This is a genomic window from Vicinamibacterales bacterium, assembly GCA_041659285.1.
In the GTDB taxonomy this organism is placed as follows: domain Bacteria; phylum Acidobacteriota; class Vicinamibacteria; order Vicinamibacterales; family UBA2999; genus 12-FULL-67-14b.
On sequence record JBAZYO010000016.1, the window covers coordinates 56,373 to 114,043 of the forward strand.

General features: G+C 68.0%; 54 protein-coding genes (2 of these 54 cut by a window edge). 39 read left to right on the forward strand and 15 right to left on the reverse strand.

Going from position 1 to position 57,671, the window contains the following annotated elements:
* Together WC815_20850 and WC815_20855 are read left to right on the forward strand one after the other, a co-directional pair.
* Positions 1-310, forward strand: partial view of a hypothetical protein gene (locus tag WC815_20850; protein MFA5911230.1) — the 3' portion only. Its footprint begins 299 nt before the window's first position; only the last 310 of its 609 coding nucleotides appear in the window; the start codon falls outside the window, past its left edge; its stop codon occupies positions 308-310.
* Positions 307-1,473, forward strand: coding sequence for a putative sulfate exporter family transporter (locus WC815_20855; protein MFA5911231.1), 1,167 nt, complete (start codon positions 307-309; stop codon positions 1,471-1,473). The genes WC815_20850 and WC815_20855 overlap by 4 nt, the downstream gene beginning before the upstream one ends.
* Positions 1,474-1,518: 45 nt before the next feature.
* Here WC815_20855 and dacB read toward each other — a convergent pair whose 3' ends face one another.
* From dacB to WC815_20880, 5 genes are read right to left on the reverse strand one after another with little or no spacing between them, the layout of a single operon-like run.
* Positions 1,519-3,072 (reverse strand): D-alanyl-D-alanine carboxypeptidase/D-alanyl-D-alanine-endopeptidase, encoded by a 1,554-nt coding sequence (dacB, locus tag WC815_20860; GenBank protein MFA5911232.1) that lies wholly within the window; start codon positions 3,070-3,072, stop codon positions 1,519-1,521.
* Positions 3,069-4,454 (reverse strand): DUF4340 domain-containing protein, encoded by a 1,386-nt coding sequence (locus WC815_20865; GenBank protein MFA5911233.1) that lies wholly within the window; start codon positions 4,452-4,454, stop codon positions 3,069-3,071. Before WC815_20865 ends, dacB begins: the two co-directional genes overlap by 4 nt.
* A gap of 6 nt (positions 4,455-4,460) precedes the next feature.
* On the reverse strand, positions 4,461-6,065 hold the full coding sequence (locus WC815_20870) for a Gldg family protein (protein ID MFA5911234.1): 1,605 nt from the start codon (positions 6,063-6,065) through the stop codon (positions 4,461-4,463).
* A gap of 2 nt (positions 6,066-6,067) precedes the next feature.
* Complete coding sequence (locus tag WC815_20875; GenBank protein ID MFA5911235.1) at positions 6,068-6,832, reverse strand: ABC transporter permease subunit; 765 nt, start codon at positions 6,830-6,832, stop codon at positions 6,068-6,070.
* Complete coding sequence (locus tag WC815_20880; GenBank protein ID MFA5911236.1) at positions 6,825-7,808, reverse strand: ABC transporter ATP-binding protein; 984 nt, start codon at positions 7,806-7,808, stop codon at positions 6,825-6,827. Before WC815_20880 ends, WC815_20875 begins: the two co-directional genes overlap by 8 nt.
* A gap of 134 nt (positions 7,809-7,942) precedes the next feature.
* Between WC815_20880 and WC815_20885 the strand changes: the two genes are divergently transcribed.
* The 3 genes from WC815_20885 (at position 7,943) to WC815_20895 (ending at position 12,996) form a co-directional block, all read left to right on the forward strand.
* Entirely contained in the window at positions 7,943-10,423 is a 2,481-nt protein-coding gene (locus WC815_20885) for a penicillin acylase family protein (protein ID MFA5911237.1), read from the forward strand.
* Positions 10,424-10,615: 192 nt separating this feature from the next.
* Complete coding sequence (locus WC815_20890) at positions 10,616-11,059, forward strand: metalloregulator ArsR/SmtB family transcription factor (GenBank protein MFA5911238.1); 444 nt, start codon at positions 10,616-10,618, stop codon at positions 11,057-11,059.
* Positions 11,056-12,996 (forward strand): cation-translocating P-type ATPase, encoded by a 1,941-nt coding sequence (locus WC815_20895; protein MFA5911239.1) that lies wholly within the window; start codon positions 11,056-11,058, stop codon positions 12,994-12,996. Before WC815_20890 ends, WC815_20895 begins: the two co-directional genes overlap by 4 nt.
* A gap of 61 nt (positions 12,997-13,057) precedes the next feature.
* On the opposite strand, the gene WC815_20900 is transcribed toward WC815_20895, so the two are convergent.
* Positions 13,058-13,780 (reverse strand): TIGR02266 family protein, encoded by a 723-nt coding sequence (locus WC815_20900; GenBank protein ID MFA5911240.1) that lies wholly within the window; start codon positions 13,778-13,780, stop codon positions 13,058-13,060.
* A 102-nt stretch (positions 13,781-13,882) separates the two neighbouring features.
* Between WC815_20900 and WC815_20905 the strand changes: the two genes are divergently transcribed.
* The 4 genes from WC815_20905 (at position 13,883) to pal (ending at position 17,916) form a co-directional block, all read left to right on the forward strand.
* Complete coding sequence (locus WC815_20905) at positions 13,883-14,128, forward strand: hypothetical protein (protein MFA5911241.1); 246 nt, start codon at positions 13,883-13,885, stop codon at positions 14,126-14,128.
* The gene (gene larE / locus WC815_20910; protein MFA5911242.1) at positions 14,082-14,948 is read left to right on the forward strand and encodes an ATP-dependent sacrificial sulfur transferase LarE; all 867 of its coding nucleotides are present in this window, start codon (positions 14,082-14,084) and stop codon (positions 14,946-14,948) included. Before WC815_20905 ends, larE begins: the two co-directional genes overlap by 47 nt.
* Positions 14,945-17,287 (forward strand): DUF2723 domain-containing protein, encoded by a 2,343-nt coding sequence (locus WC815_20915; GenBank protein ID MFA5911243.1) that lies wholly within the window; start codon positions 14,945-14,947, stop codon positions 17,285-17,287. Before larE ends, WC815_20915 begins: the two co-directional genes overlap by 4 nt.
* A gap of 95 nt (positions 17,288-17,382) precedes the next feature.
* Positions 17,383-17,916, forward strand: a complete 534-nt coding sequence (pal, locus tag WC815_20920; protein MFA5911244.1) for a peptidoglycan-associated lipoprotein Pal — start codon at positions 17,383-17,385, stop codon at positions 17,914-17,916.
* A 30-nt stretch (positions 17,917-17,946) separates the two neighbouring features.
* Here the strand turns inward: pal and pyrF are convergent, their stop codons facing one another.
* From pyrF to WC815_20935, 3 genes are read right to left on the reverse strand one after another with little or no spacing between them, the layout of a single operon-like run.
* Positions 17,947-18,672, reverse strand: coding sequence for an orotidine-5'-phosphate decarboxylase (pyrF, locus tag WC815_20925; GenBank protein ID MFA5911245.1), 726 nt, complete (start codon positions 18,670-18,672; stop codon positions 17,947-17,949).
* On the reverse strand, positions 18,669-19,607 hold the full coding sequence (locus WC815_20930; protein MFA5911246.1) for a dihydroorotate dehydrogenase: 939 nt from the start codon (positions 19,605-19,607) through the stop codon (positions 18,669-18,671). Before WC815_20930 ends, pyrF begins: the two co-directional genes overlap by 4 nt.
* Positions 19,608-19,612: 5 nt before the next feature.
* On the reverse strand, positions 19,613-20,428 hold the full coding sequence (locus WC815_20935) for a dihydroorotate dehydrogenase electron transfer subunit (GenBank protein MFA5911247.1): 816 nt from the start codon (positions 20,426-20,428) through the stop codon (positions 19,613-19,615).
* A 57-nt stretch (positions 20,429-20,485) separates the two neighbouring features.
* Between WC815_20935 and WC815_20940 the strand changes: the two genes are divergently transcribed.
* The 7 genes from WC815_20940 to WC815_20970 all read left to right on the forward strand — a co-directional run bounded on the left by WC815_20940 (position 20,486) and on the right by WC815_20970 (position 28,613).
* Positions 20,486-22,243, forward strand: a complete 1,758-nt coding sequence (locus WC815_20940) for an alkaline phosphatase family protein (protein ID MFA5911248.1) — start codon at positions 20,486-20,488, stop codon at positions 22,241-22,243.
* A gap of 94 nt (positions 22,244-22,337) precedes the next feature.
* Positions 22,338-23,303 carry a magnesium/cobalt transporter CorA gene (gene corA / locus WC815_20945; GenBank protein MFA5911249.1) on the forward strand — a complete coding sequence of 322 codons (966 nt, stop codon included), beginning with the start codon at positions 22,338-22,340 and terminating at the stop codon, positions 23,301-23,303.
* Positions 23,303-24,718, forward strand: a complete 1,416-nt coding sequence (locus tag WC815_20950; protein ID MFA5911250.1) for an amidase — start codon at positions 23,303-23,305, stop codon at positions 24,716-24,718. Before corA ends, WC815_20950 begins: the two co-directional genes overlap by 1 nt.
* A gap of 102 nt (positions 24,719-24,820) precedes the next feature.
* Entirely contained in the window at positions 24,821-25,357 is a 537-nt protein-coding gene (pyrR, locus tag WC815_20955) for a bifunctional pyr operon transcriptional regulator/uracil phosphoribosyltransferase PyrR (protein MFA5911251.1), read from the forward strand.
* Between the two features lie 3 nt (positions 25,358-25,360).
* The gene (locus WC815_20960; protein MFA5911252.1) at positions 25,361-26,332 is read left to right on the forward strand and encodes an aspartate carbamoyltransferase catalytic subunit; all 972 of its coding nucleotides are present in this window, start codon (positions 25,361-25,363) and stop codon (positions 26,330-26,332) included.
* Between the two features lie 61 nt (positions 26,333-26,393).
* Positions 26,394-27,044 carry a GTP cyclohydrolase II gene (ribA, locus tag WC815_20965; GenBank protein ID MFA5911253.1) on the forward strand — a complete coding sequence of 217 codons (651 nt, stop codon included), beginning with the start codon at positions 26,394-26,396 and terminating at the stop codon, positions 27,042-27,044.
* Positions 27,045-27,047: 3 nt separating this feature from the next.
* Positions 27,048-28,613, forward strand: coding sequence for a sulfatase-like hydrolase/transferase (locus tag WC815_20970; protein MFA5911254.1), 1,566 nt, complete (start codon positions 27,048-27,050; stop codon positions 28,611-28,613).
* 10 nt (positions 28,614-28,623) lie between these two features.
* Here the strand turns inward: WC815_20970 and rlmF are convergent, their stop codons facing one another.
* The gene (gene rlmF, locus WC815_20975) at positions 28,624-29,532 is read right to left on the reverse strand and encodes a 23S rRNA (adenine(1618)-N(6))-methyltransferase RlmF (protein ID MFA5911255.1); all 909 of its coding nucleotides are present in this window, start codon (positions 29,530-29,532) and stop codon (positions 28,624-28,626) included.
* Positions 29,533-29,566: 34 nt separating this feature from the next.
* On the opposite strand from rlmF, the gene WC815_20980 reads away from it, so the two are divergent.
* Complete coding sequence (locus WC815_20980; GenBank protein ID MFA5911256.1) at positions 29,567-30,298, forward strand: hypothetical protein; 732 nt, start codon at positions 29,567-29,569, stop codon at positions 30,296-30,298.
* Between the two features lie 100 nt (positions 30,299-30,398).
* Here the strand turns inward: WC815_20980 and WC815_20985 are convergent, their stop codons facing one another.
* Positions 30,399-31,106, reverse strand: coding sequence for a CDP-alcohol phosphatidyltransferase family protein (locus WC815_20985; GenBank protein ID MFA5911257.1), 708 nt, complete (start codon positions 31,104-31,106; stop codon positions 30,399-30,401).
* A gap of 134 nt (positions 31,107-31,240) precedes the next feature.
* Here WC815_20985 and WC815_20990 point away from each other — a divergent pair, with 134 nt between their 5' ends.
* Genes WC815_20990 through WC815_21010 form a run of 5 tightly spaced genes read left to right on the forward strand, consistent with a single transcriptional unit; the run spans position 31,241 to position 35,489 of the window.
* Positions 31,241-32,212 carry a zinc-binding alcohol dehydrogenase gene (locus WC815_20990; GenBank protein MFA5911258.1) on the forward strand — a complete coding sequence of 324 codons (972 nt, stop codon included), beginning with the start codon at positions 31,241-31,243 and terminating at the stop codon, positions 32,210-32,212.
* 28 nt (positions 32,213-32,240) lie between these two features.
* On the forward strand, positions 32,241-32,654 hold the full coding sequence (locus WC815_20995) for a 6-carboxytetrahydropterin synthase (protein MFA5911259.1): 414 nt from the start codon (positions 32,241-32,243) through the stop codon (positions 32,652-32,654).
* Positions 32,655-32,681: 27 nt separating this feature from the next.
* The gene (locus tag WC815_21000; GenBank protein MFA5911260.1) at positions 32,682-33,740 is read left to right on the forward strand and encodes a glycosyltransferase family 4 protein; all 1,059 of its coding nucleotides are present in this window, start codon (positions 32,682-32,684) and stop codon (positions 33,738-33,740) included.
* Positions 33,733-34,626 carry a class I SAM-dependent methyltransferase gene (locus WC815_21005; protein MFA5911261.1) on the forward strand — a complete coding sequence of 298 codons (894 nt, stop codon included), beginning with the start codon at positions 33,733-33,735 and terminating at the stop codon, positions 34,624-34,626. Before WC815_21000 ends, WC815_21005 begins: the two co-directional genes overlap by 8 nt.
* A complete protein-coding gene (locus WC815_21010) occupies positions 34,605-35,489 on the forward strand; it encodes a class I SAM-dependent methyltransferase (GenBank protein MFA5911262.1) in 885 nt (294 codons plus the stop codon). Before WC815_21005 ends, WC815_21010 begins: the two co-directional genes overlap by 22 nt.
* Positions 35,490-35,516: 27 nt before the next feature.
* Here the strand turns inward: WC815_21010 and WC815_21015 are convergent, their stop codons facing one another.
* The gene (locus tag WC815_21015; protein MFA5911263.1) at positions 35,517-36,485 is read right to left on the reverse strand and encodes a RibD family protein; all 969 of its coding nucleotides are present in this window, start codon (positions 36,483-36,485) and stop codon (positions 35,517-35,519) included.
* 125 nt (positions 36,486-36,610) lie between these two features.
* Between WC815_21015 and WC815_21020 the strand changes: the two genes are divergently transcribed.
* Positions 36,611-37,915: a dihydroorotase gene (locus tag WC815_21020; protein ID MFA5911264.1), complete on the forward strand. Its 1,305-nt coding sequence runs from the start codon at positions 36,611-36,613 to the stop codon at positions 37,913-37,915.
* Positions 37,916-38,539, forward strand: a complete 624-nt coding sequence (locus tag WC815_21025) for a phosphoribosyltransferase family protein (protein MFA5911265.1) — start codon at positions 37,916-37,918, stop codon at positions 38,537-38,539.
* Positions 38,540-38,581: 42 nt separating this feature from the next.
* On the opposite strand, the gene WC815_21030 is transcribed toward WC815_21025, so the two are convergent.
* Both WC815_21030 and WC815_21035 read right to left on the reverse strand, forming a co-directional pair.
* The gene (locus tag WC815_21030) at positions 38,582-38,851 is read right to left on the reverse strand and encodes a zf-HC2 domain-containing protein (protein ID MFA5911266.1); all 270 of its coding nucleotides are present in this window, start codon (positions 38,849-38,851) and stop codon (positions 38,582-38,584) included.
* Positions 38,848-39,519, reverse strand: coding sequence for an RNA polymerase sigma factor (locus WC815_21035; GenBank protein MFA5911267.1), 672 nt, complete (start codon positions 39,517-39,519; stop codon positions 38,848-38,850). Before WC815_21035 ends, WC815_21030 begins: the two co-directional genes overlap by 4 nt.
* Positions 39,520-39,535: 16 nt before the next feature.
* On the opposite strand from WC815_21035, the gene WC815_21040 reads away from it, so the two are divergent.
* The 15 genes from WC815_21040 (at position 39,536) to WC815_21110 (ending at position 56,754) form a co-directional block, all read left to right on the forward strand.
* Positions 39,536-40,864, forward strand: coding sequence for a TolC family protein (locus tag WC815_21040; GenBank protein ID MFA5911268.1), 1,329 nt, complete (start codon positions 39,536-39,538; stop codon positions 40,862-40,864).
* A gap of 29 nt (positions 40,865-40,893) precedes the next feature.
* On the forward strand, positions 40,894-42,033 hold the full coding sequence (locus tag WC815_21045; protein MFA5911269.1) for an efflux RND transporter periplasmic adaptor subunit: 1,140 nt from the start codon (positions 40,894-40,896) through the stop codon (positions 42,031-42,033).
* Positions 42,033-45,227 carry an efflux RND transporter permease subunit gene (locus WC815_21050; protein ID MFA5911270.1) on the forward strand — a complete coding sequence of 1,065 codons (3,195 nt, stop codon included), beginning with the start codon at positions 42,033-42,035 and terminating at the stop codon, positions 45,225-45,227. The genes WC815_21045 and WC815_21050 overlap by 1 nt, the downstream gene beginning before the upstream one ends.
* Positions 45,224-45,982 carry a universal stress protein gene (locus WC815_21055; GenBank protein ID MFA5911271.1) on the forward strand — a complete coding sequence of 253 codons (759 nt, stop codon included), beginning with the start codon at positions 45,224-45,226 and terminating at the stop codon, positions 45,980-45,982. Before WC815_21050 ends, WC815_21055 begins: the two co-directional genes overlap by 4 nt.
* A 17-nt stretch (positions 45,983-45,999) precedes the next feature.
* On the forward strand, positions 46,000-46,188 hold the full coding sequence (locus tag WC815_21060; GenBank protein MFA5911272.1) for a DUF2892 domain-containing protein: 189 nt from the start codon (positions 46,000-46,002) through the stop codon (positions 46,186-46,188).
* A 223-nt stretch (positions 46,189-46,411) separates the two neighbouring features.
* Complete coding sequence (locus tag WC815_21065) at positions 46,412-47,233, forward strand: TIGR02757 family protein (protein MFA5911273.1); 822 nt, start codon at positions 46,412-46,414, stop codon at positions 47,231-47,233.
* A 54-nt stretch (positions 47,234-47,287) separates the two neighbouring features.
* Positions 47,288-47,536: an antitoxin VapB family protein gene (locus tag WC815_21070; GenBank protein ID MFA5911274.1), complete on the forward strand. Its 249-nt coding sequence runs from the start codon at positions 47,288-47,290 to the stop codon at positions 47,534-47,536.
* The gene (locus tag WC815_21075) at positions 47,521-47,919 is read left to right on the forward strand and encodes a type II toxin-antitoxin system VapC family toxin (GenBank protein ID MFA5911275.1); all 399 of its coding nucleotides are present in this window, start codon (positions 47,521-47,523) and stop codon (positions 47,917-47,919) included. Before WC815_21070 ends, WC815_21075 begins: the two co-directional genes overlap by 16 nt.
* A 332-nt stretch (positions 47,920-48,251) precedes the next feature.
* Complete coding sequence (locus tag WC815_21080; protein ID MFA5911276.1) at positions 48,252-49,631, forward strand: FAD-dependent monooxygenase; 1,380 nt, start codon at positions 48,252-48,254, stop codon at positions 49,629-49,631.
* 100 nt (positions 49,632-49,731) lie between these two features.
* Positions 49,732-51,429, forward strand: coding sequence for a quinohemoprotein amine dehydrogenase subunit alpha (peaA, locus tag WC815_21085; protein ID MFA5911277.1), 1,698 nt, complete (start codon positions 49,732-49,734; stop codon positions 51,427-51,429).
* Positions 51,426-52,883, forward strand: coding sequence for a quinohemoprotein amine dehydrogenase maturation protein (peaB, locus tag WC815_21090; GenBank protein ID MFA5911278.1), 1,458 nt, complete (start codon positions 51,426-51,428; stop codon positions 52,881-52,883). The genes peaA and peaB overlap by 4 nt, the downstream gene beginning before the upstream one ends.
* Entirely contained in the window at positions 52,880-53,221 is a 342-nt protein-coding gene (gene qhpC / locus WC815_21095; protein MFA5911279.1) for a quinohemoprotein amine dehydrogenase subunit gamma, read from the forward strand. Before peaB ends, qhpC begins: the two co-directional genes overlap by 4 nt.
* A gap of 5 nt (positions 53,222-53,226) precedes the next feature.
* Entirely contained in the window at positions 53,227-54,333 is a 1,107-nt protein-coding gene (locus WC815_21100) for a hypothetical protein (protein ID MFA5911280.1), read from the forward strand.
* Between the two features lie 4 nt (positions 54,334-54,337).
* Positions 54,338-56,065, forward strand: a complete 1,728-nt coding sequence (locus tag WC815_21105; protein ID MFA5911281.1) for an ABC transporter ATP-binding protein — start codon at positions 54,338-54,340, stop codon at positions 56,063-56,065.
* Positions 56,062-56,754, forward strand: a complete 693-nt coding sequence (locus WC815_21110; GenBank protein ID MFA5911282.1) for a S8 family serine peptidase — start codon at positions 56,062-56,064, stop codon at positions 56,752-56,754. The genes WC815_21105 and WC815_21110 overlap by 4 nt, the downstream gene beginning before the upstream one ends.
* Here WC815_21110 and WC815_21115 read toward each other — a convergent pair.
* Positions 56,751-57,671, reverse strand: the 3' portion of a protein-coding gene (locus tag WC815_21115) for an ABC transporter permease (GenBank protein MFA5911283.1). The gene runs 1,539 nt beyond the window's last position; the window shows 921 of its 2,460 coding nt (coding positions 1,540-2,460); its start codon lies beyond the right edge, outside the window — the gene reads right to left on this strand; the stop codon is at positions 56,751-56,753. The two genes, WC815_21110 and WC815_21115, sit on opposite strands and share 4 nt — an antisense overlap.

Genomic DNA, 57,671 nt, shown 5'->3' on the forward strand with positions numbered 1-57,671 from the left:
CGCTGACGCGCACGCCCACTCACACAGCCATGCCGGGGCGTCGTTCACCATGGGCGCCATTCACGGGCTCGCCGGGAGCTCCCATTTGTTCGGCGTGTTGCCGGCGCTCGCGTTCCCGTCGCGTGCGGCGTCCGCGCTCTACCTCGCCGGCTTCGGCGTCGGCGCCATCGCCGGCATGACCGCGTTCTCCGCCGCGGTTGGCCTGCTGTCAACGCGCATGGGCCGGCGGCACCGCAGCTACGGCGGCCTGCTGTATGCGACGTCGGCGGCGGCCCTCGTGGTCGGCGGCGTCTGGCTGGTCGGGCATTGAAGCCCACCTTCGCCAAGGCTTCCACCTCCGCCAAGGCTACGGCGGACAAGACGGTGGGCAAGCAGCTGCCGGGCGTCCTGGCCGCGGTGGTCGTAATGCTCGCGGGTTTCTGGCTGGCGGATCAGATTGGCCACGCCATTCTCGCCGCGCAGGGCCTCACCGGCAGCAGCCCGGTGTCGGGCGTTCCCGTGGCCATCGTCCTGGGCCTGCTGCTGCGCAACACCTTGCCGCTGCCGGCCTCGCTCAACCCGGGCCTCAAGTTCGCGACCACCACCATCCTCCGCGCCGGCATCGTGCTCGTCGGCATCCGCTTGAGTTTCTTCGACGTGCTCAAGCTGGGCATCGCCGGCCTGCCGGTGGTGCTGGCGGCCATCGCCACGGGCTTGCTGTTTGTGACGTGGTTCAACAAGAAGCTGGGCCTGCCGCCCCGATTAGGCACGCTGATCGCCGCCGGCACGAGTATTTGCGGCGTGACCGCGATTGTGTCGGTGGCGCCGGCCATTGAAGCCGACGAACGCGAAGTCGCTTACGCCGTGGCGAACGTCGTGGCTTTCGGTCTGTTCGGGATGTTGTTCTATCCCTATCTGGCGCACTCGGTGCTCGGCTCGTCCGAGACCATCGGCTTGTTCCTCGGCACCGCCGTGCACGACACCTCGCAGGTGGTGGGCGCGGCCCTCACCTACAAGCAGGTCTACGGAGATGACGTGGTCTTGCGCGTCGCCACGGTCACCAAGCTGACGCGCAACATCTTCCTCGCGGTCGTGATTCCCGTGCTGACGTGGCTGCACCTCAAGTCGACGCAGTCCGCCACCGGCATCGTGAGGAAGATCTCTTGGAGGGCGCTGGTGCCCGGCTTCGTGATCGGGTTCCTGGCAATGGCGGTCGTGCGATCGATTGGTGATGCGACGCTGCGAGCCAGCGGCGCCGCGTTTGGAATCTGGGATGCCCTCATGTGGGCGTCGATCACGAAGCAACTGGGCGACTACTGGGCGTCGCAGATTCTCCTCGGCACGGCGATGGCCGCGGTCGGCCTCAACACGAGCTTCGCGGTGTTCAAGGGCGTGGGGCTGAAGCCGTTCGCGGTGGGCATGGCCGGCGCGCTCGCCGTCGGTTCCGTCGGCATGCTGATGGCCGTGATCTTTGGGCGATTCGTGCACCTGTAATTACATCTGGTCTCCTGAGCCAGGGCCAGCGGTTCGCGCCGCGCTTCACGGCAGCAGGCTGGGGTGCGTGAACTGCACGAGCCTGAGGACCGCCTTGTCCATGGCGGCGTCGATCTCCCGCGACGGCACGCGGAAGCCGCCGACGATGAACGAGAAGACAATCGGCTCGCCGTCCGCGGTGAGGAGGTACCCCGCCAGCGACCTTACCTGTGACATCGATCCCGTCTTCGCCCACACCCGGCCCTCGGCCGGCGTGCCTTTCAGGCGCCGCTCGAGGTTGCCGCTGACGCCGGCCACCGGCAGCGCGGAGCGGAAGTTCTCGGCCATTGCGGGATCAAGAAAGGTGTAGGTGAGAAGCCCGATCAGCGCGTCGGCCGTCAGGTAGTCGTAACGCGACAGTCCCGAGCCGTCACGGGCGATGTAGTAATCGGGAGAGATGCCCCACCGGCGGAGCGTCTCGTTGACGTTCGCGAGCCCGCCTTCCGAGGTCGCCGGCGCACCGGGCGGCGACATCGATCGCAGCAGGGTCTCGGCGTAGATGTTGCGGCTCCACTTGAGCGTGACGTCGACGATCTCCGCGAGTGGCGCGGAGCGATCCTCCAGCAGCAGCGTCGCCCTGGACAGGTCCGGCGCCACGCGCAGATCGTCGATGTCGATCGGATTGCCGCCCACGAAGATGTCGTGCCGCGCCAGCGCTTCGCGCATCGCGTTGAGGTACAGCAAGGTGGGATTGGGGACGGCGGCGTACTCGGTGATCGGCGGCGCGCCGAGGGCCACCTGGCCGCGCACCTTCAAGATCGGAGACCCGGGGACGCGTTCGAGCGAGACGCTGCTTTCGGCGCCGGCGGCGGCGGTGACCACGGCGTGATCGATGGTGAGCCCGCTTCCCGGTGGCGACACGGTGATGATCGCGCGACCGCCGACCTCGGTGGTCGGGCCAATCGATAACTCGACCTGGTTCTCGTTGTACTGCAGCGCGCTCACCGGCGCGCCATAGCCCTGGGCGAGGTCGTCCCATGCCCAGCCGAGTCCCCAGCCGGGTTCGGCAAACGCGTTGTCGTCGCCGATCAACTGGCCGCCGACGCGGCGGACGCCCTTGGCGGCGAGCTGCCTGGCCCAGTCGTCGAACGCCGACCAGCGCTGCGGGTGCCGCGGGTTGATTGTCGGGTCGCCGTTGGACACCACCACGAGGTCGCCGTCGAGCCCGCCGTCCGCCGAAATGGGGCCGGTGGCATATACGCGCGTGGTGTAGCGGTAATCCCAACCCAGGCGTTCGGCGGCGACCGCTGTGGTCAGCAGCTTCTGGTTGGAGGCGGGGACCTGGAGGCGGAAGGCGTTGTAGCTGTAGAGGGTTTCGCCGCGCTTCAACGAATGGACGGCGATCGACCAGATGCCGTGGTCCACCGTCTGCCCGGAGAAAATGTCACGGAGGTCTCGCCGGAGCAATTCATGATGGTCGGGGTTGGCGAGGGCATCCCCCAGCTTCGGCGTCGGCACTGGTGCCGGCCGCGGCTGGCGCGTGAGCGCGCACGCCGGCAGGAGCACGAGCGCAGCGATCGTCGCGGCGGCAACGAACCTGCGCTCGCCGCGCCGACTCACTTCTTCTCGCCCGCCTTGTCGGTGGCCGCCGGCGGCATCACGACCATGTCGAAGGCCAGCATGGCGGCCTCCATCGAGGCCTTGTCGATCTTCGCCACGCTCGCCTCATCGTCACGCTTGCCGAACGCGGCTTCGCCGACCTGGCCAAAGCGCACGCGCTCGAACTTGCCGTCGTCGAAGCTCGCGCTGATCACCAGGGCGGGTTTGTCGAGGCCGGTCTTGCCCTTGGCATCGACGAACGATTCCGCCTTGAGGGCCACCAGCTTGGCGAGCAGGTCGTCCATCGCCTGCGCGTTCGCGGTGTGCGAGGCGCCGCCCACGCGCGTGACCTTCCACGTGTCGGGGTCGCCCGCCTTCTCGCCCTTGACCTTTTCCAGTTCGTAGGTCTTCGGGCCGCCCGGCGCGTCGAGCCCGGCGCGGATCTTCGTCACGTAGAAGGAGCGCAGCTCGAACAGCTCCTTCTTCCGGTATTCGTCGAAGCTCTTCGTCAGGTCGCCCTGCAGCGTGGTGTCCACCGTGAACACCAGCGGCCGGGCGGCGTCACGGGCGTAGGTCTGGTCGTTCTCGGTCGTGCCGACCTCGAGCACCGTCTTGGCGCTGCCGGCGCCCACGGTGATGGTCATCACCGGCTGGTCGAGGCCGTACTTGGCAAGGTCCTTCGCGTCGGTTTCGAGGAGCTTCGACATGTTCGACGTCGACAGCCGCGTCAGCAGCCCCTCGATGGCACTGTAGTCGCTGCGCGACGGCACCGGCTTGACCACCTTCCAGTCGCTGCCCGTGCGGGCCAGTTCCATCGTGTGGTCGCCGCGCACCAGCGTGAGCGCGTCGGCCTTCTCACGGTCGAACTTCAGGATCTTCTTGTCGCGCAGGTCGAACGGCGTGCGGTTGAAGTTGGTCTCCTGGAACGACGACACCAGGAACACCTTCTTGTCGCCGCCCTTCAGCGCGTACATTTCGCCCTGGGTGGCGTTCTTGTCGCCGAGCATGAGCGAACCGGTGACACCGCCCGCCTTGAACTCCACGGCGATGGGCGGCTTGGCCAGCCCGAACTGCGCCAGGTCGGTCGGGTTCTCGTCGACGACGCGCACCAATTCGAGGTTGGCGAGCGCCTGCGCCAGGCTCACCGCCTCGGCCGGGTCGGCCTCGGTTTCGGCCGGCTGGATCATCTTCCAGCCGCCCTCGGACTTGCGCAGCAGGCTGGTCTCGCCGTTGTAAGTGAGCTTCACTTCGTCAACTGCGTCAACGGCGAGCGAGTAGACCTTTTCCTTCGCCGGCCCACCGTCAATGCCGGGCTCGGGCCGCTTCGAATCGACGAAGTAGATGTAGCCGCCCAGCCCGGCCAGGACGACGATCAGGACGATGGTCGAGGTGAGGCCGCGCATGGCCGCTTACCTTCTCCGCCACCACGTGTAGACGCCCGAGGCGAACACGATGCCGGGAATGATGAACAGGCACAGCAGCATGATGCGCTGCTGTTGATCCGCCGTCAGCGTGAGGCGCCGATCTTCCGGCTCGCGCGGGCGGATGGCGATCAGGTTCTCCTGCTGCGCCAGCCAGTTCACCGCGTTCATGAAGAAGTCGCGGTTACCCTGGATGCCGAGGCCGAAGTTGGCGGCGAAGTCCGAGTCGCCGATCGCGACGACGCGCGATTCCGGCTTGCGCTCGGCATCCGGCGCGGCCGGGCTGCCGTTGGCGGCCGGTGGCGCGGGTGCGGCGGTGGCCGCCGCCGACACCGCGGCGCCGAGCGTGATCGGTCCCATCTTGTCGCCCTGGTCGGCGTTGAACGCGACCTGGGCGCCGCCGGTTCCCGACAGCGAGGACAGGTCGGCCTCGGACCAGCTCTGCGCGCTGGTGCTCACCAGCGGCTGCGCGGTGTGGCTGTTCGAACCGCCCTCGATCGGCGTCATCGAGCGCGCCATCGGATACGCGGTCACCAGGCGGAAGCCCTCGCTAATCGCGTGCGGCGGGTACTGCGCCGCCACCGGCACCGAAGCGTCGGTGCCGAGCATCTGCCCCATGCCGCTGGCGTCCAGCACCACGTCGTTGCCGGCCATGATGCCCCAGTCGGCGAGGAACTGCGTCAGCAGCGGATGCGTGGACGGCCCCGGCTTCGCCTCGGGGTCGAGCAGCACCATCACCTTGCCGCCGCCGGCGACATAGGCGTTGAGCGCTTCGATCTCGGGCGGGAAGAAGTCGGTGCTTGGCCCGGCAATCACCACGACCGTGGCGTCGGCGGGCACCGTCTTCTGCTGCACCAGCACCAGGGATTCCATCCCGTAGTTGTCGCCGGTCAGCGCCTGGCCGATGCTGCTGTAGCCGGCGCGATCGGTGCCGGCAGTGTCTTTCTCGCTGTGGCCTTGCGTGAAGTACACCTTCTTGGCCGCGCCGGTCACCACCTTGATCAGGGCGTTGGTCAGCGCCTGTTCCTCGGAACTGGTCACCCGCTCCGTGCGGCCCTGGTACTGGACCAGGATGGTGCCGTACGACTGCAACTGCGCTTCTTTCGCGCGCGCCGGCTGGCGGTCCGGATCCACGTACTCGGCCTTGACGTTGGTCGAGTGATACGCGAACTCGTCGAGCCGGTCGCGGAAGCGGTCGAAGTTGGCTTCGCGGTCGAACACCACGAAAGTGACCGGCTCCTTCAGGCCCGTGAGGATCTTGATGGTCTGATCCGACAGGCTGTAGACCTGGTTGGCGGTGAAGTCCCAGCGCTTGTTCTGGCGCGTCGACAGGTAGTTCACCGCCACCAGGATGCCCAGGAACACGACGATGCTGACCAGCGACATGGTGCCGTAGCGGGCGCCGCGTCCCTTGTAGAAGTCGGCGACGTCACGCCACTGTCCCGCCATGTAGAGCAACACCGCGGCGAGGCCGGCCCACGCCATGTAGGTGGCGTACTGGTTCCACTCCGGTCGCACCAGGCGCACGGCCACCGCGCCGAACACCAGGATCGTGCCGATCCAGCCAACGACTCCGAAAATCTTGTTCGCCATGGTTAGCCTCGCCACCTTTCGCTGTCGACCGACTTCATGGTGAGGAACAAGCCGAACGCGATGAAGCTCAGGTAGTAGATCACGTGCTTGGTGTCGATGATGCCTTTCGCGAAGTCGTCGAAATGCTCCGTAATCGACAGGTGCGCCAGCACCGCCTGTGTGGTCGGGCCGACGAAGGTGCTGATCCAGTTAAGCACCCACAGCATCAGGAACACGGCGAAGGTGGCCATGGCCGCGACAATCTGGTTCTTGGTGAGGCTCGAGATGAAGAGACCGAGCGACAGGAAGCAGCCGCCCATCAGCAGCAGCCCGAGGTAGCCGGTGGCAATCGGCTTCCATTCGGGGTTGCCGAAGATGAACAGGATGGCCATGTGGATCAGCGTGATCGAGAGCATGGCGGTGTAGAGCCCCATCGCGCCGATGAACTTGCCGAGGATGATCTCGACATCGGTCAGCGGCGAGGTCAGCAGCAGCTCGATGGTGCCCGAGCGCTTCTCCTCGGAATACGTCCGCATGGTGATGAGCGGGAACACCAGCAGCATGATCACTGTGGTGTTCATGAACGCCGGGGCGACCAGCATCTGGTTGATGTTCATGGCCTGGCCGGGGTTCATCGCCGACTGCATGCTCTGCTGCTCGAAGAAGGCCAGCGGCACGTAGAAGAACCACCCGAAGAGCAGGGCGAAGAAGCCGATCAGCACGTAGCCGATGGGCGAGGAGAAGTAGGCGTTCAGCTCGCGCTGGGCGATGGCGGCGATGTTACGCACCGGCCACCTCCTCCGCTGCCGCGACGGCCGCGGGCTCCGCGGTCGCCACTTCTTCGGTCGTCAGGCTCAGGAAGATGTCTTCCAGGCTGACGCGCACTGGCCGCAGTTCGAGCAGTCCCCATCCGCCGCGGACGATCGTCGTCGCCAGCTCGCGGCGCACGTCGGCGCCCTTCTCGGTGTCGACCTCGAAGATGCCGGTGTCGTCTTTTCGATCAGCGACGTTGACGCGGACCACGCCGGTCACGCTCTGCAGCGCGCGCTGCATGTCGTCCACCGGGCCCTGCGCCTGCAGATACATGGTGACGGCGCCGCGCAGCCGTTCGGTCAGCGCATCCGGCGTGTCGATGGCCACCACCTTGCCCTTGTTGATAATCACGACCTTCTGGCAGGTCTGCGAGACCTCGGGAAGGATGTGGGTGCTGAGCACGATGGTGTGGTTGCCGGCCAGTTCGCGAATAAGCTGCCGGGTCTCGATGATCTGCTTGGGGTCGAGGCCCGCGGTGGGCTCGTCGAGGACGAGCACTTCGGGGTTATGGATGAGTGCCTGGGCGAGGCCGACGCGCTGCTTGTAGCCCTTCGAGAGCCGTCCGCAGTGGCGGTCGGCCATGTCGGCCACCCACGTCCGCTTCATCACCTCGTCCACGCGGCCCTTGATGTCCTTGCGCACGCCCTTGATCTTGGCGACGAAGGTCAGGTACTCGCGGACGGTCATGTCCGGATAGAGCGGCGGCGTTTCCGGGAGGTAACCCGTCTTGCGCTTGGCCTCGATCGGTTCCGCGAACACGTCGTGGCCGGCCACCGTCGCCGTGCCTTCGCTGGCCGGCATGTAGCCCGTGATGATGCGCATGGTGGTGGTCTTGCCCGCGCCGTTCGGGCCCAGGAAACCGAGAATCTCACCCGACTCCGCGCGGAAACTGACGTCGTCTACGGCCGTGAACGGACCGTAGCGTTTTGAGAGATGCTGAACCTCGATCACGAGGGGTCTCCGATTATGAAAAACAGTGTAAGCTCTAGACCGGTCGCGAATTAGGCGCGTCCAGCCCCCCATCCTATTCGAACCGCCTGAGCGCGGCAAGCCGGGTCATTGCGGTCATCGCGTGAGAATATCGCGTGAGAAAATACGTGAAGCGAATCCTGTTCGCGACGGTCGTGCTCCTGCTGTTGGCCGCCGCCGCCGGCTGGTGGTGGCTGCGCGGCTCCCTGCCTGCTTTGGACGGTCAACTGGCCCTGCCTGGCCTGCATGCCCCCGTGGAAATCCTCATCGACGGCTACGGCGTGCCTGCCGCCTACGCGCGCGACTCGGACGATGCGTGGTTTGCCGCGGGAGCGCTGCACGCGCGGGACCGGCTCTGGCAGATGGAGTTGTACCGGCGGGTCACCCTGGGCCGGTTGTCGGAGGTGATGGGGGAAACCACCCTCCAGATCGACCAGCGCTTCCTGACGCTCGGCCTGCGCCAGGCCGCGCAGGACGAGTGGGCGAGGGCAACGCCGGCGGTGCGGACGGCCTTGGAGCGTTACGCCGAAGGAGTGAACGCCGTGGCCTCCGCGTTGACCGGAAGGCGCCGGCCCGCGGAGCTGCAGGTGCTGGGCATCATGCCCGCGCCGTGGACGCCGGTGGATTCCCTGGCGGTGGGGCGCCTGCTCGCGTGGCGGCTGGCGGAGAACCACCAGGCGGAGCTGGTCAGGGGCGCCGTGGCCGCGAAGCTGGGCGAGACGGCGGCGAGGGAACTCGGTGGCCGCTATCCTGCGGACGGTCCGTCGATCCTGGGAGGTGTGAGTGCCCCCCAGGAGGCGACGAAGTCGCCGACTCCTACGAGCCCCGAAGGGGCGAGCCTTACCGAGGCCCGAAGGGCCGAGGCCTCGTGGCCAGCGGGCCTGGAGTGGTTAAGGCCCGGCACGAAGCGAGGAAACAGCAACAACTGGGTCGTCGCCGGCCGCAAGACGAAGAGTGGGCGGGCGATTCTCGCCAACGATCCGCACCTGCCGATCGAGTTCCCGTCCGTCTGGTACGAGCTGCACCTGGTGGCGGCGGACCTTGATGTCACGGGCGTGACGATCCCCGGCGTGCCGTTCGTGGTGCTCGGGCACAATGCGCGGGTCGGGTGGGGCATCACCAACACCAACGCCGACGTCCAGGATCTCTTCCTCGAGCGCATCGACGTGGGCAGGAAGCGTGCGTTCTCCCGCGGCGAGTGGGTGCCGGTTGAGGTGACGCCGGCCGACATTCCCATCCGCGGCCACGCGCAGCCATTCCGGTTCGAAGTCTGGAAGACGCGCAACGGCCCGATCTTCGCGGACACCGGATTGAACTGGGACGGGCCGCCCTCGTGGCTGTCGCCGGAGGGCCGGCCGTCGGACGAGCGCCGCGCGTATTCGATCCGGTGGGATGCCGGCGGAGACCTCTCGGTGTCGTTCGAGGCTATCAACCGATCGACCGACTGGACGTCGTTCACGACGGCGGTCGAGTCGTTCGCGGTGCCCTCGTCCAACCTCGTGTATGCGGACGTGGACGGCAACATCGGCTACGCGATGTCGGGCCGGCTGCCGGTGCGCGCGAGCGGGGATGGCAGCATGCCGATCGACGGCGCCAGCGGCGCCGGGGCCTGGAGCGGCACCGTGCCGGCGTCGGCGTTGCCGCGCGTGATCAATCCGCCGGCCGGGTACATCTCGTCGGCCAACAACGAAATCGATCGCGGCTTCCCGAACTTGATCACGAAGGACTGGGCAGCGCCGTTCCGCGCCACGCGCCTGCGCGATCAGTTGTCGCAGGCGGAAGGCGTGGATCTGGATGCCATGCTGGCGTTACAGAACGATCGGCGGAGCCTGGCCGCCGACAGCGTGCTGGCCGGCATCGAGAGTGCCGTGGCGTCCGCCCGCGGGCGGGACGCCGACGCGCCGTGGGTGGCCGTGCTCAACCAGCTGGCGAAGTGGGATCGCGTGGTGGACGCGCGGCCGGTGGTCACGTTGTACGAGGCGTTCGAGGACGCACTGTGGCGCCGCACCTTCGTGGACGAGATGGACGAGCCGCTGTTCCTGGCGTTCTACGAGTGGGCGGGCGCGGAGCGGTTCGCGGGCCTGCACGTCGTGCTGGCGGATCGCCAGGCGCGGTGGTTCGACGACATCACGACGGTCGATCGCCGCGAGTCGCGCGACGAGATCTTCCTGCTGGCGGCGCGCGACGCCGAGGAGCGGCTGCAGAATGACTTCGGCGGCGCCAACCAGCGCGCGTGGGATCAGATCCACGCCGCGCGCTTCGAGCATCCGCTCGGGAACGCCGCGTTCCCGCTGGCGTGGTTCTTCAACCGCGGTCCGGTTCCGATCACCGGTGATGGCACCACCGTGATGCGCGTCAGCTGGAACCGCCTGCGGCCGTTCGCGGCGTGGGAATACCCGTCGTGGCGGCAAATCTTGCACGCCGGGCAATGGGACGAATCGCGGGTATCGCTGCCGTCAGGGCAGTCGGGCAACCCGCTGAGCCCGCACTACTTCGACCAGAACGCGATCTGGCGCGAGGGCCGGTACCGCCTGCAGCCGTTCTCGCGGTCAGCGGTCCAAGCCGCCGCCCGCCACCGCCTCCTGCTGGTGCCCTAGAAGGGATGATTGGGGTCAGGTCACGAAAATCACACTTTGGGATGATCGGGGACAGGCTAGCCAGGCCGGGACCTCGCACCAGACCTGTCCCCTTTCATCCCAAAGTGTGATTTTCGTGACCTGACCCCAATCATCCCCTGACGGCATTTGACGAGACGCGGCGCGGCGGATAACATATGAACAACTGCTCATATGTTCATATCCGATGACGTCTGCGACCTCATTCAGATCGACCTGGCCCGGGTCCGCAAGATCCGCGGCGCGCTGACGGCGCCCGGCGCAGTCCAGGCGCTGGCCGACACGTTCAGCGCGCTGGGCGACCCGACGCGTGTGCGCATCCTCGACGCGCTGTCCCACGGCGAACTCTGCGTCTGCGATCTCGCGGCGGTGCTCAAGCTGAGCCAGTCGGCGGTATCGCACCAACTGCGCCTCCTGCGCGGCATGCGCCTGGTTCGCCCGCGACGGGACGGCCGCGTGGTGTTCTATGCGCTGGACGACCAGCACATCATGTCCATCTTCCGGCAGACGCTGCAGCACGTCGAGGAGGGGCGCCCGTCTTCGCTCGCCAAGTCACAGGCGAGCTACGGCGAGGTCTCGCCGAAGCGGCCTCTGGCCGCGAAGGCGGACCGACGTTGAGCACCGCCTCCGCCGCGCCGCAGACTCACGCCATCGGCTGCTCTCACTGCGTGGGCGACGAGCCGGCGCCGACCGGCGCACGCATCCGCGGCTGGGTGACGGCCACCGCTGCCGGTCTCGTGCTGCTGGGGTGCGCCCTCGGCCTGCTGGCCGACCTTCCGCTCTGGGTGAACGCCACCTTCGTGACGGCCGCCCTCATCGGCAGCATCTTCCCGGCGCAGCGCGCCCTGCGAGCGCTGCGGCGCGGCTCCCTCGACATCAACGCCCTCATGGTGATCGCCGTGATCGGCGCCGTCACCATCGGCGAATACGAAGAGGCCGCGATGGTGGTGTCGCTGTTCGCCGCGGCGCAGTGGCTCGAGGCGCAAAGCCTCGATCGCGCGCGCAAGGCGATTGGCAGCCTGCTCGACTCATCGCCCGTCGACGTACTGATCCGTGACCACGCGGGCGAGCGACGCCTCGGCATTGACGCCGTGGTTCCGGGCACCCTGATGATCGTCCGGCCCGGAGACAAGCTGGCGCTGGACGGCATCGTGCAGAGCGGCCGCTCCGACGTGAACCAGGCGCCGATCACCGGCGAGTCGATGCCGGTCGAGAAGGTGGAGGGCGACGAGGTCTTCGCCGGCACCATCAACGGCCACGGCGTGCTCGTCGTGACCGTGACGCGGCGCCGCGACGACAGCACCCTCGCCCGCATCGTCCACCTCGTCGAGATCGCGCAGGCGCAACGCGCGCCGGTGCAGCAGTTCATCGACCGCTTCGCGGCGTGGTATACGCCCGCGGTGGTGGTGCTGGCGATCCTGGTCGCCGCCCTGCCGGTGCTCGTCGCCGGGCAGCCCTTCGACGTGTGGCTGTATCGCGCGCTGGTCCTGCTGGTCGTGGCGTGCCCGTGCGCGCTGGTGATCTCGACGCCGGTGTCGGTGGTGTCGGCGCTGGCCGGCGCGGCCAGTCACGGAGTGCTGGTCAAGGGCGGCGCGCATCTGGAGCGCCTGGCCGGCGTCCGCGTGGTGGCCTTCGACAAGACCGGGACGCTCACCAGCGGCACGTTCAGCCTCGATGCGGTGACCACGCTGTCGGGTTCAACGCCCGACGAGCTGATTCGCCTGGCGGCGGCGGTCGAGTCGCAGTCCGAGCATCCGATTGCGGCGGCGATTGTCGAACGCGCGACCGCGACGGGCCTGGCCATCTCCAGGCCGGACCAGGTGCGGGCGCTGCCCGGCCTTGGCGTCGAGGGATTGGTGGACGGATCGACGATCGCCTGCGGCACGCCGCGGCTGTTCGAGGAACGCGGCTGGCTGACGCCGGCGTTATCGGCCGCCGCGTCGGAGGTGATCGGGCGCGGGCTCTCGCCCGTGCTGGTGTCGCGCGACGGCGCGCCGCTTGGCGTGCTCGGGCTGCGCGACCGCCCCAAGCCCGACGCGTCGCGCGTGGTCGCCGAGCTGAAGGCGCACGAACACATGCGCGTGGCGATGATTACCGGTGACCACGAGGTGCCGGCGCGCGCCATTGCCAGCGAGCTGCACGTGGATATCGTCAAGTCCCAGCAACTGCCGCAAGACAAGGTGACGGCCGTGCAGGCGCTGCGCCGCGAGTTCGGCTCGGTGGCGATGGTCGGTGACGGCGTCAACGACGCGCCGGCGCTGGCCGCGGCCGACGTCGGCATTGCGATGGGGGCGATGGGCAGCGCCGTGGCGCTCGAAGCGGCCGACATTGCGCTCATGACCGACGAGCTGCCGAAGTTGCGTTACGCCATTCGCCTGAGCCGCGCCACGCTCGCCAACATTCGCGTCAACGTCGCGATTTCGATCGTGTTGAAGGCGGCATTCCTGGTGCTCGCGATCCTGGGGGTGGCGACGTTGTGGATGGCGGTGCTCGCCGACACCGGCGCCTCGGCACTCGTGGTGGCCAACGCCGTTCGGCTGCGCAAGTTTCGGTGAGTGGTCCGCCTGAAGGCGGACGCCACATCAAATGTAGTGTCCGGCTTCAGCCGGACCGACCCTATCCGCTCTTCACCGACCGGAAGAAGTGCGCGTTGACGAACTCGTCAACATCGGCCTGGTCGGCGGGCTTCAGGCTCGTGAAGCGCAGGCCCATTCCCGCCTTGTGGTCGCTCCAGCACACGACGGCCTCCGCCTCGAGCTCGCGCTTGGAGCCCGGCAGCGCGAAGCGCAGCCGCAACGCGGTGTCGCTCGGCAGCGGGCTCGACGTGCGAATGGCCAGCCCGCCGCGGCTCAGGTTGAGTGACAGCGCCGCGGCAATGGTGCCGGCGGCGCGATACGACACCGGAATCCCCATCACCACCCTGGGGCCGCCGCGACGGTTGAAGTTGTCGGGAAACAGGTGCGGCGCAATGGACGGCAGGATGTGCTCGACCGCGCTGTATTCGTTGAGGTAGCCGCCGACGCCCAGGCCGGCGAGTTCGCGGACCTCCTCGGCGCTGGTCACGCTGCCGCTGAACACGAGGATCGGCAGGCGGCCCTGATCGAGCTTGCGAATCCGCCGCACCAGCTCGACGCCGGACGCGTGCGGCATGCGCAGATCCAGTACGATGAGGTCGAGTTCGCTCAGGTCGGCGTGCACTTGCGCCAGGAGTTGGGCGACACTCTTCACCACGACGGCGCGATGGCCGGCCGCGTCGAGCGCGGCCTTGAACCGATCGCGCACGAACGGCGTGTCAACGGCGACGAGCACGGTCTTGCGCGGTGAAATGGGAGCGGTCATATCGCGCGCCGAGCGCGGCCGGTTCGTTGCAGACTGTATCAGGTTCTCGCTATAATTTGCTGGACCGTCCGTCCACTTCAACGCCGCCAAGGAGCGTCGAGCATGTCCGCGATTTGTCCCGAGTGTGATTCGCCAATTGATGTTGATGAGTTCGATGTTGACATCGGCGACGAGCTCACCTGCTCGGAGTGCGGGTCGTTCCTGCGGGTCGCCAGCGACTCTCCGCTCGAATTCGAACTCGCCGACGAAGACGAGCTCGACGAAGAAGAAGAGAAAGAAGAGAAGGACGGCGAAGAAGAGGATGCCGACGACGAGGACGAAGACGACGACAAGGACGACGACGAGTAGCGATCTCGCCGGCAAGGCCGCGCGCCTGCGCGAGATCCTGGCCGGCTACGACTCCGTCCTGGTCGCCTTCAGCGGCGGCGTTGACAGCGCGTACCTCGCCATCGCCGCGTCACAGGCGCTGGGGCCCAAGGCCCTGGCCGTGACCGCCGACAGCCCGAGCTATCCCGACACGCATCGTCAACTCGCGTTAACCATCGCGCGCGACTTCAACCTGGCCCATGAGGTGATTCACACCGCCGAACTGGACCGGCCCGAGTATCGTGCCAACCCGGCGAACCGCTGCTACTTCTGCAAGGATGAGCTGTACGGCCGCCTTGCCGGCGTCGCGCGCGCCCGCGGCCTGGCCGTGATCGTGGACGGCAACAACGCCGACGACCGCGGCGACTACCGGCCCGGGCGGCAGGCCGCCCGCGAACACGGCGTGCGCAGCCCGCTCGATGAAGCGGATCTCACGAAAGCCGACATCCGGGCGCTGTCGCGGCAAGCCGGACTCAACAGCTGGGACGAGCCGGCCTCCGCGTGCCTGTCGTCGCGTATTCCCTACGGCAGCGAGGTGACCGACGCGGCGCTGCGCCAGATCGAAGGCGCCGAACAGGTCCTGCGCGGCCTCGGGTTCCGTATCTTCCGCGTGCGCCACCACGACACGGTGGCCCGCCTCGAGATTGCCCGCGCCGAAATGCCGCGCGCGCTCGACCCGGCGGTCAACGCGCAACTGGTCGAGGGCATCAAGGCGATCGGCTATCAATACGTGAGCCTCGACCTCCAGGGCTACCGGCTGGGCAGCTTGAACGAGGCGCTCCGCCTGCGCCCGGTGTCGTGACGGCGCGGCGGGCGCTCGCCGCGCTGGCGCTGATCTTCGCGCTGGCCCATGTCCCGTTCCTTGCCAACTCCCTTGAAGACATCGACTCGGTGAACTTCGCGCTTGGCGTCCGCGACTTCAACGTTGCCGAGCACCGGCCGCACCCGCCGGGCTATCCGGTCTACATCGCCCTCGGCAAGGTCACCACCGCGATTGCCGGCACGATCATGGGCGAGGCGCCGCCGTCCGCGGTCGAGGCGCGGGCGCTGGCGGCCATCTCCCTGTTGGCCGGCCTGGTGGCGATCGCGTGCCTGTACGGCATCTTCTCCAGCCTCACTTCGCGGCCACCCGGAGCAACGTCGCCGTGGACCACGCTGCACATCGAGGCCTTTGCCGCCACCGCGGTGACCGTGTCGTGCCCGTTGTTCTGGTACCTGGCGGCGCGGCCCATGAGCGACCTGCCCGGCCTCGGGTTCGCGCTGGCGGCGCAAGCGTGCCTGATGCTGGCCTGGCGGCGGCAGTCGCCCGGCGCCGACGGCGATCGACGGCTGTCACCGGCGCTGACCTCGGCGTCGGGCCGGATGATCGTGCTCGGATCGCTGCTGGCGGCGCTCAGCATCGGCATGCGATCGCAAACGGTGTGGTTCACGCTGCCGCTGCTGATCCTCGTGCTGCTCGATCGCGTCGGCCGCGGCGTGGCCGGCGCCATGATTGGTGGCGGGATCATGTTCGTGGCCGGCGGCCTGGCCTGGGGCGTGCCGCTCCTCGTCGTCAGCGGCGGCATCGGCCCCTACCTGGCGGCCCTCGGCACGCAGGCCGGCGAAGACTTCGCGGCCGGCGAGATGCTGTACACCAATCCCTCCGCACGGGCGGCGGCGTTTGCGCTGATGCGCACGTTCGTCGATCCGTGGGATTCCGTGGTGCTGGGCGGGGTGGTGATCGCGCTGGCCGCCCTGGGGGTGGCGCACCTCCTGATGCGCGATCGCCGCACGCTGCTCGCGCTGTCGGCGTTGAGCGTGCCGTACGTGATCTTCCACCTCCTGTTCCAGGACACGTCGTTCGTGAGGTACGCGTTGCCGATCGTGCCCGCGGTGGTGTTCCTGGCCATGCGCGGCGCGGCCCTCGTGGCCGAGCGGAGTGTGCCGGTCGCGGCGGCCGTGATCTCCATCTGGGCGGTCGCGATTGCGAGCCCCGTGCTGGTGGCCTATGGCGCCGAACCCAGCCCCACCGTGCGGGTGCTGGACGCGATGAAGGCGGAGGCGCTTAACGGATCTCCCGGGGCGCTGGCCATGCACCAGACGTTCAAGCGTCCGCTCGAGGCTGAGGCGCTTGCCTTCAAGGAGATCCTGCCCTCACCGCCGCGGCTGGAGTGGCTCGAGCTGGCCAGGTTCTGGCGTGAGGGGCACACCGGGCCGGTATGGTTCCTGGCGGATCCGGTGCGCAGCGATCTGGCGCTGATCGATCCCGTCAGCCTCGCTTCGTCCACGGAGTATCGCTGGCCGCTGGTCGCCCGCCCGGCGTTTGGCGGCATGCGGCCGTCGGCCGTGCGGTGGTATCGCATGCCCGCCCCCGGATGGTTTGCTGAAGAAGGGTGGTCGCTCACGCCCGAAACCTCGGGCATGTCGCGGTTGATGGGCAAGGGGCCGCACCTGGGCCCGATTGTCGCGCGTGTGCGGCGGCGGCCCGGAGCGGTCAGGCTGATGATCGGCGGCCGCAACCTCGCCGGCGCCAACGACCCGGCGGCGCGCTTCACGCTGGCCATCGACGGGGTCACGGCGCAGCAATGGGACGCGCCTCCCGGCTTCTTCCTGCACGTGTTCGAGATTCCCGCCGGACGGCTCGCCGGCGAGGGCCCGCTGGCGCAACTCACCATCCAGTCGTCCGCGGCGTCGGGTGCCGCGACGATTCCAACCGCGATCGAGCAGTTCGATCTGCAGGACCCCGGCCAGATGATGTGGGGATACGAAGCGGGATGGCAGGAGGCCGAGTACAACCCGGTGCTGGGCGTATGGCGCTGGACGAGCGAGCGCTCCAGCCTGCGCATCGTCGGGCCATCCCAGGATTTACGGGTGACCCTGCGGTTCGAGTCGCCGCTTCGCTACTTCGATGCGCCGGCCAACGTCCGCGTGACGGCCGGCGATCGCGAGATTGCGGTGGCGGCGCTCGCCACCAGCGAGACCTGGACCTTCGAGGTGCCAGCGGCAGCCCTCGCCGCATCGGGTGGCCTGTTGACCGTCGAAACCGACAGGACTTTCGTGCCCGCGGAGCGTGACGGTGGCGCCGACTTCCGCCATTTGGGCCTGCGCATTTTTGCCATTCACGTGTCTAACTCGTTGACACCGGCGGAAGTGACCCGTTAATCTGCGGGCACCAATCAATTACCCCAGCAGATCTAGGAGCTTGAATGACGATTAGTGTGCTTCGACGGACGGCAGGAATTGCCTCAATCTGTCTGGTGTTGGGTCTTGGTGCCGCGGCTTGCGCGAAGAAGGCGCCCGCGCCCGCGCCGCCACCCCCGCCACCCCCGGCCGCGCCCGCCGCGCCGCCACCACCTCCTCCCCCGCCCCCGCCGCCTCCGGCCGCGCCGGCGCCCAGGCCGCTGACCGAGGACGAGCTGTTCGCGCAGAAGAGCCTGAGCCAGTTGAATTCCGAGCGCCCGCTGGGCGACGTCTACTTCGACCTCGACCAGTCGGTCATTCGCGAAGACGCGAAGGCGGCGATGTCGGCCAACGCGACGTGGCTCAAGCGCTGGACCAACACGCGCATCAACGTGGAGGGCCACTGCGACGAGCGTGGCACCGCGGAATACAACCTGGGTCTCGGCGAGCGCCGCGCCTCAGCCGTGAAGGCCTACCTGGTTGAACTGGGTGTGCCCGCCGATCGCGTGGTGATTGTCAGCAGGGGCAAGGAATCGCCCTTCTGCACCGAGTCGAACGAAAGCTGCTGGCAGCAGAACCGCCGCGGCCACTTCGTCATCACGGGTAAGTAGGAATGTAGCGTCCGCCTTCAGGCGGACCAGTTACAGCGAAGCGGCAATCGTCTCCGCCGCTTCGCGGGGATTGGGCGCTCCAGTAATGGGGCGCCCGATTACCAGGTAGGTCGATCCCGCCTTGATCGCTTGCGCCGGCGTCAGCGTCCTCGCCTGATCGTCCTTGCCTTGCTGATCGGCTGCCTGCCCTGAGCCTGGTCGAAGGGGGCGAATCCCCGGCGTCACAATCTCAAAGTCCGGGCCGCAGGCGGCGCGGATGGCCGCGGTTTCCTGCGGCGATGCGACGACGCCGTCGAGCCCGCTCTGCTTGGCCAGCCGCGCCAGGTGCACGACCTGCTCGATCATGGGCCGCGACACGCCGACCTCCGCGAGCGCGGCGTCGTTCATGCTCGTCAGCACGGTTACGCCGATGACCAGCGGCCGGGGCCGGCCCAACGCCGCCGCGGCCTTGGCGGCCGCGTCAGCCGCCGCCTTCATCATGGCGCTGCCGCCCGAGGCATGCACGTTGACCATCCACGCCCCGGTGGCCACTGCCGACTCCACCGCGCCGGCGACCGTGTTGGGAATGTCGTGGAACTTCAGGTCGAGGAACACCCGATCGCCGCGGCTGGTGAGTTCGCGAACCATGGCCGGGCCGGCCGCGGTGAACAACTGCTTGCCAATCTTGAAGCCGCCGACGGCGCCACGCAGCGCGTCGGCCAGCGCAATGGCCTTGGCGGCGGAATCGACATCGAGGGCAACGAGAATCGGGTTCATGCGTGGGCCGCCTTGGGCGGCGTCGGGTCGAAGGCCCCGATCAGGTCGCTCAACCGGGCCACGTTATGGCGCGTCATGTAGTCCTTCAGGCCGTCGAGCACCTTGGTCCAGACGAACGGGTCAACGAAGTTCTGCGTGCCGATCTGCACGGCGGTGGCGCCGGCGAGCATGAATTCCAGCGCGTCGCGCGCGTCGGTGATGCCGCCCATGCCGATGACGGGGATCTTGACGAGCTGGTAGCACTCCCACACCATGCGGACCGCGATCGGCCGGATGGCGGGGCCGCTCAGGCCGCCGAGCACGTTGCTGATCTTCGGCCGCCGTGTCTCGACGTCGATGGCCATGGCCAGGAACGTGTTCACCAGCGACACCGCATCCGCGCCGGCGTCTTCCGACGCCTTGGCGAACGACGCCACGTCGGTCACGTTCGGCGTCAGCTTCGGGATCACCGGCAGCGTCGTCGCCTTGCGCACCGCGCTGACCACGTCGAAGGTGCCGTGGAGGCTGCAGCCGAACTGGATGCCGCCTTCCTTGATGTTCGGGCACGAGATGTTGAGCTCGATGGCCGACACGCCCTCCGCATCCGACAGCACCTTGCAGACCTCGACGTATTCGTCGAGGGTCGTGCCGCACACGTTGACGATGGTGCGCGCGCCGCGCTCGCGCAGCAGCGGCAGCTTCTCCTTGACGAAACGGTGGACGCCAATGCCCTGCAGGCCAATCGCGTTGATCATGCCGGCCGGCGTCTCGACGATACGGGGGGGCGGGTGGCCCTGGCGCTCCTTCATGAAGAGCCCCTTCGACACCACGCCGCCGAGCAGCGAGAGGTCCACTATCTGGTCGTATTCGAGCCCGTAGCCGAAGCACCCGCTGGCCGCGATCAGCGGGTTGGGCAGCTTGAGCGAGCCGATGGCGACAGAGAGGTCAGGCGTCATCGTCATCAGTCCCACACCAATTCCGCCCCGTCGAACACGGGGCCGCTGATGCACGAGCGCACGAGGTTGGCGTGCTCGTCGCCGTGCTTCACCGGGACGACGCAGCTGTAGCAGCCGCCGAGGCCGCAGCCCATCACCCGCTCGACCGAGACCTGCGACGGCTGGTTGTACTTCGCGGCAAGCCTGGCCACCGCCGCGAGCATTGGCTCGGGACCGCAGGCGTAGACCATCGCGGTGTCGCCGGCGCCGAGCGCCTTCAACGCCGCTTCGAGGGGCAGGGTGACCCGGCCCTTCGTGCCGCGTCCGCCGTCTTCGGTGGTGAGCACCAGCGTCACGCCCAACCGCTCGAAGAAGTCGAGGTAGAACAGCTCCTCGCTCGTGCGCGCGCCGTAGAACAGCGTGGCCTCGGTCCGGGCCGCCGCCAGCGATTCCGCCAGTGTCGCAAACGGCGCCAGGCCGACGCCGCCGGCCACCATCCACGCCTTGGCGGGTGCCTGGACGGGCTTGAACGGCTGGCCGAGGGGTCCGAGACACGACACGATGTCGCCGGCGTCGAGGTCGTAGAGATTCTTCGTGCTGCGGCCGGCGCGCTTGTTCAGGATGCTGATGCCGGTGATGACGCCGCTGGCGTCGCGCAGGATTTCGAACACGGAAAAGGGGCGGCGCAGCAGCGGGTCGGTCACGCCCGCGGGCTTGACCATCACGAACTGGCCAGGCCGGGTGCGCGCGCCCACTCCAGGCGCGGCCAGGCTCAGGACGGAATACTCGCTCGACAATCGCGCGTTGGCGATCACTCTCGCGTCGATGTCGATGGGCGGCATCGATCGAGTATAGCAAGCCGGGTACAATGTCCGCGAGCCGTCCGACACACGATCCCCATGCGATACCTGCGGATGCTTTCCAACTCGGTGATCGCCGGTGGAGTTGCCTCCGGGTACCTGACCGCGCTCGTGTTGCAGCTCAATCCGTCGGTGTCGCTCGATCCCGGCACGCTGCTGCCGCTGGCGCTGGTCCTCGGGGTCGCCTACGGCGCCAACCTCACCGTCCTGTTCTACGCGCTCATCGTCCTGCGGCAGATCCTCGCGGTGGAGGTGCTGTCGCCCGGGTGGTTGAGCGTGCGGCTGCTCTCGTGGCTGTGCACGATTGCGGCCGGCACGGGGTCGGCGCTGATGTGGCTGAACCTGCGCAGCTTCGGCGACGTGCTCGATCCGATGACGCGGAGCCGCATGGGCATCGGTGCCGGCATGGTGTCGGCCGCTGGTGTCGTGTTCCTGGCGATTGGGCTCGCGCACCTGGGACGCCGCGGCGGGCGGCTCAGTGCCGGCCTCCTTTCGGCGACCATGGTGTTGTCGGTGGCCGCGCCGCTGGTGGCGCGCGGCCCGGCCCGGCAAACGCCGCTGCCGGCCCGTCCCACCACGGCGGTGGCGGAACCCGAGTCGTCGCGGGCCATGGCGAACGTGACCATGCTCATGTTCGACGGCGCCACACTCGACATGATCTCGCCGGCCGTCGCAGCCGGCCGCCTGCCGAACCTGGGCCGCATCTTCGATCAGGGCGCGGTCCTGCACCTGGCGACGTTGCGGCCGACGCAAGCCGAGCCGGTCTGGAGCGCCGTCGCCACCGGCCGTTACCCGATGTACAACGGCGTGCGGTCGGCCGAGGTCTATCGGGCGTTCGGCGGATCGCCCATCCAGTTGCTGCCGGACTACTGCTTCGCGCAGGCGCTCGTCAGTTTCGGCTTCCTCTCCGCCGAACCGCAAACGGCGAACGACCTGACGGCGCGGCCGATTTGGAGCATCCTGAGCGACCACGGCGTCGGCGTGGGCGTGATTGGGTGGCCGCTCACGCAACCGGCGCCACCGGTGAACGGGTTTGCGGTGAGCGACGCCTTCCACCGGCTCTCAGAGACCGAGATGGCCTTCGAAGGCGGTGGGGCGGTGTGGCCGCCCGAGTTGCTCGCCGAGGTGCGTGCCGCGCTCACCGTGCCGGCCGATCCCGATCCGGTGGCGCTGGTCGCGAACATGGGAGCCCCGCAACCCGCGAACGACTACGATGCGCGGCGCGACCCCACACCGGTGGTCGGGGACCGGGTGCACCTGCAGCTGCTGACCGCATTGGAGGCCTCGGCGCCGCGGTTTCTCGCCGCCCGCTTTCCGGGCATCGACGCGGTCGGCCATTTCTTCCTCCGCTATGCCGACCCGTCGGCATTCGGCGACGTCTCCGAGCAGGAGCGGCAGCGCTTCGGCCGCGTGCTGGATCAGTACTATGGCTTTGTCGATACGCTCATCGGCCGGGAGATGGCTCGCCTGGGACCCGATGGCCTGTTGCTGGTGGTGTCGGCGTTCGGCATGGAGCCGCTGACGCCCGGCAAGCGGGTGCTGGAGTTGATTGCCGGCAATCCGCGGATCAGCGGCACGCACGAACGCGCGCCGGATGGGTTCGTGCTGGCCTTCGGCCCGCCGGTGGCGGCCGGCCGCCCGCCACGCGCCTCGGTGGTGGATCTGGCGCCGACGCTGCTGTATTTCCTGGGCCTGCCGGTCGGGCGCGACATGGACGGCTTTGCGCGCACCGATCTGTTCAAGCCCGCGTTCACCAGCGACAAGCCGGTGACCTACATTCCGACCTATGGTCGCTGACGTGGACCTGTCTCGCACCACTGTGCCGAATCCGGATTGCGCGGGCGTCCACATTCAGGCCATCATGCGGCGTCCGTCCGTCTGAGCGCAGACCATGCTTGTCAACTGTGTTGCCTACCAACGCGGCCAGAAACTGTCCGACATTCCGATCGGCGAGGTGCGCGCGCACCTGGATCGGCCGGAGTGTTTCGTCTGGGTGGCGCTGAAGGATCCCCAGCCCGAGGAACTGGCCTTGCTGCAGGAGGAGTTCGGCCTCCACGAGCTCGCCACCGAAGACGCGCGGAAGGGTCACCAGCGTCCGAAGATGGACGAATACGGCTCGTCGCTGTTCGTCGTCTTGCACCTGATTGAACCGGTGGGCGACGACCTGCAGACCGGCGAGGTCGCGATCTTCGTCGGGCCCCAGTACATCATCTCGGTCCGGCGCGACGCCCAGTTGGGCTTCGCCGAAGTTCGCCGTCGCTGCGAGCAGGAGCCGGAGCTCCTGCAGCACGGCCCCGCCTACGTGCTCTACACGTTGATGGACACGGTCGTGGATCGGTATTTCCCGGTGCTCGACGCCCTCACCGAAGAGATCGAAGGGATCGAAGAGCGGATTTTCGCGGGTCAGACGACGCGCGTGCAGATCGAGGAGTTGTATTCGCTCAAGCGCAAGCTGATGACGCTGGACCATGCGACCGTGCCGCTCCTGGAAGTGGCGGGGAAGCTGCACGGCGGCCGCGTGCCGCCGATTTGCGCCGGCCTGCACGACTACTTCCGCGACGTCTACGACCACCTGCTGCGCCTCAAGCAGTCAATCGACAGCCTGCGCGACATGGTGGCCACCGCCATTTCGGTCAACCTGTCGCTGATCACGCTGCAGGAGAACGAGGTCACCAAGCGGCTGGCGGCGTACGCCGCGCTGGTCGCGGTGCCGACCATGGTGGCGGGCGTCTACGGGATGAACTTCGCCAACATGCCGGAACTGCAATGGGCCTACGGCTACCCGACCGCGGTGGCGTCGATGGTGCTGATTGACATCTACCTGATCTATCGCTTCCGGCAGGCCAAGTGGATGTGATGGCCGACGCCCTCTGCTTCACGAGCGCGCGGGAGCTGGCGGAGGCGATCCGCGCGCGCAAGGTGTCGGCGCGCGAAGTGATGACCGCGTTCCTGGCGCAGATCAACCGCCTCAACCCCGCGCTCAACGCCATCGTCGCGAAGCTCGACGATCAGTCGTGCCTGGCGCTGGCCGATTCGGCCGACCGCGCGCTGGCGGAGGGGAAGCCGGTGGGGCCGCTCCACGGCCTGCCAATCGCGTTCAAGGACCTTGAGGCGGCCGTCGGCTTTCCGTGCACCAAGGGCTCGCCGATCTTCAAGGACGTGATGCCGGCGGAAGACACGGTGATTGTCGAGCGTCTGCGCCGGGCCGGGACCATTCCCATCGGCAAGACCAACGTGCCCGAGTTCGGCATGGGCTCGCACACCTACAACAAGGTCTACGGCACCACGTTCAATCCCTACGATCGGACCAAGAGCGCAGGCGGTTCGAGCGGCGGCGCGGGGGCCGCGATTGCCTCGGGCATGCTGCCCCTCGCCGACGGCGGCGACCTCGGCGGCTCGCTCCGCAACCCGGCCAACTTCAACAACATCGTCGCGCTGCGGCCCACCGTGGGGCTGGTGCCGATTGCCCCCACGCCACTGCCGATGGTTGGCGTGTCGGTGAAGGGCCCGATGGCCCGCTCGGTGGCAGACGTCGCGTTCATGCTGAGCGTGATGGCCGGCGCCGACGGCCGCGATCCGCAGACCTATCCGTCCAGGCCGTCGATGTTTGCCCTGCCGCTCGAGCGCAACTGGCGGGGCGTCAGGGTCGCCTGGTCGCCCGACCTGGGCGGCCTGCCGCTCGACCATCGCGTCCGCGCCGTGCTCGACGCGCAACGCCGGATCTTCGAAGATCTCGGCTGCGTCGTCGAAGACGCCACGCCGGACCTGAGCGACGTCGACGAGATCTTCCTGACGTTGCGGTCGTGGGCGAACTGGAATACCAACGGCGCGTTGCTGGCCGAGCATCGATCGCTGATCAAGCCGGAAGCGATTTGGGACATCGAGGCCGGGGCGAGGCTGAGCGGCGAGGACGTGGCGCGCGCGATCATCAAGCACGGCGCGCTGCTCGAGCGGATGCGCGTGTTCCAGCAGCGCCATGAGTTCCTGGTGTGCGCGGTCAACCAGGTGCCGCCATTCGACGCCGGCCTGGACTGGCCCAAGTCGATTGACGGCGTCGCCATGGACAACTACGTGGCGTGGATGAAGTCCGCGTACTGGATCTCGACGACCTGCCGCCCCGCGATTTCAGTGCCGGCCGGCTTCACGCCGGAGGGGCTGCCGGTGGGGATTCAGATTGTGGGCTGCCATCGCGACGACTTCGGCGTGCTGCAGTTGGGGCACGCCTTCGAGCAGGCCACCGGCGTCGGCAAGCGGCGGCCTGACGGGGCATAGGGAAGGCCAGGGCCAGGCGTTCGAAGTGATATAATCCACCACACTGCGGAGGATCCTCCGCACTCTTTAAACGCGGACCTGCGAGTTCGCAAAGAGGTGAATATGCCCGTTGTCATGGATGCGGAGCGCATCTCGCGCGCGCTTACCCGCATCGCCCACGAAATCATCGAGCACAATCGCGGTCTGTCCAACCTTGCCCTGGTAGGCGTGCGCAGTCGTGGCGTACCCATCGCGCACCGCCTTGCCCGCGACATCCTCCAGATCACCAAGGAAGAGGTCGCCGTCGGCGCCCTCGACATCACGCTCTACCGCGACGACCTGATGGGCGCCTCGGTCGGCCTGGCGCCGCTTGTCCGCAAGACCGAGATTCCGTTTTCCATCGACGGCCGCACCATCGTGCTGGTGGACGACGTGCTTTACACCGGGCGCACGACGCGGGCCGCCCTCGATGCGCTGACCGACTTCGGCCGTCCCAAGTCGATTCAGCTGGTCGTTCTCGTCGACCGCGGACACCGCGAGCTGCCGATCAAGGCCGACTACGTCGGCAAGAACGTGCCGACCTCGCGCCAGGAAAGCGTGCAGGTCCGCCTCCTGGAACTCGACGGCGTGGACGAAGTGCTGCTGCAGGGGAAGGAGTAAGCCATGGACGTTGCCGCCACGCCGCCGCTCACGGCCCTTCGCCACAAGCACCTGCTCGGCATCGCCGACCTCAGCCCCGAGGAAATCGTCCTGGTGCTCGACACCGCCGACGCCATGAAGGAAGTGGGCCAGCGCACCATCAAGAAGGTGCCGACGCTCCGCGGCCGCACGGTGATCAACCTGTTCTTCGAGCCGAGCACGCGCACGCGGACCTCGTTCGAGATTGCCGAGAAGCGCCTCAGCGCCGACACGCTCAACGTCGCGATTGCCTCGTCCAGCGTGGTGAAGGGCGAGACGCTGGTCGATACGGCGATGAACCTCGAGGCGATGTCGCCCAGCATGATCGTGCTGCGGCACGCCTCGGCCGGCGCCTGTCACCTGCTGTCGCGCATCTGCAAGGCCTCGATCGTCAATGCCGGCGACGGGATGCACGAGCACCCGACGCAGGCGCTGCTGGATGCGTTCACGATTCGCGAGCGCAAGGGCCGGCTCGCGGGCCTGAAGGTGGCGATTGTCGGCGACCTGCTGCACAGCCGCGTGCTGCGCTCGAACGTGCTGCTGCTGACCAAGCTCGGCGCGGATGTGTGGGTGTGCGCACCGGCCACCCTGATTCCGCCCGGCTTGAAGCAAATGGGCGTGACGGTCACGACCAGGGTCGATGAGGCCGTGGAAGGCGCCGACGTGATCATGATGCTGCGCATCCAGCTCGAGCGCATGCAAGGCGGCTACTTCCCGTCGCTGCGCGAGTACTTCACCACCTTCGGCATGACCGAGGCCCGCGTCGCCCGCGCCAAGCCCGATGTGATCGTCATGCACCCCGGGCCGATCAATCGCGGTGTCGAGATCGCGTCGGAAGTCGCCGACGGGGCGTCGTCGGTCATCCTCGATCAGGTGGCCAACGGGGTGGCGGTGCGGATGGCCGTGCTCTACCTGCTGGCGGGTGGCGGGGACGGCGACACCGCCCGGGCGGATTGACACGCGCTTCGCGCCGCCCGTACGATGGTGACTTGCCGTCTGGTGTGTTCAGGTTGCAGTCATGATCCGGTGGTTTCGCGCGCGAGTGAGCACGGTGCTCAACGCGGTTCGACACCGGGCTCCCGTTCGCCGCGTCGCCACCGCGCAGTTGCCGACCGAGTTCGGCGAGTTCACCATTCACGTCTTCGAGAACGGGCTGGGCGGCGGCACGCACGTCGCCCTGGTGCGCGGCGACCTTGGCGACGGCGAGAACGTGCTGGCCCGCGTGCATTCGTCGTGCCTCACCGGCGACATCTTTCATTCCGCGCGCTGTGACTGCGGCGAACAGCTGCAAGCGGCGCTGCGGCGGATCGCCGACGAGGGCCGCGGCGTGCTGCTCTACCTCAACCAGGAAGGGCGCGGCATCGGGCTGGCGAACAAGATCCGCGCCTACGCCCTGCAGGAAGCCGGCTGCGACACGGTGGAGGCCAACGCGCGGCTCGGCTTCCCGGCCGACCTGCGCGACTACCGCGCCGCGATTCGCATGCTGCAGGACCTCGGCGTGCGCTCCACGCGGTTGATGAGCAACAACCCGCGCAAGCTGGCGGGCATCACCGGCGAAGGCCTGTCGGTCAGTGAGCGCCTGCCGATCGAGATTCTGGCCACCGCCTCGACCAAGCGCTACCTGAAGACCAAGAAAGACAAGCTGGGCCACCTGCTCTCGTCGGTGTAGCCAGTGCTGGCCGCCGCCGCCCTCTTCCTGCTGAATGCGTCGCTCACGTTCGGTAACGTGTGGCCCACTCCGAACATTCGTTGGGAGGCGGCGCTGTCGGTGGAGCTCGCCGTGTGCGTGCTGCTGCTGGCCGTCGCGCACCAACGGGCCGAACGCCTGGCGCGCCGGGTGCTGCCGACGCTGTGGGTGCTGATGGTCGCCGGTCACTACCTCGATGTGACCGCCCCTGGCCTGTACGGCCGCGACTTCAACGTCTATTGGGATTCCCGCCACCTGGGCAACGTCACCGCCATGCTCGCGCGCGTGGTGCCGGTGTGGCAGGTGGTGGCGGCCGTCGCGGGCCTGATTGTCGTGATTGCCGCCGTCTACTTCCTGGCACGCCTGGCGCTTCGGCATCTCGCCCTGGCGCTGCGGAATCGCCGCGCCCGGCTCGTGCTTGGCGCTGCGGCGGCGCTGGTGATCACCACCTTCGTAGCACAGCAGGTCACCTCGTTCGCACCCGTCCGGTTGTCGTTTGCGGATCCCGCGACCGGCGCATATTTCCGCCAGGCCCGGTACGTTGTCGCGATGGTGGGGACCGGAGGCACCTCGCCCGTGCTGAGCGACAGCCCCGACTTTGGCGCCGACCTCCGCGGCTTGGACGAAGCGGACGTCGTGCTGGTGTTCCTGGAGTCGTACGGCGCGGTCACGTTCGACAACCCGGCGTTCGCTGATGCGCTGGCGGCGAGCCGGCGCAACTTCGAAGCCGCGGTCGGCGCCGCGGGCCGCGAGTTGGTGTCGGCGTACGTCGAGTCGCCCACCTTCGGTGCTTCGTCGTGGCTCGCGCACCTCAGCCTGCTCTCGGGCGTGAAGGTCGCCGATCAGTACGAGTACACCTCGTTGATGGCGTCCACGCGCGACACCCTCGTGAAGGCGTTTGCGCGCGGCGGCTACCGCACCGTGGCGCTGATGCCCGGCATGCGGCAGCCCTGGCCCGAAGGCGCGTTCTATGGCTTCGATGTCATTTACGGACGCGACTTGTTGGCCTATGAGGGGCCCGAGTTCGGCTGGTGGGGCATTCCCGACCAGTTCGCGCTGGCCAGGCTCGATGCCCTCGAGCGCGGCACCGCGTCACGGGCGCCGCTGTTCGCGGTGTTTCCCACCAGCACCTCGCACGCGCCGTTCGGGCCGGTGCCGCCGTACCTGCCCGAGTGGTCGCGCACGCTGCAGAGGGATGCCTACCGTCCCGCCGACATCGCGAGCGCCGGCGCGCCGGACCTCACCGACCTGGCGCCGAGCTACCTGCGCGCCATCGCCTACGGCTACGACACCCTGGCCGGCTACATTCGCGCGCACGCCGGCGAGAACCTGGTGATGGTCGTGATCGGCGATCACCAGCCGCCCGCCGCCGTGAGCGGGCGCGCCGCGACGCATGACGTGCCGGTCCACGTGATTACCAGTCGTGACGAAGTGCTGCGCCGCCTGCGCGCGAAGGGGTTCAGCCCGGGGCTCGCGCCTGCGCGTCCGGGCGCCGGCGAGATGCACGCTCTCGTGCCGATGTTGCTGGAGGCCTTCGGCGCGCGCGAGTAAACACGAGTGCCTAAGAGCGCGTGAACGTCCAGGCCAGAATGCGGCTCTTCTTCTGACCATGCACCATCTCGAGGGTCCGGACGTCCAGGGCCTTCACCTCCTCCAGCGATTGGAACAGGCGCGGAAGATGCGCGCTCTTCGAGACCAGGGTGGTGAACCATCGGCACAGCCGGGGCCGCTCGGCGCTTTCCGCGATCATACGGCGCACGAACGCCAATTCGCCGCCGTCGCACCAGAGTTCGCCCGCCTGGCCGCCAAAATTCAAGACGGTTGCCGCGGCTTTCTCGTGGCCCAGGTTGCGACCCTTTCGGCGGGTACCCTCGGCAGCGGCAGCGGCCGAGGCATGAAACGGCGGATTGCACATCGACAGGTCGAATGTCTCACCCGCCTTGGCCACGCCGTTGAAACACGCGAGCGGTGATTTCTGTAACCGGCACTCGATCAGATCGGTTACCGCCGGATTAGCTGCCACCAGTTTTCTTGCCCATTGCAGCGCCACTGGATCGATCTCCGAGCCGACGAAACGCCAGCCGTACTCGCGCGCCCCGATCAGCGGGTAGATGCAATTGGCTCCCATCCCGATGTCGAGGACGAGGATGGGCTTACGACGCGCCGGGGCGTCTCCAATCCCTGGCAGGTCGGCGAGATGATGAAGATAGTCACTGCGCCCAGGAATCGGCGGACACAGGTAGCCTGACGGCACGTCCCAAGTGTCGATTCCGTAAGCGTGCTTGAGCAGCGCCTGGTTGAGCGCCTTCACTGCCTCCGGGTTGGCGTAGTCGATGGATGCATCCCGGTACGCGTTTGGCGCGACGAACGCGGCCAATCGCGGGCTGCATGCGATCAGCCGTGGGAAGTCGTACCCGGTCCGAAACCGGTTGCGCGGATGCAGTTGTTCCTTGACCGACCGCCTGATCATCGCCTCGTCCTGACCAATTCGATATCATCTTAGTGTGACCACGCTGGTCCAGGCGGAACGACCCAACGACCACGACCGCCTGCGCTCGCGGCTTTCCGAGCTCGAACACCTTCACACCGAACGTCGCGGCCACGTCGCCCGGACCCGGGCGGACCTGGCCGCATTCAAAATCAGATATCGTCACGAGGTCGGCCTGCTACACGACGAACTCGACCGGTTGGAGCTCGCGCTGGCCGAAGCCGAACTGGGCGAGTTGTCGAAGCGATTAGCGGCCGCCGGCGGACCGGACGCCGCGCCCGCCCCCGCGCGGCCAGAGCCGCAGCCGCGATACACGACAGACGCCGTCCGCAAGCTGTTTCGCGATGTCGCGAAGGCGATTCATCCCGACCTCGCCCGCGACCAGGTCACTCGCGACCGGCGTCACTCGCTGATGATCGAAGCCAACCTGGCCTACGCCCTGGGCGACGAGGAACAGCTGCGCGGCATCCTGCAGGCGTGGGAGCGAAGTCCAGAAGCGATCCAGGGGACCGGCCCGGAGGCGAGCCGATTGCGGCTAGTTCGCCGCATCGCGCAGATCGAGGAACAGTTGGAGATGCTGGCCAGCGATCAGGCGGCCCTGCAGGATTCGCCGATGTGGCAGTTGAAGGCAATGGTGGACGAAGAGGCCGCCAAGGGGAAGGACCTGGTGAAAGACATGATCAGGCGGCTGAAGCGCGACATCCTGGTCGCCACCAATCGCCTGGACGCGTTGCAGCCGCCCGTGTGACGAACGGCCGCGGGCCGCCAACGCAGGCAGCACGGGTCCGACCACGCGATGAGATTCGACTCCGTGCCTAGGCGATGCCTTCTCTGTATCTCGGCACCAATCACGCTCCCTCACCCCGCCACAACCGCCTCACATCAATCCCAAACGACCACACGAGCGCCGCCAGGGTCATCGCCGCGATGACGTCACTGGTGGGAGCCGGAACGACGCGGGCGAGGGCCATGCTCAGGCCGGCGAATTGTCCAACGGCGACACTCTTGCCGCGAAAGGTTGGCCGCAACGGGCCGGCCAGCCACGGCAGCGCCCACCCGGCGGCGACGAACGCGTAGCGCATCAACCCACACGCCAGCACCCACGCCCCGGCCTTCTCGTGTCGCCACACGAAGATCGCCAGCACCAGGATTAGCAGGCTATCGACCTCGACGTCGAACCGGGCGCCGAAGGCGCTGACCAGGCCGGTCCGCCGCGCCAGCCAGCCATCGAGGCCGTCCAGCGCCGCCAGGCACGCGGTAGTGCCGACCACCCACCACGCGATGGCCGCCGTTGGCGGCTCCACGCTCAGGGCCGCCGCCAGTGCGACCATCGCGGCGCGAAGCATCGTTACGTAATTGGCCGGTCCGAATCGCGCGAACGGGTGATACGCAGCGACGGTGGCCACCGCGACCGCCATCATCACGGCGAAAACCGTCGCCGCCTTCCATGGATACCCGGCCGATGCCTGCAGCCACGGTCCGATCACAAAGGAGACGACGACCACGCCGGCAGCGCCGACGCCGCTCGCGAGCAGGACCCGAATGCGAAGAGGCAAGGGCGGCATTGTAACTGGGACAGAATGGGACCAGAGATCTGGTGATTTGGAGATCTGGTGATTTGAGGATTTGGGATCCGGGATTTGGTGACCTGGGGATTTGGGGATTTGGTGATTTGGGAGCGCGAGCGGCAATGAGTGGAGACGCACAAGCGTTCTGGGTGGCTGAGCCCGGCCGCGGTGAGATCAGAGCGGAAGCACTGCGTGCCCCCGGCGGTGACGAGGTCGTGGTGCGTGCGCTGTACAGCGGCATCAGCCGCGGCACCGAGACGCTCGTCTTCGGCGGCCGCGTCCCCCAGAGCGAGTGGACCCGGATGCGTGCGCCGTTCCAGGTGGGCGAGTTTCCCGCTCCAGTGAAGTACGGCTACTCAGCGTCAGGCGTCGTCGAACAGGGTCCCGCGGAGCTGACGGGCCGCCATGTGTTCGTGCTGCATCCGCACCAGACGCGCTTCGTAGTGCCCGCGGCCGCCGTGCACGTTCTGCCGGACGAGGTGCCGCCGTCACGGGCCGTGCTGGCCGCGAACCTCGAGACCGCGCTCAACGGCATCTGGGACGCCCGCCCACACGTTGGTGATCGCATCACGGTGATCGGCGCCGGCACGGTCGGCCTGCTCACGGCGTGGCTGGCCAATCGCCTCCCGGAGTGCGTGGTCGAATTGGTGGACATCAACCCTCGACGCGCGGCAGTGGCGCGCGCGCTGGGTGTGCCCTTCACCACACCCGAAGCGGCCGCGGGTGATGCAGACGTCGTCATCCACGCCAGCGGATCCCCTTCCGGGCTCGCGCTGGCGCTGAACGTCGCTGGGCTCGAAGCGATCATTGTCGAGATGAGCTGGTTCGGCGATCAAGTCGTGACATTGCCTCTGGGAGGCGCGTTTCACTCGAAACGCCTGACCCTGGCCTCGTCGCAGGTAGGCCGCATTGCCCCGGCCCAGCGCGCGAGGTGGGACCATCGCCGCCGAATGCAACTGGTGCTGGGCATGCTTCGCGATCCGGCGCTGGATGCCGTGATCACGGGGGAGAGTCCGTTCGACATGTTGCCGGAGGTGATGGCCGGCCTGGTGAGCGCGCCGGGCGACGCGTTGTGCCATCGCATCCGGTATTGACCATTCGCGACGACAGAAGGAGAGCTCGATGTACTACGTAACCGTGCGCGACCACATCATGATCGCGCATAGCTTCAGGGGCGACGTGTTCGGTCCCGCCCAGCGCCTGCACGGCGCCACCTACGTCGTTGACGCCGAGTTCCGTCGCCCCGATCTTGACGCCGACGGCATTGTCATCGACATTGGCCGGGCCGGCGATGCGCTGAAGAAGGTGCTGGCCGATCTGAACTTCCGCAACCTGGATGACGTGCCGGAGTTCAAGGGACGGAACACCACCACCGAGTTCATCGCGCGCGTCGTGTTCGATCGCCTGGTGGCGGCAATCCGGCGCGGCGACCTCGGGCCAGGCGCCGGCGCCGTCGAGAGTCTGCGCGTGACGTTGCAGGAATCACACGTCGCGTCGGCGTCCTACGAAGGTGGCGTGGGCGCCGCCGCCGATTGATCACAGCCGCAGATTAGGCAGGTTCAGGTGAGGCCACCAGCGGCGTTCGTCGTGCCAGGCTCAATCGCCACGCGGACCGGCGGCTCGATCTACGACCGGCGGATGGCCGATGGCTTGCGCCGGCGCGGCTGGGATATCAGCGTCGTGGAGCTCGAGGCCAGCTTTCCGAAACCGACCGCAGCCGCGGTCAGTGGCGCCGCCGATGCGCTCGCGTCGCTGGCCGCCGGTACGTTGGTGATCATGGATGGCCTCGCACTCAGCGCGCTGCCCGATCTCATCGAACGCGAAGCCGCGCGCCTGCGCATCGTCGCACTCGTGCACCTTCCCCTTGCCGCCGACGTGAGCTTCGATCCCGACAGCCGCGCGCGCTTCGCGGCGGCGGAGCACCGCGCGCTCGTTGCTTCAGCGCTGGTCGTGGTCACCGGCACGGCGACGCTCGACCTGCTGGAGCGATACTCGCTTCCGCGCGGCCGGGTGGTCGTCGTCGAACCCGGCACCGACCCGGCGCCCTTGAGCCGCGGCTCCGGCGGCCCTGCGGTGCGCCTGCTCTGCGTGGCGACGATCAACTCTGGGAAGGGTCACGACGTCCTGCTCTCGGCGCTGGCAGCCGTTCCGAATCGCGATTGGCACCTGGCCTGCGCCGGCAGCCTCACGCGCGATCGCGCCGCCGCCGACCGCGTTCGCGGCCTCGTGCGTCAACTGGAACTCGAGGACCGCGTCACTCTTGCTGGTGAACTGGATGCGGCGGCCCTCGCGGCCTGCTACGACCACGCGGATGTCTTCGTGCTGGCGACACGGCGTGAAACCTACGGAATGGCGGTGGCCGAGGCGCTGGCTCATGGACTGCCGGTGGTGAGCACCACCACCGGAGCGATTCCCGATCTCGTTGGCCACGACGCCGGCCTCCTCGTGCCGCCGGGAGATGTGGACGCCCTTGCCGAGGCGCTGTCGCGCGTCATCGTCGACGCCGGCCTTCGTGCGCACCTTGCCGCCGGCGCTCGGCAGGTTCGCGATCGGTTACCGGGTTGGGAACAAGCGGCCGCCCGGATGGACGCGGCCCTCAAGGGACTCGATGCCCATGACTGATTCCCTCGCCGACTGGCTGCGGCTGCGCGAGGCCGCCGATTGGGAAGCGCGGTCGCCGCGGCTCGTCCAGCAGGTCGTTGATGAAACGGCCCAGACGGCGCCCCATAAAGGGGCGCCCTACAACGTGCTGGACCTCGCCACTGGCACGGGGTCCAACCTTCGTTATCTGGCCGAGCGCCTGCCCGGCCACCAGCGTTGGCTGGTCGTTGACCGAAACCCGGACCTGCTCGCGCTCGTGACCGATCGCACCGCGTCCTGGGCCGCGGCGCGCGGCTATGCGTTCCACTCGCACGCGACCGGTCTGCGCGTCAGCCACGGGTCGCTGGACTGCGAGATCGAAACGCTGCAGCGGGACCTGCGAGAGCTGGACGATGCGGGGTTGTTCGCGGGGCGGCACCTGGTCACCGCATCGGCACTGCTGGATCTCGTGTCGGAGTCGTGGCTGCGGTCGCTCGCCGCGCAATGCCGAGATGTGGGCGCGGCCGCACTGTTCGCCCTCACCTATAACGGCGAGTCGTCTTGTTGGCCGGCGGAGCCCGACGACGACCTGGTTCGGGAGTTGTTGAACCGGCACCAGCACACCGACAAGGGACTGGGCGGCATTGCCGCTGGTCCAGACGCGGTGGCGTGCGCCGAGCGCTGCTTCGCCGCGATCGGATACCAGGTCCGCACCGAGCCCACCGATTGGAACCTGGGGCCGGTCCAGGATGACATGCAGCGCTACCTCGTCGGCGACTGGGCACGTGCCGCCGGCGAGTTGGCGCCGGACCTGCTGCCGCGCATCACCAATTGGCGCGATCGCCGGCTGGCGCACATTCAGGCCGGGCAATCACGCATCGTCGTGCGCCATCACGACCTGGCGGCGTGGCCGGCGACACGGCCATGAGCTCGCAGCCGGCGCCCCGTTTCGGCCTGGCCCAGGTCCGCGACTACTACGATCGTCACACTGCGGCGTTTGTCTCGCACGGACAGGGCGGGGGTGCCGGCGCGATCCATCGCGCGGTGTGGGGGCCGGGTGTCAGCAATCGCGCCCAGGCGTTTCACTACGTCGAGGATCGGATCGCGGAACTCATTCACAGCCTGCCCGCTGTTGCCGGGCGTCCACTTCACATCGTCGATCTCGGCTGCGGCGTCGCCGGCAGTGCGTGCTACCTGGCAGCGCGCCTGCCTGTGCGCGTGACCGGCATCACGCTCAGTCCCGTGCAGGCCCGGCTCGCCCAGACCCGCATCCACGAGGCCGGTCTGTCGGATCGTGTGGTCTGTCTCGAGGGCGACTTCAACGCACTGCCGCCCGAACTGGGCACGGCGGATCTGGCGTACGCCATTGAGTCGTTCGTGCATGGCCCGGCGCCCGATCGTTTCTTCGAGCAGTGCCGGCGGCTGGTCCGACCTGGCGGCGCGCTCGTCGTCTGCGACGACTTCCGCCGGCCCACCGCGGATCCCAGGGCCGCTCGCGCCATCGATCGCTTTTGCCGAGGCTGGCATGTCAACGCACTGCCGAATCGGGAGGCGCTGCAGGCGCTGGCGCGAAACCACGGCTTCGAGCACGACGCCACCGTCGATCTGTCGCCGTACCTCGAGCTTCGCCGTGGGCGCGACCGCGTGCTCGACGTTCTATTGCCGCTGCTCAGGCTGCTGCCGTTGAGCGCCGGTCGCTACGACTACTTGGCCGGCGGAAGCGCGCTGCAGGAGTGCCTTGAGAAAGGGTGGCTGGGCTACGATCTCGTCACTTTCAGAAGTGAGAAGTGAGAAGTTGGAAGTGAGAAGTACGAAACGCTAGATCACGCGCGTGATGACGGGTTCGCTGTCGGTGGCGTGACCGGTGTTGGTCTGGGAATCCAGCTCGCAATCGAACAGCACGTCGCCGCCCATCCGGAACACGCGGTAGCCGGGGCGCAGGCAGTCGCGCAGGCGGGCCTGCGGCGCCAGCCGGATGGCGGGGCGGCCGTCGCCGATCAACACCGGCGCGATGGCAATCTGCAGTCGATTCAGCAGGTTCGCTTCCAGAAACGCCGACACCGTGACGCCGCCGCCTTCGACGAACACGCGGGCGCAGCCGCGCGCGCGCAGCAACTGCAACACCTCCGACACGCCGCCGGGCCCATCGCCGATGCCGACGGCAGTGGCGTCGCCCACCAGGCCCTCCCCTGGCGCCAAGCGTGATTGCTCACAGATATACAGCGTGGGGGCCGCCCCGTCGGTGAAGAGCCGGAAGGTGGGCGCCAGCCGGCGGCCCGGGTCGAAGATCACGCGCAGCGGATGTGGTCCCGTCACGTGACGGGTCGTCAACTGTGGATCGTCGGCAGCCACGGTGCCGGCGCCGACGACGACCGCGTCGCACAAGGCGCGCATGCGATGCAAATGAAGAATGTTGCCGCCGCCGGTGACGAACTGCGAATCGCCCGAATGGGTGGCGATGAAGCCGTCGAGACTCTGGCCGAGGTGGCCGATGGTCATCGGTCGGGCCGGCGTCGCGCTGCAGATGGGGAGGTAGAGATCGAGCAGGTGTGACCCCACGCTGTCGGCCGGCAGGCGCGAGTGCCATCCGGTGCCGGGTCGCCACTCGAGCACGGCGTCGTCAGCGTCACCGGCCAGCGGCTGCAGCGTCGCGCAGGCATCCAGCGCGAACGACCGCGCGCGACCGTCACGCTCCATGGCGCCGGCCATGGCGCTCGCGGCCAGCAGCAGGTGCCAGACGGCGTCGGCGGCCACAGCCGGTGGCGAAGAAATGCTCTCTGGCGACACCTCCCATCACTATGCCATACTCACCAGCGTCTCTTTAACGCGGGCCCGCGAGTCCGAGAAGAGGTGTCCATGACCACATTCCTGCCACTCGGGCGGCGCATGCCGCAGATGCTCCCAACACACTCATGAAACGCTTGCTCAAGGGCGGCCGCGTCGTCGACCCGGCCAACGGACGCGACGGCATCTTCGATGTGCTGATCGACGGCGATCGCATTGCCGAGGTAGGTCAGGATCTGAAGGCCGACGGCGCCGAGGTGATCCAGATTCCGGCCGGCCTCGTGGTGTGCCCCGGCCTCATCGACATGCACGTGCACCTGCGTGAGCCCGGGCAGGAACACAAAGAGACAGTGGCGACCGGCGTGGCCTCGGCGGTGGCCGGCGGATTCACCGCCGTGGCGTGCATGCCGAACACCAAGCCGGTGAACGACAACGCCGGTGTCACCAAGCTCATTCTGCAGAAGGCGGCGGAAGCGAACCTGGCGCGTGTGTATCCGATCGGCGCCGTCTCTCGCGGGCAGAAGGGCGAAGAGCTCGCCGACATCGCGGAGCTAAGAGACGCCGGCTGTGTCGCCGTCACCGACGATGGCTTGCCGGTGGCAACGGCGCTCCTGGCCAGGCGCGCGCTCGAGTACACCAGCATGTTCGACATGCCGGTGATCGAGCACTGCGAAGACCAGACGCTCAAGGGCGACGGCGTGGCTCACGAGGGCCCGGTGGCGGCTTCGCTCGGCCTGCGCGGCATTCCCGGTGTGGCCGAGGCCATCACCGCGGGCCGCGACATCCTGCTCGCCGAGATGACCGGCGGCCATATTCACATCGCGCACATGAGCGCGTGGACCACCATCGAAGCAGTCCGCCAGGGCAAGAGCCGCGGCGTCAAGGTCACTTGCGAGGTGTGCCCGCACCACTTCACACTGACCGACGACATGCTGGCGGCGCCGGTGGCCTACGACACCAACACCAAGATGAACCCGCCGCTGCGCGAGGCCCGCGACCGCGACGCGATGATCGCCGGCATCGTTGACGGCACGGTGGACGTGATTTCGACCGACCACGCGCCGCATCACTACGACGAGAAGAACGTGGAGTTCGACCGCGCCCCGTTCGGCATTGTCGGCCTCGAGACGGCCGTGCCGATCACGCTGGACCGGCTGGTGCACACCGGCCTGATCTCGCTGTCGCGCATGGTCGAGTTGATGTCGGTGAATCCGGCGAAGATTCTTCACGTGCCCGGCGGCTCGCTGTCGGTGGGGGCGCCCGCCGACATCACCATCCTGGCCCTCGACCTGCCGGTCACGGTGGACAAGACCAAGCTCGTGAGCAAGTCGAAGAACACGCCGTTTGACGGCTGGTCCTTCAAGGGTGGTGTGGCCGCGACCATCGTCGGTGGCCGCACCGTCTATGCCAACCCAGCGGTGAAACTGACATAAATGACCAGCAACGCGCGACACGACGAGGTGAGGGCCCGGGCGCTGGAAGACATGCGCCGCTTCGAAGTGGTGATGGAAGGCCACTTCGACTACGGCAACGGCTTCCACGGCAGGCTCTACCTGAACCCGCACCAGCTGTTCCAGTGGCCATCGACGATCTGGCGCGTGGCCCAGGATCTGATCGACGTGATGCCCGTGGACTTCGTGGAAACCGCCGAGGTCGTCGCCGGGCCGGCGACGGGCGGCGCCCTGCTCGCGCACACGGTGGCCGGATTGCTCGACGGCCGCCGCACCATGACGCATCCGCCCTACTCGTTCGCCCCGTTCGGCGACCAGGAAGGCGCGCCGAGCCTGAGCCCGTTCTATGCGCGGCGCATGCGCGGCAAGCGCGTGCTGATTGTGGACGACGTGCGGAATACGGGAACCACGTTCCGCAAGTGCGCCGACCTGGTGGCCGAAGCCGGCGGCATCGTCATCGGCACCATGCAGATCGTGGATCGCTGCGAGGCGTGCGTGAGCCTGGATGTGCCGAACGTGGCGCTGGTCGAATACAAGGCGCCGCCGAATCATCCCGCGGCGTCGTGTCCACTGTGCGCCGCGAAGGTGCCGATTACGAGTTTTTAATCCGGCTAAAGCCGGATGCTACATTCCATGTGGCGTCCGCCTTTAGGCGGACCGATGCCTCGCAGCCAGCAGCTTCTTGATGCGCGCGGCGGCGCGTGCCCTCACCGCGACGGGCGGACGCTTGTTCCCCTCGGCGCGGCACGCGGCTATCGTCTTCCGCAACCGACCGGCCAGCGTTCCGCAACATCCGCATTCGGTGATATGACGCTCGATGGTCTTGCGCCGCGCGGGCGTCAGGTCTCCATCCAGGAACTGCGACACCTCCAGCAGCAGGGAGCGGCAGCGGGCAGACGGGCGTTTGGGCGTGGTCACTTCGCCTGCTCCCCCAACTCCGCCTGGAGTTGCACACGGGCACGGTGCAGGCGAGTCTTCACGTTGTCCTCTGAAATCCCCATTACCTCCGCTACCTCTCGAGTCGACAGCCCCTCCATCTCCCGCATGAACACAATCGCGCGGTAGGGAGCGGGCAGACGGCGCAACGCCTTCCGCAAGCGACGACGAAGGCCGGCATTGTCGGCCAGTTGCTCCGGGTTCTTGCCCGGGTGCGGCGGATCGATGCCGATCGGGTGGTCGGGGCCCGGCAACATCTCGTCCAGCGACTGCAGCCGTCGCGGTTCGTCCACTTTCTTCCGCCTCCCCATCAGGCACGCGTTGCGCACGGTGCGATACAGCCATGGGCGGAAGGCCTCCGGTTCCTTGATGCGGCCAACGTAGCGATACGTCTTGATCAGGGCTTCCTGCATCGCGTCTTCGGCGTCGTCGGCATGTCCGCATACCGAGGTGCTGAACCGCCACGCCACCTCTTGAGCCCGCATCAGCAGCCGTTCGAGGGCCGCTTCGTCGCCGCTGGCAGCCGCGGTGACCAGTCCGGCATATTCGTCCGTCGCCGGGTCCACCGCGCCCGTATGCAAGGGATTCAGCCGCTGCTTTTTGGTGACACTCCTGCCGCCAACTGCCTTTGTCACCTTTTTCGTGGTCATGAATCTTGTCAGGGAGATGATACGACGCCTCTCGACCGTACTCCTGGTGGCCGGGCTTGGGCTGGCTGCGCCCGCCGCGGCCCAAACCCCATCCCCGCTTACGCTTACGCAGGCCATCGCCCGGGCGCGCGCCCAGAATCCCGAGGCTGGGTCGGCAGCCGCCGCCGAGCGGGAAGCCGCGGAGCGCCTGATCCAGGCTCGCGCGGGCTACTTCCCGAAGGTGGATTTCACCGAATCGTGGCAACGCGGCAACCTGCCGGTCTTTGTGTTTGGGTCGCTGCTGGCTCAACGGCAGTTCACCGCCGCCGATTTCGCGCTCGCCGCCCTCAATCACCCGGATGCCGTGAACAACTTCCGCGCCGGCCTCACGGTCGAGCAGTCGCTGTTTGACGGCGCCACCAGGGCCAACGTGCGGGCTGCCGGCATTGGCCGCGACCTGACTGCCGCCGGGCGGCTGCTGGTGGACCAACGCCTGTCGCAATCCGTCACCGACGCCTATGGCCGCGTGCTGATGGCCACCGCAACTGTCCGGTCGGTCGCCGCCGCCGTCGAGACCGCGCGCGCGGATCGCGAGCTGGCGGGCAACCGGCGTGATGCGGGCCTGGTCACCGACGCGGATGTGCTGCAACTCGATGTGTATATGGCCCGGACCCTCGAACAGCAGGTGCAGGCCACTGCCGAAGAGCGAATCGCGCGGGCCCGGCTCAACCAGTTGATTGGCGAGCCGCTGGGCACCGTCTTCATGCTCGAGCCGGTTGTGCCCACGGCCGCTGGCGTCGCCGCCGATTCGGCGACGCTCGAAGCCGAGGCCGTGAAGAACCGTCCGGAGGTCACGCTGGCGACCCTGCAGGAGCAACTCGCGCGTGCCGCCGTCACGGCCGCCCGCGCCAGCTTCCTGCCCCAGGTTTCGGCGCAGGGCGGCTGGGAGCTCAACGGCGGCGGCTGGAACTCGCGCGCCTCGAGTTGGGTGGTTGGCGCCGTTGCGAGGATCAACCTGTTCCACGGCTTCGCCGATCAGTCGCGGCTCGCCGAAGCGCGCGAGCAGGCGACGCGGCGCGGCCTCGAGCGGGGACAGGCGGAGACCGCGGCACGGCTGGATGTGCAGATCGCGCTGGCCCGTCTCGATGCCGCCCGCGCCAGTGAAGCCGTGGGCCGCGCCGCCGCCGACCAGGCGCGCGAAAGCCGGCGCATCATCCGCGACCGCTATGAAAGCGGACTGACCGATGCCGCCTCGCTGCTGCGCGCGGCGGAAGCCGTGCAGGGTGCCGAAACTCAACAAATCGCGGCGCAGGTGAACGTGCTCACCGCAACCGCCGCGCTTGAACGCGCAATGGGAAAGCGATGACCGACATGATTTCGAGACGACACACCCTTATGACAGGCGCCGCTGTTGCGCTGCTCAGCCTCGGGCTGGCGGCATGCTCCGCGCCAACCGACAAGGCGCCTGCCGACGCGGCCGCGCCGATTGCGGTGACGGTCGCACCGGTCACGATGGCGGAAATCGCTGAGGCCATCGAGGCCGGCGGCGTCGTGCAGGCGCGGACGACCGCCACGTTGACGGCGCGCATCCTGGCGCCCGTCCGCGAGGTCCGCGTGTCACCTGGTGACCGCGTGCGCAGCGGACAAGTGCTGATCGTGCTCGATGGGCGCGACCTCTCGGCCGGCGCTCGCGGCGCCCGGGCCGCCGCACTTGCGGCCGGCCAGGGCTCCACGGCCGCCGCCGCCGAACGGCAGTCGGCCGAAGCAGGCCTGGTCCTCGCCCGTGCCACTCACGCGCGGATTGCCGGCCTCCACGCCAAGCGCTCGGCCACCGCGCAGGAACTGGACGACGCGACCGCGTCGTTGCGAGCGGCCGAAGCCCGTGCCGCCGGAGCCGCCGCGAGGGCCCAGCAAGCCGAGTCGGCCATCGAGGGCGCGAGTGCCGCCAGCGAGGCGGCGACCACGACGGAGTCGTTTGCCGTCATCACCGCGCCGTTCGACGGCGTCGTAACCGAGAAACTGGTCGAGACCGGCAACATGGCGTCGCCCGGCGCGCCGCTCCTCCGAATTGAAGACACGCGCGGCTTCCGACTGGAAGTGCGCGTAGACGAGTCGCGCGTCGGCCAGATTCAACCCGGCGCCACGGTGCCGGTCGCGCTCGATTCGGGTGTTGGCGGCGCCACCACCACGGTCAGCGGCACGGTCACGGAGATCAGCCGCGCCGTGGACGCCGACACCCGCGCGTTCCTCGTCAAGGTGTCGCTGCCGGACTCGTCCGGCCTGCGATCGGGACTGTTCGGGCGGGCGAGGTTCGCAGGGACGACGCGAAAGGCCCTGACCGTGCCGGCAGACGCCATCGTCAAGCGCGGCCAGGTGACCTCGGTATTCGTCGTCGACAACGGCGTGGCGCGATCCCGGCTCGTGGACCTCAGGGGCAACGAAGTGCTGGCCGGCCTCTCCGAGAAAGAGTCGGTGATCGTGGCTCCGGCCCCGGGGGTTACTGACGGCCGCCGCGTCAGCGTGGGAGGGCGGTAATGGCGCGGACTTACGGCGCGGCCGGCCAGATGGCGGCGGCGTTCATTCACTCGAAACTGACACCGCTCTTCATTCTCGCGTCGATGGCCCTCGGCACGCTGGCGGTGGTGGCCCTTCCGCGCGAGGAAGAGCCGCAGATCATCGTGCCGATGGTCGATGTCTTCGTGCAGATGCCGGGCGCCACGCCCGCCGACATCGAACAGCGCGTGACGCGGCCGATGGAGCAACTGCTGTGGGAAGTGCCCGGTGTGGAATACGTCTACTCGACCTCGAGCCCGGGCCAGTCGATGGTGGTCGTGCGCTTCAAGGTGGGTGAGGCTGAGGAAGCGGCGCTGGTCCGCCTCAACCAGAAGCTGGCGGCGAACGCCGACCGCATCCCGCCCGGAGTCATTGGACCCATCGTCAAGCCGCGGTCGATCGACGACGTGCCGATCCTGGCGGTCACGGTGTGGTCGGAGCGCTACGGCGATGACCAGCTGCGGTCGCTGGCCGCGCAACTGCGCGACGCCATCGCCGAGGTCACCGACGTATCGGAGGTGATGCTCATCGGCGGACGGCCCCGCCAGGTGCGCGTGGACATCGACCCGGCGCGGCTCTCGGCCTACGGGCTGGATCCCCTCGCCGTGCAGCAGGCCATCGGGCGCACGAACGCGCTCGGCACCGCGTCGGGTCCGGTCGCCGCCGGCCAGATGACCGGCGTTGAGGCCGGCAGCCGCCTGCGCACCGCCGATGCCGTGCGCAACACGGTGGTGACCGCCGCCGGCGGACGACCCGTGCTCGTGCGGGACGTCGCCGACGTCGTTGATGGCGACGCCGAGCCCTCGTCGTACGTCACCTTCCAGTCGGGCGAGTCCGGCGCTCACCCCGCGGTGACGATCTCCGTCGCCAAGCGCAAGGGCACCAACGCCATCGATGTTGCCCATCACGTCACGCAGAAGCTCGACACCCTGAAGGGATCGCTGGTGCCGTCGGACGTGCACCTCACCGTCACGCGCGACTACGGCGAGACCGCCGCCGAAAAGAGCAACGAACTGCTGTGGCACATGCTGCTCGCCGTGCTCTCGGTGTCGGCGCTGATCTGGCTGGTCCTGGGCCGCCGCGAAGCCGCGGTGGTACTCATCGCGATTCCGGTCACGCTCGCGCTGACGCTGTTCATGTTCTTTCTCTACGGCTACACGCTGAACCGCATCACGCTGTTCGCGCTGATCTTCTCGATCGGCATCCTCGTGGACGACGCCATCGTGGTGGTCGAGAACATCGTGCGGCACGCGCGGATGAGCACCGGGGAGTCGGGCGGGCTGGCGGCGATCGCCCTCCGCGCCGTCGACGAAGTGGGCAATCCCACCATCCTGGCCACGCTCGCCGTGGTCGCGGCGATCCTGCCGATGGCGTTCGTCGGCGGCCTCATGGGGCCCTACATGCGGCCGATCCCGATCGGCGCTTCGGCGGCGATGCTGTTCTCGCTCGTCGTTGCGTTCGTGGTCACGCCCTGGGCGGCCGTGCGGCTCCTCAAGCCGGAGACGCACCACGACCATGGCGAGGAAGACCTGTTGACGCGGCTCTACCGCCGGGTCATGGGGCCGCTGATTGCCAGTGCGCGGATGCGCGCGATCTTCCTGGCTGGCGTGGCGGCGCTGCTGCTCGCGGCCGTCGCCTTCGTCCCGCTCAAGCTGGTGACGGTGAAGATGCTGCCGTTCGACAACAAGAGCGAGTTCCAGGTGATGGTGGACATGCCGGAAGGCACCGCGCTCGAGACGACGGCGCAAGTGGCGTCGGCGCTGGCCACGGCCACGCTGGAAGACCCCGCTGTCGTCAACGTGCAGCACTACGTCGGCGCCTCGGCGCCGTACAATTTCAACGGCCTCGTGCGTCACTACTTCATGCGGCGCGCGCCGCACCTGGCCGACCTGCAGGTGAACCTGGTCGGGAAAGGCGAGCGCAGCGAGCAGAGCCACGACGTGGCGAGGCGCGTGCGCGAACGCCTGCTGCCAGTTGCCAGACAGTTCGGGGCCACGATCCAGGTCGCCGAAGTGCCGCCGGGCCCGCCGGTGCTGCAGACGCTGGTCGCCGAGGTCTACGGGCCGGACCCGGTGCGGCGCACGGCGGTGGCCGCGCAGGTGAAAGCGATCTTCGAGCAGACCCCTGGTGTCGTCGATACCGACTGGTACGTGGAGGAGCCGCACTCGAAGGTCCAGCTGGCGGTTGACGGGGAAAAGGCCGCCGCGGCGGGCCTGTCGGCGGCGGCGGTGGCCGCGGTGGTGCGCATGGCCGGATCGGGAGAGTCCGCGGGCCTGCTCCACGACGACCAGTCACGCGAGGACGTGCCCATCGTGGTGCGCCTGCCGCGGGCCGATCGCAGCCTCGAGGCGATTCAATCCATCCGGCTGAGCGGCACGAGGCCGGTCGCCGTGGGCGAACTGACCACGGCCGTGCGCACGCCGGAAGATGCCAGCCTGTATCACAAGAACCTGCAGGCGGTGACCTACGTGACCGGCGACCTGGCCGGAGAGAACGAGAGCCCGGTCTACGCCATCCTCCAGATGAACGAGGCGCTCGCGCGCCTGGAGCTGCCCGAAGGCTACGGGCTCGACGTCTTCAACGCCACGCAGCCGTTCGACACCTCGAAGTACGCGATGAAATGGGACGGCGAGTGGCACATCACCATCGAGGTGTTCCGCGACCTCGGCCTGGCCTTCGCCGCCGTGCTGCTGCTGATTTACGTGCTGGTGGTCGGCTGGTTCCAGTCGTTCAAGACACCGCTCCTGATCATGGCGGCGATCCCGTTCTCGCTGGTCGGCATCCTGCCGGCGCACGCGGCGATGGGCGCGTTCTTCACCGCCACGTCGATGATCGGCTTCATCGCCGGCGCCGGCATCGTCGTCCGCAACTCGATCATCCTGGTGGACTTCATCGAGCTGCGCCTGCGCGACGGCCTGCCCCTCGAGCAGGCGGTGGTGGACGCCGGCGCGGTCCGGTTCCGGCCGATGGCGCTCACCGCGGCCGCGGTCATCGTCGGCGCGGGCGTCATCCTGTTCGATCCGATCTTCCAGGGCCTCGCCATCTCGTTGATGGCGGGCGAAGTGGCCTCGCTCCTGCTGTCGCGCATGGCGGTGCCGGTCCTGTATTACATGGCGGCGCGCCGCGAGCACGCCGCGCCCATTGCGATGACCCAGCCGTTGGAGACCCTGTCATGAGCACACGAGGCAACGTCGCCTGGAAGTTCCCGCCGAAGGTGGTGCTGGTCGCCGTGGACTTCGGCGACGCGTCGGCCCGCGCGGCCGCCCTGGCGGGGGCGGTGGCGACGGCATTCGGCGCCCGGCTCAGCGCGATTCACGCCGAGCGGTTCGACCCGCCGCCGTACTTCACGCTCGAACAGATCACGAGGCTGGAAGCCGAGCGGCGCCTGTCGGAGACCGCGGCCGCCAGTCACCTCGCCCAGTTCGTGGCGGCGGCGACGCCGTGGCCGGTGGAGGCACGCATCGCCGACGAGCCGCCGGTTGACGCCATCCTGCACGCCGCCGCGTCAGCCGACCTGATTGTCGTCGGGACCCATGGCCGCAGCGGGCCAGGCCGCTGGTGGCTGGGATCGGTGGCCGAGCGCATCGTGCGCGGCGCCGCGGTGCCCGTGCTGGTGACCCGCGCCGGTGGCGCGGCGGCCCCGGTGGGCTTCGACCGAATTGTGCTGGTCGGCGAAGGCATCGAGCCGGCCTCCGACGGGCTGCTGGTGGCCCAGGGACTGGCCGACGCCTTCAAGGGCCGCGTCATTCCCGGCGGATCGGTCACGCGCTGCCAGCCCGATGTCATGGAGGGCGCGTCGCTCGTCGTCATGGAGATGGGGAGCAGTCACGCGGCGTGGTCGATCACCGACCCGGTGGCGAAAGTGCTCGGCGCCTGCGAGCGACCGGTGCTGTTCGTGCCGCCGCACCAGCAACCGGCAACGAAGAACTAAGATGGACGGAGAGCGATATGAACGTTGAACAAATGCTGAGGATGATTGCCGGTGGCTTCGTGGCCGCGAGCGTGCTGCTCGGGATCTACGTCAACCAGAACTTCCTGTGGTTCACGCTGTTTGTGGGACTGAACCTGTTCCAGTCGGCGTTTACGCAGTGGTGCCCGATGATGGCGATCTTGCGGAAGGCCGGCGTGCGCGGATGATCAACGCCCTGATCTTCCTCGTCGTGTGGGTGGCCCTGCAGTGGTGGGTGCTGCCGCGTCTCGGCGTGCCGACGTGAGCGGTTCCTCACCCGCGCGGGTCGCGGGAAGGTGAGCCGGGACCGCCCAAGGACGGCTGCTAGGCACGGTTGGTCATTCGGGCGACTCCCTGTACGCTGAGGACGCCCGGATGCCCGCTCCCGCCAAACCCGATCTTCGCTCCTCGTTGGAAGCACTCTACGCCGGCTACAACGTCGAGCGTGCCGTGGCCGATCCGGTTTGGATCATCCACCGATACCACCAACCCCACGACCGGGAAGTAGTGGGCTTCATCGCCGCGGCGCTGGCATTCGGCCGCGTCCAAAGCGTGCTCAACTCCATCGAGGGCATGCTGCAGGTGATGGGGCCGTCGCCGGCGGCGTTCGTGCGCGCGTTCGATCCCGCTCGCGATCGAAAGCAGTTCGACCACCTGGTGCACCGGTGGACGAAGGGCGCCGACATGGCGGCGCTGGTCTGGGTGATGCACCAGATGATTCGCGAGGCCGGGTCGCTCGAGGGGTTCTTCGCTGCCGGCCTGGCAGCCGGCGCGGTCGACGTCGGCGACGCGCTGCAGTCGTTCTCGACGCGTGCCCTGGCGCTGAATCAGACGGCAGTCTACGGTCGTTCGAAGCCCCAGCCCGGTGTCGCCTATTTCTTCTCCCGTCCCTCGTCCGGCGGCGCCTGCAAGCGGCTGAACCTCTTCCTGCGCTGGATGGCGCGGAAGGATCAGGTGGACCTCGGCGTGTGGTCGCGCGTGCAGCCCGGCCAGCTGATTGTCCCGCTCGACACGCACGTGATTCGCGTGGGGCAGTGTCTGCGCCTGACGAAGCTCAAGAGCCCGGGTTGGCGAATGGCGGCCGACATCACCAAGTCGCTGCGCGGGCTCGATCCGATCGATCCCGTGAAGTTCGACTTCTCGATCTGCCACCTGGGCATGATGAATGCGTGCGGGTTCGGCAAGAAGCAGGGCGATTCACAGTGTCCACTTAAAGGATGTTGTCGTCCGTAACTGACTGTTAAACATCGTCTTGACATGGCATCTGTGCAATGTGCATATTGAGATATGGCCACCAAGACGATCTCGTTGAAAGTAGAGGCATATAACCGGCTCAGCGCCGCCCGCCGCTATCGCGACGAGTCGTTTAGCGAGGTGGTGATGCGAGCGACCTGGCCCGAGGACACCATTACCGGCAGGGCCCTGCTCGACCTGTTGGGCGCCCGGCGGGTCCACTTGCGTGCCGACGAGTTGGACCGTATCGATGAACTGAATCAGCGTGATGTACCGCCCGAGGACAAATGGGCCGGGCGCTGATCCTCGAGAGCACCTTTCTAATCGATCTCGAGCGCGCGCATCATCGCGGCGTCCCCGGCCCAGCGGTGGCCTTCCTCGAGCAGAACCACGACGCGCGTCTCTATCTTCCGTTTGTCGTGGCTGGCGAGATAGCTTCAGGTATTTCCATGCGGGACCGCGCGCGATGGGAAGCCTTTCTAGCTCCTTTCTACGTGCTGCCGCCAACGCCGGAGGTGAGCTGGCAGTTCGGCCGCGCCTATCGCCACCTCCGCGACAACGGCAACCTGATCGGCGCGAACGACCTCTGGATCGCCGCGACCGGACTCGCCTACGAGATGCCGGTCGTGACGAGAAACGTCGAGCACTTTCGCAGAGTGCCAGGGCTCGAAGTCGAGAGTTACTGAGTCGGTTCGACCCGACTAGCTCCTGAAATCCGGCCGCAGATTCCACAGATTTCGCCGATTCAGAAACGGCAACCGCAGTCCGCAGACGCGTGCCCCAGCTGCAACGGCCCGCGTCGGCCTCCGGCCGACCGGCGGTCCGGCGAGGCCCGGAGGTGAGTCCGTGAGTGACTTGTGATGACTCACCTCCGGGTCTCGCCGGGCCTCCGTGTGGCGCCGGCGCAGCCGGCGCAGCGGGCCGTTCGCCTCTGCGTCATCGGCGTCATCTGCGGCTGACTTTCTGACAGGCACGTTCGGCCCGTGGAATAATTCCTGCCATCGTCCAAACACCCGATGTGCTCGTGCTCGGCGGCGGACCGGCGGGTTCGAGCGCCGCGCGGTTGCTCTCCACGTGGGGGCACTCGGTCCGCCTGATCACGCGGCCGGCTGGGGAATCGCGCCTCGCGGTCTCCATCCCCCCAAGCTGCCACAAGCTCTTCGATGCCATCGGCGTCGGCGACGCCATCGAGCGCGCGGGGTTCGTGCGTTCGACCGGCAACACCGTGTGGTGGGGCCGCCCGGAGCCGCGTGTCGAGACGTTCGCAGACGGCGCGCGCGGCTGGCAGGCGAGTATGCACGTCCTCGAGCGCGTGCTGCTCGAACAGGCCGCCGCGGCCGGCGTCGCGATCGAACACCGTGCGATCGGCGCAGGCGACCTGGAGCCGCAGCTCGCCCGCTTCGTGATCGACGGCACCGGTCGATCGGGCGTCCTCGCGCGCCTGAACAGCGTCCGCGTCTATGACGATGGCCCGCGCACGGTCGCCCTTGCCGCCTCGTGGACGCGCGACGGCGACTGGCCGGTTCCAGACGACACGCACACGCTCATTGAATCCTATGAGTCCGGCTGGGCGTGGTCGGTGCCTACTTCTCCCGGCACCCGTCACATTGCCGTGATGGTGGACCCGCAGCGGTCCGGCCTCGTCCGCGATGCGCCGGCCCGAGAGGTATACCTGGCGGAGATCGCCAAGACATCGGCGTTCAGGGATCTGGCGAGCGCAGCCTCGTGCATCGACGGCCCGTGGGGCTGGGACGCGTCGGGCTATCGTGCCGTTCAGTACGCCGGCGACCATTGGCTCCTCGCCGGCGACGCCGGCTCGTTCATCGATCCCCTGTCATCCGCCGGCGTCAAGAAGGCGCTGGCGTCCGGCTGGCTGGCGGCGGTCGCCGTTCACACCAGCCTGACGCGGCCGGCGATGCGCGCGCACTCGCTCGGCTTCTTCTCCGGTCGGGAACAGGAAATCGAAGGTCACTACTCAAGGATGAGCAGGCTGTTCCTGGCGGAGGCGGCGCCGACGCATCCGCATGCGTTCTGGCGCGATCGATCGGATTCGCCGGAGGCTGCCACGCACGTCGACACCGCTGCCGTGCGCGAGGCGTTCGAACGGCTCAGGTCGGCCACCAGCATCCACTTGAGCCTGGGCGAGGCGCGAATCGAGCCGCACCCGGCCGTTCGCGGCCATGAAATCGTCCTCGAGCCCGCCATCGTCTGCGACGATGGCCCGATTCGGTTCGTCCGCGGCGTGGATGTCGTGGCGCTGCGGGACCTGGGGCCACGGTTCGCTCAAGTCCCGGACCTGTTCGACGAGTACTGCCGGACGATCGGTCCGGTGGCGCTGCACGACTTCTTGTTCGCGCTGGCCACCGCGGTTGCGCGACGCTGGTTTGTGTCACAATGAGCGCCAAATTCACGGACTTGGTGATCTCGTGATTTGGTGATCTGGCGATTTGCCCACAAAGAGGCCCGACGTGACGAAGGCGACCCGAGCAATTGCAGTGATGGCAATGCTGCTGGTGACCGTGCTGGCTGGTGCGGTTTCGACCCAGCAACCGGCCGCACCCACGGCCAAGCCCGACGACGGCATCCCCATTACGGACGCCACCGTCCGGAAGGCGTGCGGCACCTGCCACAGGCCCGACGACAAGGGCCAGATGTCGCGCATCTCGTTCCAGCGCCACACGCCGGAAGGCTGGCAGACCATCATCCAGCGGATGGCCGCCCTCAACGGGCTGAATATCGATCCGCAGACCGCCCGCCAGGTGGTCAAGTACCTCTCGGACAATCTTGGCCTCGCGCCTGAAGAAGCGAAGCCGGCCGCGTTCGAGGTCGAGCGCCGGCTGATCGACTACAAGTACTCCGCCAGCGCCGACGCCGAATCGACCTGCAACCGGTGCCACTCGATGGGGCGCGTCATTTCGCAGCGGCGCACGCGCGGCGAGTGGGACCTGCTGATCGCGATGCACCGCGGCTGGTATCCCCTGGTGGACAACCAGGTGTTCCGCCGCAACGGTCCGCCGCCGCGCGACCCGTCTGCCGACGGCCGTCCGCCCGACACGCGCCAACCGGTGGAGAAGGCGCTCGATCATCTCGCTCCCGCCTTCCCGCTGAAGACGCCCGAGTGGACCGCGTGGTCGGCCACCATGCGGCCGGCCAGGCTCGACGGCACGTGGACGTTGAGCGGCTGGGACGCCGGCAAGGGCGCCATCTACGGGCGCGTGACGATTGCCGCGGATCCCGCGGCGCCGGACGAATTCACGACGTCGATCACGTACCGCGTGGCGCGAACGGGCGAAACCGTGACGCGCTCGGGCCGGACGGTTGTCTACACCGGTTTCCAGTGGCGCGGCCGCTCGACTACCGCGGCAGGCGCCGACTCGGCGATGCGCGAAGTGATGTCCGTCGATCGCGACTGGCGGCAGATCGAGGGCCGCTGGTTCACCGGCGGCTACGACGAGGTGGGCCTGGACGTTCGGCTCGAGCGCGTTGGCGCCGAGACGCGCGTACTCGGGACCGATCGTGCCGCGCTCAAGCAGGGCGCCGCCGGCCAGGAGCTGAAGATCTACGGCGCCAACCTGCCCTCGTCGTTGCGCCCTCAGGACATCGACCTCGGCCCCGGCCTCACCGTGAGCCGCATTGTCAGCGTCACCCCTGACGTGGCGGCCGCCGCCATCGACGTCGCCGCCAACGCATCGCTCGGCGCGCGGGATCTGTACGTGGCCGGCGCGTCGAAGTCGAAGGCCGTGGTCGTGTACGATCGCGTCGACGCCATCAAGGTCAAGCCAGACTGGACCATGGCCCGTGTCGGCGGCAGCATGTTCCCGAAGATGCTCGCGCAGTTCGAGGCGTGGGCCTTCCATAACGGCGCCGACGGCCGTCCCGACACGCCGGATGACCTGAATCTCGGCTTGGTGGATGCGGCCTGGAGCATGGAAGAGTACGCGGCCACCTACGACGATGACGACGTGAAGCACGTCGGGACGCTGGATGCGGCGACTGGACGCTTCACGCCCAACGTCGACGGTCCCAACCCGGTGCGAAAGGGCAGCCGCAACAACATTGGCGACGTGTGGGTGGTGGCCAAGTACGCGGCCGAGGCGAGCGGCGGCAGGTCGGCGGCCACGATCCGTGCCCGCGCTCACCTGCTCGTGACCGTGCCCCTGTACATGCGCTTCGACCGATCGGCCGGGGGGCAATGATTCTTGGCCTCCGGGAGTTCCACTCGTTCGAAGCGGCGGGCCTCCGGTATCTCTACCTGGTCCCGAGCGCCGCGGTGTTTGCGCTGGACGACTGTTCCGAGGCCGTGTTGCAGGCCCTTCGCGCCGGTCCGCAGCCGCTGACCGACCTCGCGCGCGACTTGTCGGACCGTTTCGACGCGGCCGAGGTGGCCGACACCATCGCCGAACTCCAGCGGGTCCGCGCGCTGGGGGAGATGCGCGACAAGCCGTCGGTGCCGGCTGCGCCGCTGCCGAAGATCGTGCCGCTGCGCCCGGTCCCGCTGCAAACGCTGGTGGTCAACGTCACCAACCAGTGCAACCTGGCCTGCACCTACTGCTACGAGTACGGCGAAGACAAGATCGTCGATACCGAGAACGGCCAGCAGCCGAAGTTCATGAGTGAGGAAACGGCGCGCGACAGCGTCGAGTTTGCGCTGCGCGAATCCCGGGAGAACAAGCACGCGCACATCACCTTCTTCGGCGGCGAAACGCTGATGAACTTCCCGGTGCTCAAGGCGACGATCGGTTATGCGCGCCAGCGGGCTGCCGAGGTGGGCAAAGAGTTCGACTTCAGCCTGACCACCAACGCGACGCTGCTGCAACCCGACGTAATCGAGTTCCTGGCCAACGAGCGCGTCGGCGTCACCATCTCGATCGACGGTCCCGAGGAGATGCAGGACAAGTTCCGCGTCTTCAACAACGGGCAGGGCAGCTATGCGATGGCGGCGCCGAAGATCAAGGCGCTGCTGCAGCGGCATCGCACGCGGCCCGTGGGCGCGCGCGTCACGCTCACCCGCCAGACGCTCGATGTGCGGCGCATCTATCAGCACCTGACCGACGACCTCGGCTTCTGGGAGGTCGGCTTCGCCCCGGTCACGACCGCGCCCGGCCGCGACTACGCGATTTCCGATGGCGGCTTCGATCACCTGCTCGAGCAGTTCCGCGCGCTCGCGGCCGACTACCTCGAGGCTTCGCTCCAGAACCGGCACCACGGCTTCTCCAACGTCCGCGAGACGTTGCAGGAAATCCACCACGGCCACGCCAAGGCGTATCCGTGCGGTGCGGGGATCGGCTTGATGGGGGTGTCCACCGACGGCCGCGTCGCCCTGTGCCACCGCTTCGCCGGCTCCGACGATCACGGCCTCGGCACCGTGAAGGACGGCGTGTCGTGGGAGCGCCAGCAGGCGTTTCTCGATGCCCATCACATCGCCAACAAGACCGACTGCTCGACCTGCTGGGCGCGACCGATCTGCGCCGGCGGCTGTTATCACGAAGCCAATACGCGTTACGGATCGACCGAAAGTCCCAACCTGCACTACTGCGAGTGGATTCGAGGCTGGACGCACACCTGCCTCGAGATTTACGGCGAGCTGGCCGGGAAGAACCCCGCATTCCTCACGCAGTTCGACGACGAACCGACGGAGAAGGTGTCATGAAGCATCTCACTGCGATCAATCGCAAGGCCGCGCGGATGGAAGAGGTCACCAAGGACGTGGTGGCCCTGCAAGGGCCGCCACAGCAACCGGAGCCGCCGCACATTCCAAACGGCTGCTCGCTGGTGTTCTCGCCCGGCTGGGAAGCGGACCGCAACGGCGGCACCGCCGGGCTGTGCCAGCCCGTGGAGCGCGACCTGTTCGACTGTCACATGGGCTGCTACTGGCCGGCGCAGGTGCCGGACCAGTTGAACCATGCGCCGGACTGGACCGCCAAGTGCGCGGCCGCCCAGAAAGACTGGCGCAAGATCGACCTCATCTTCCCGGACGAGAAGAAGTGATGGCCATGCGATCCCGTTTCGCGCAGGTATTGATCGTGCTGGCGCTCGCGTGCGGGGCCGTCACGGCCCACGCGCAGCGTCCGGCGCGCGGCCCCTCCCCGGCCGGCGGCGATCACCTGCTCTACATCGGCACCTACGCCGGCGACATCCAGATCATCGATGAAACGACCGAACAGAAGATCGGCGACATCAAGCTGCAGACGGGCATTCCGCGCTCGCTGACCCTGTCCCAGTCGCGGACCAAGTTCTACGTGCTCGACTCGACGCTCGAGAAGATCGAAGTGGTCGACATCCCGACCCGGACCACGCTGTCTACTTTCACGCTGTCGGAAGGCAACAAGCAGGTACGGATTCGCGGCCTGCAGGTGGATCCGCTCGAGCGGTTCCTGATCCTGCTCACGCGCTCGGCCACCAAGCAGATCGATCGCTGGGAGATTGGCGACATTTCACTGCAGCTGTACGACCTCGCGCAGAAGAAGATCACCCGGACCATTCCCTGGCCCAAGGGCGAGGAACGCGAGGGCGTCAACATCCGCTTCTCTCCCGACGGCAAGCTGCTGTATTTCTTCGGCGACGATGTCCTGATCCTGGAGACGCAGAATTTCACCGAGGTCGATACCTGGGCGTTGAGCCAGCCGATTGAGTCGGGACTCGGCCGCATCAGCTTCGGGCAGGTCGATGATTTCAACGACGACCCCGGCTTCTTCACCGGCTTGTTCACGATCCAGGATCCGGTCCAGAACCGCCGCATCATGGGCATCGGCCGGGTCAACCTCGTCGGCAAGAGCATCGATTTCACCCCCATCGGACCCGCCGAGGGCGTCGGCTTCGCGATGACCGCCGACCGCAAGCGCGGCTACGGGCTGATGCAGCAGATCGGCCGCTACGAGTTCTGGGCCTTTGATGTCGCGCAGCGGAAGCTGATCAGCCGCACCGAGTTCGAGGGGCGTCCGCGCATGGCCCTCCGCGTGTCATCGAACGGCCGCCTCCTGTACGTGTTCCAGGCCGGCGCCACCATCGACGTCTATGACTCGACGTCGTACAAGCTCCTGCGCACCATCGAGATGAACGCCGACCAGACCACCAATCTCTTCATATTGCCCAAGAAGTAAGCACGTGGACCGACGAGCGTTCGCCTATCTCGTTCCCCACTGGCGACGCCTCGTTCTCGTCCTGGTCATCAGCCTCGTGAGCACGGCGGCGACGCTGGCGATGCCGTACCTCTCGAAAGATCTCATCGACACCGCGCTGGTCGGCCGCGACGCCGCGGCCTTGCGGCGCATTGTCCTCATGTTCGCCGTGCTCGGTGTGGCCGGCTTCGCCCTCAACGTGGTGAGCGGCCTTCGCTACACCCGGGTCTCGGCGGAGATTCTCTTCGACATGCGGCTGTCGATGTATGCGCACCTGCAGCGCCTGTCGCCGCGCTTCTACGCCCGCACCCGGCTGGGCGACATCGTCTCGCGGCTGAACAACGACATCAGCGAGATCCAGCGCGTGGCGGCGGAGGCGGCGCTGGCCTGGGTCGGCAACGTCCTGTTCCTCGCCGGCAGCCTGGTGATGATGGTCTGGCTCGACTGGCGGCTGTCGCTGGTGGCGCTGGCGCCGCTGCCGATCAGCCTGATCGCGCTGGGCGTCTACCGCCGGCGCCTGGAGGGCCGCATTGCCGACCTGCGCCAGCGCAGCAGCGACATCGGCAGCTTCCTGATCGAGACACTGCAGGCGACGTCGCTGATCGTCGCGTCCAACGCGCAACAGCGCGAGCGGACGCGGTTCAGCGGATTGAACGGCGCCTTCATCGACGCCTTGATGCGCATGCAGCGCGTCACTTACTTCGCCGGCGGGTTGCCGGGCACGGTCTTGTCGATCGGGTCCGCGGTGGCGTTCTTCTACGGCGGTCTTCGCGTCATCGACGGCACGCTCACGCTCGGGACCATGGGCGCCTTCCTCGCCTACCAGATGCGGGTGTTCGCGCCGGCGCAGGCGCTGATGGGGCTGTATGCCAGCCTCACCACGGCCAAGGTGTCGTGGGGGCGGGTGCGCGAGATTCTCGATGCGCCGGTGGACGTGCAGCAGCGCCCCGGCGCCCGGCCGTTGCCCGAGTGCCGCGGTGAGGTGGCGTTCGAGGCCGTGACCCTCGGCACCGACCGTCAGTCGCGCGTGCTCGACGCCGTCTCGTTCACCGCGCAGCCGGGCGAGTGCGTGGCGCTGGTCGGCGGCAGCGGTGTCGGCAAGAGCACCATTGCCTACCTGGCCACGCGCCTGCTCGATCCCGACAGCGGCGTCGTGAGGCTCGACGGCCATGACCTCCGGGATCTCGAGCTCGAACACATCCGGAAGCACGTCGTGCTGGTCGAGCAGGAGCCGACGCTCTTCTACGCGAGCGTGGGCGACAACATCCGGTACGTGCGGCCCGGGGCGTCTGACACGGAAGTGAAATGGGCGGCCGAGGCATCGGGCATCGCGCGCTTCGTCGAATCGCTGCCGAACGGCTACGCCACCCTGGTCGGCGAGCGCGGCCTGGCGCTCTCGGCCGGCGAACGGCAACGGATTGCGCTGGCTCGCGCGTTCCTCGCCGACCCGGCCGTGCTCGTGCTCGACGAGCCAACTGCGGCGCTTGACGCCGTCTCCCAGCGGCAGGTCATCGACGGCTACCAGGCGGTGATGAAGGGCCGCACCACGCTCCTGATTACCCATCGCCGGGAGCTCGCCATGGCCGCCGATCGCGTCATCGTCCTCGAGGGCTCGCGCGTGGTGGACGAGGGCCGTCCGCACGAACTGGCCGCCCGGCCCGGTGTGTTTGCCCGGCTCTTCGAGATCGAGCGGCCCGCCGGCATCGACGCATGAACCGTCCGGTCCGCGTCGTCGTGATCGACAGCGGCGTCCATGCCGCGCATCCGCACGTGAACGGGGTGGGCGGCGGCGTCGGCATCGATTCTTCTGGTGACGTCCACGCCGATTACGTGGACCGCCTCGGTCACGGCACGGCGGTCACCGCGGTCATCCGCGAAAAGGCGCCGGCTGCGGAGCTGCTGATTGCGAAGGTGTTCGATCGCGAGCTGGCGGCGAGCGGTCAGGCGCTCGTCGCCGCCTGCGAGTGGGCGCTCCAGCAGGGCGCCGACATCGTGAACCTCAGCCTCGGCACCACCAATCAGCAACACGCGCTGGCGCTCACGTCCGTGGTCTCCAGGCTTCGCGAAGCCGGCGGCGTGGTCGTCGCCGCCGGTGCGCAGGACGGCGTGTCGTGGCTGCCGGGCACGCTGCCTGGCGTGTGGAGCGTGACGCTCGACTGGACGCTGCCGCGCGAGGAGTGCCGAGTGGCGGCGCACTCCGGCGACGACGTCTCGTTCCTGGCGTCCGGCTATCCCCGTCCTATTCCTGGCGTGCCGCCGGAGAAGAACCTGAAGGGCCTCAGCTTCGCCGTCGCCAACGTCAGCGGCCTGCTCGCCGCCTTGCTCGAGCGGGAGGGCGGCGCCGATGCGGCCGGCACGCTCGCGCGGGCCGTGGCGACCGGTTGGACTGGGCGAATCCGTTAGTCGCGCCGAAGCGCGATCAGCGGATCGAGGTAAGTGGCGCGGCGCGCCGGCCAGACGCAGGCGCCGACGGCGACCACCGCCAGCAGCAAGGCAATCCCGCCGATGGTCACCGGATCGCCGGCGGTGGTCTGGACCAGGAGCTGCGAGCTCTGGAACAGCCGTCCCACGCCGTAGGCGCCGGCGACGCCGATGGTGAGCCCGATTGCCAGCTGCACGAACGATCGTCGCAGGAACAGCCACGTCACCTGCTTGGACTGGGCGCCGAGCGCCATGCGGACGCCGATTTCCTGCGTCCGTTGCGTCACCGAGTACGCCGTGACGGCATAGAGACCAACCGCCGACAGCGCCAGCGCGATGAACGCGAAGATCGCGAACATCGATCCGAAGATGCGGAATGGCCAGCGCGCCTGCGCCAGCGACTGATCCATCGTCTGGATGCCGAAGAGCGGCAGGTCGGCATCGATGGCGCGGACCTCTTCGCGCAGGATGGGCGCCATCGTGTTCGGATCGCCCTGGCTGCGCACCAGCAGCGTCATGAACGCGCGCGGGTCGGTGCGGAATGGCAGGTAGGCCACCGGGTCGGGATCCGGCAGCTGGAAGTCGCGCTGCCGCACGTTCGGCGCAATGCCGACGATGGTGGCGGTGAGCGAGACCGGAATGCCGCCGGCCGGCGCCGCGCCGCCCTGCAGATCGATGCTCAGGGTGAGGCGCCGGCCGACCGGGTCTTCGTTGGGGAAGTGCAATTGCGCGAAGCGCTGGTTGATGATGGCGCTTTCGCGGCCGGTCATGCCGTCTTCGGCGGTGAGCCCTCGGCCGCGGATGAGGGGCGCCGCGATGGTTTCGAAGTAGCGCGGATCGACCGTGAGCATGGTGACGTTGGGCGCCTGTTGGCCCTGCTCGAGCGGCTTGCCGTCGAG

Bases quoted from the DNA above. Each gene is read 5' to 3' on its own strand.
- WC815_20930 (MFA5911246.1), bottom strand. From the start codon at position 19,607: ATGACGCCTGACCTCTCTGTCGCCATCGGCTCGCTCAAGCTGCCCAAC.
- WC815_20950 (MFA5911250.1), top strand. From the start codon at position 23,303: ATGGCCGACGCCCTCTGCTTCACGAGCGCGCGGGAGCTGGCGGAGGCG.
- WC815_21005 (MFA5911261.1), top strand. From the start codon at position 33,733: ATGACTGATTCCCTCGCCGACTGGCTGCGGCTGCGCGAGGCCGCCGAT.
- WC815_21070 (MFA5911274.1), top strand. From the start codon at position 47,288: ATGGCCACCAAGACGATCTCGTTGAAAGTAGAGGCATATAACCGGCTC.
- WC815_20935 (MFA5911247.1), bottom strand. From the start codon at position 20,428: ATGCCGCCCATCGACATCGACGCGAGAGTGATCGCCAACGCGCGATTG.
- WC815_20940 (MFA5911248.1), top strand. From the start codon at position 20,486: ATGCGATACCTGCGGATGCTTTCCAACTCGGTGATCGCCGGTGGAGTT.
- WC815_21045 (MFA5911269.1), top strand. From the start codon at position 40,894: ATGACAGGCGCCGCTGTTGCGCTGCTCAGCCTCGGGCTGGCGGCATGC.
- WC815_20905 (MFA5911241.1), top strand. From the start codon at position 13,883: ATGTCCGCGATTTGTCCCGAGTGTGATTCGCCAATTGATGTTGATGAG.
- WC815_21075 (MFA5911275.1), top strand. From the start codon at position 47,521: ATGGGCCGGGCGCTGATCCTCGAGAGCACCTTTCTAATCGATCTCGAG.
- WC815_21110 (MFA5911282.1), top strand. From the start codon at position 56,062: ATGAACCGTCCGGTCCGCGTCGTCGTGATCGACAGCGGCGTCCATGCC.
- WC815_21035 (MFA5911267.1), bottom strand. From the start codon at position 39,519: ATGACCACGAAAAAGGTGACAAAGGCAGTTGGCGGCAGGAGTGTCACC.
- WC815_21055 (MFA5911271.1), top strand. From the start codon at position 45,224: ATGAGCACACGAGGCAACGTCGCCTGGAAGTTCCCGCCGAAGGTGGTG.
- WC815_21025 (MFA5911265.1), top strand. From the start codon at position 37,916: ATGACCAGCAACGCGCGACACGACGAGGTGAGGGCCCGGGCGCTGGAA.
- WC815_21050 (MFA5911270.1), top strand. From the start codon at position 42,033: ATGGCGCGGACTTACGGCGCGGCCGGCCAGATGGCGGCGGCGTTCATT.
- WC815_21020 (MFA5911264.1), top strand. From the start codon at position 36,611: ATGAAACGCTTGCTCAAGGGCGGCCGCGTCGTCGACCCGGCCAACGGA.
- peaB (MFA5911278.1), top strand. From the start codon at position 51,426: ATGATTCTTGGCCTCCGGGAGTTCCACTCGTTCGAAGCGGCGGGCCTC.
- peaA (MFA5911277.1), top strand. From the start codon at position 49,732: ATGGCAATGCTGCTGGTGACCGTGCTGGCTGGTGCGGTTTCGACCCAG.
- pyrF (MFA5911245.1), bottom strand. From the start codon at position 18,672: ATGAACCCGATTCTCGTTGCCCTCGATGTCGATTCCGCCGCCAAGGCC.
- corA (MFA5911249.1), top strand. From the start codon at position 22,338: ATGCTTGTCAACTGTGTTGCCTACCAACGCGGCCAGAAACTGTCCGAC.
- pyrR (MFA5911251.1), top strand. From the start codon at position 24,821: ATGCCCGTTGTCATGGATGCGGAGCGCATCTCGCGCGCGCTTACCCGC.
- WC815_20995 (MFA5911259.1), top strand. From the start codon at position 32,241: ATGTACTACGTAACCGTGCGCGACCACATCATGATCGCGCATAGCTTC.
- qhpC (MFA5911279.1), top strand. From the start codon at position 52,880: ATGAAGCATCTCACTGCGATCAATCGCAAGGCCGCGCGGATGGAAGAG.
- WC815_21100 (MFA5911280.1), top strand. From the start codon at position 53,227: ATGCGATCCCGTTTCGCGCAGGTATTGATCGTGCTGGCGCTCGCGTGC.
- larE (MFA5911242.1), top strand. From the start codon at position 14,082: ATGCCGACGACGAGGACGAAGACGACGACAAGGACGACGACGAGTAGC.
- WC815_20870 (MFA5911234.1), bottom strand. From the start codon at position 6,065: ATGGCGAACAAGATTTTCGGAGTCGTTGGCTGGATCGGCACGATCCTG.
- rlmF (MFA5911255.1), bottom strand. From the start codon at position 29,532: ATGATCAGGCGGTCGGTCAAGGAACAACTGCATCCGCGCAACCGGTTT.
- WC815_20890 (MFA5911238.1), top strand. From the start codon at position 10,616: ATGTTCATATCCGATGACGTCTGCGACCTCATTCAGATCGACCTGGCC.
- WC815_21060 (MFA5911272.1), top strand. From the start codon at position 46,000: ATGAACGTTGAACAAATGCTGAGGATGATTGCCGGTGGCTTCGTGGCC.
- ribA (MFA5911253.1), top strand. From the start codon at position 26,394: ATGATCCGGTGGTTTCGCGCGCGAGTGAGCACGGTGCTCAACGCGGTT.
- WC815_20865 (MFA5911233.1), bottom strand. From the start codon at position 4,454: ATGCGCGGCCTCACCTCGACCATCGTCCTGATCGTCGTCCTGGCCGGG.
- WC815_20960 (MFA5911252.1), top strand. From the start codon at position 25,361: ATGGACGTTGCCGCCACGCCGCCGCTCACGGCCCTTCGCCACAAGCAC.
- WC815_21040 (MFA5911268.1), top strand. From the start codon at position 39,536: ATGATACGACGCCTCTCGACCGTACTCCTGGTGGCCGGGCTTGGGCTG.
- WC815_20990 (MFA5911258.1), top strand. From the start codon at position 31,241: ATGAGTGGAGACGCACAAGCGTTCTGGGTGGCTGAGCCCGGCCGCGGT.
- WC815_20900 (MFA5911240.1), bottom strand. From the start codon at position 13,780: ATGACCGCTCCCATTTCACCGCGCAAGACCGTGCTCGTCGCCGTTGAC.